This window comes from Acinetobacter sp. WA-87 (genome assembly GCF_039938935.1).
In the GTDB taxonomy this organism is placed as follows: domain Bacteria; phylum Pseudomonadota; class Gammaproteobacteria; order Pseudomonadales; family Moraxellaceae; genus Acinetobacter; species Acinetobacter seifertii.
The window spans coordinates 115,344-173,014 of record NZ_JBDUVF010000004.1; the positions used below are offsets into that span (position 1 = coordinate 115,344).

Consider the following 57,671-nt stretch of genomic DNA (forward strand, 5'->3'; position numbering starts at 1 on the left):
AACCGAAAGTTACTGTCATTTTAGCGAATTTAGGTACACCGGATGAGGCAACTGTCCCAGCGGTGCGCCGTTTTTTAAAGCAGTTTTTATCTGATTCACGTGTGATTGAAATACCGAAATTGATCTGGTGGATTATTTTAAATTTGTTCGTTTTACCTTTTCGTCCAAAAAGAGTAGCGCATGCCTATGCTTCGGTATGGTCTACCGATTCACCAATGCGTGAAATTGTGTTTGAACAAACTCAACGTGTGCAGGCTTATTTAGAGCGTGAAAATAAACAGTTTGATTTAACTGTGTTGCCTGCTATGACTTATGGTAATCCGGGTATTGATAAAGTTTTAGAAAAATTGTCGGCTCATCCACAAGAGCATGTCATTTTATTGCCTTTATTTCCTCAATATTCTGCGACGTCGACAGCACCGTTATACGACGCATTTGCCAAATGGATTCCTAGTCAGCGCAATTTGCCTGGTCTAACCATTATTAAAGACTACTACCAGCACCCAATGTTTATTCAGGCACTGGCAGAAAGTGTTTTAGCCTACCAAGAGCAGCATGGTAAGCCTGAAAAACTATTGATGTCATTTCATGGTATTCCACAGCCTTATGCAGACAAAGGCGACCCTTATGCAGACCGTTGTCGCATTACCGCAAAGTTAGTCGCTGAAGCTTTACATTTAAACGATGATGAATGGGCAATTAGTTTCCAGTCCCGTTTTGGAAAACAAGAATGGGTGAAACCTTATACTGACCAGCTTTTACAAGATTGGGCGAAGCAAGGTGTTAAGTCAGTTCAGGTTTTAAGTCCCGCTTTTTCTGCCGATTGTTTAGAAACACTTGAAGAGTTAGCCATCCAAAACGCTGAGTTGTTTCAAGAGGCGGGTGGCGGAAGCTATGCTTACATTCCTGCTTTAAATAGTGATCAGGCTCATATTGATTTGCTTGCAGGTTTAGTTCAGGCTAATCTTGATGCCCTTACCCATACCTTAGCCCACCGTTAATTGCGTTTTAGCCAGAGGTTCTTATGCTGCAAGTCAAAATTGTTCCAGTTACTGCTTTTGCTCAAAACTGTTCTTTAGTCTGGGACAGTGAAACAAAAGAAGCAGTTTTGATTGATGCAGGCGGTGACGCTGCTGTTTTGAAGAAAGAAGTAGAAGCTTTAGGTTTAAAGGTTAAAGCTCTCTGGTTGACTCATGGGCATTTAGATCATGCAGGGGCAGTGGGTGAACTCGCACAAGAATGGAGTGTTCCTGTTGTTGGTCCACATAAAGAAGATCAGTTCTGGTTAGATATGATTCAGGAAGTTTCAGCACGTTATGGCTTTCCAATTCCACAGCCAGTAAAAGTTGATCAATGGCTTGAAGGCGGCGAAGTGCTAAAACTAGGTGAAGATGAGTTTGAGGTGCGTTTTGCACCAGGACATACACCAGGGCATGTCATGTTCTATAACAAGAATCATGGCTTACTCTGGACTGGCGATGTCCTGTTTAAAGGCTCAATAGGAAGAACAGACTTTCCACGTGGAAACCATGAGCAACTCATTGAATCGATTCAACGTGAATGCTTTAGCTTGCCAGATCAAACCCAATTTATTTCAGGTCATGGTCCAATGAGTACCATTGGCTATGAAAAAAAATTTAACCCGTTTGTCGCAGGTAAAGCGGGTTAATCCTCATAATCATCTTCATGCTGACTACCCTTGTTTTGTTGAGGAGCATCTTGGGTAGGCAGTCTATATTCATCGTTTGCCCAAGCGCCTAAATCAATGAGTTTACAACGTTCAGAACAAAATGGACGAAATTCATTGCCTTCCCAAACACTTGGTTCACCACAACGTGGGCAGGGGAATGTACGTGGCATAAAGCGATATCCTCAAAGTGAAGAGAAATAGATTAGGCAAAAGTCAGGTGACTTGTTAGACTTGTGCCGATTTTTATTTAGTTTGATGTGATTATGCAGATTCGTCAATTTCAAGCACAACGTATGCAAGCGCCTCGTGATTTTACCCCAATTGAAAATACTCCAATTTGTGTAGAAATTGGGGCGGGCAAAGGTAAACATGCTTTGCTATTTAGTGGGCAAAATCCACAGCACACGTTATATGCGATTGAACGAACCCGAGAAAAATTCTTGGCAATGCAAAAGCAGCATGGTTTAGAACCACGAGAAAATCTGGTACCTGTACATGCGGATGCTTTGCCGTGGGTGGTACATGCTTTACACCCTGCACAAGTTGAACATTTTTTTATTCTCTATCCGAACCCTGAACCTCATAATCCGGCACAGCGCTGGTTAAACATGCCATTTTTTGAGTTTTTGTTATCACGTCTGAAAACAGGCGGAACCATTACTTTGGCAAGTAATATTCCTGAATATATTGAAGAAGCTGAACAACAGTTATTAAATGTGTGGAAGCTGCCTTACCAAAAAGAAAAAATTGCACAAACTTCTGCACGTACTCATTTTGAAATTAAATATTTAGAGCGTGGTGAGCTTTGCCAACAGCTCATAATCAGCAAGCCTGAAGGTTATCAAACTCGATTTGATGAATTTATGCCACTGCAAGGGCAAACACATGGCGAGTAAGCGCATTGCCATTATCGGTGCTGGTCCGGCTGGTTTAATGGCAGCTGAGGTACTGAGCCAGTATGATTATGAAATTGATGTGTTTGAGCAAAAACCTTCGGCTGCGCGTAAGTTTTTGATGGCTGGTAAAACAGGTTTGAATATCTCGCATGCTGAATCATTAGCCCAGTTCATTGAACGTTATGACCATGCAGAATGGCTTAAACCGTGGGTTGAGAAATGGGATGCAGTCTGGATTCAGAACTGGATGAAAAGTCTTGGGATTGAATCGTATGTGGGTAGTTCCGGTCGTATTTTCCCCGTCGAAATGAAAGCTGCTCCTTTACTGCGTGCTTGGCTAAAACGTTTAGCAGAACAACAGGTTAAATTCTTTTATCGACATCGTTGTATTAATTTGCAAGGTACAACTGTGACTTTAGAAAAGCAAAATAATCAAAGCAGCAAGACTTTTACCCAACAATACGCTGCAGTCGTGTTGGCTTGTGGGGCTGTATCTTGGTCCCAATTGGGTAGTGATGGTGCTTGGCAGCAATGGATGGATCAATCCAGTATTGAACCTTTTCAAGCAAGTAATGCAGGAGTATTGCACACTTGGTCAGCTTTTATGGAAAACTGTTTTGGTGAACCTTTAAAGCGTATTAATGCGTGGGTTGAGCCTAGCCAAGTTACTCATGGTGATATTGTCATTACTTACTATGGTTTAGAAAGTGGTGTCATTTATAAACTTGGACGAGCTTTAAGAGAACAACAAAAACAAGGGAAAAGCTTAAATCTATTTTTAGATTTATTGCCTGATGTAGAGCTTACACAGTTAGTTAAAAAATTACAGGCTAGCAAAAAACAATCGCTTACTAATATTTGGCGTAAAGCAGGCTTAGACACGGCTAAAATTAACTTAATTAGAGAAGTGGTTGATAAAGCGCTATGGAACCAACCAGAGGCTATGGCCCAGCAAATTAAAGCACTTCAAATCAAGTTAAGTGGCTTTAGACCGATTGAAGAAGCAATTAGCTGTGCTGGTGGTGTTAAGCAAGGTGCATTAACTGAAAGCCTAGAGCTTAAACAAACCTCAGGTGTTTTTTGCTGTGGTGAAATGCTGGATTGGGATGCTCCTACAGGTGGCTATTTGCTTACAGCATGCTTTGCTACTGGACGAGCTGCTGGTGAAGGCGTGCATTCATTCTTAGAGAAATAATGGAAAATTTGCTGCTATGTTTGATATGTGAAAAGTGTTATTTTTGAGCGATCAATAATAATAGGATTTACGAGAACATGTCTCAAGCATCACCAGTTTATCAAGGAAGTTGTTTATGTCAGAGTATTCGCTATGAAATTAAGGGCGATATCGGAGATATTATTCAGTGTCATTGCCAACGATGCCGAAAATCCAATGGAACAGCATTTGCCACCAATGCTCCTGTTAAAAGTACAGATTTTAAAATTACCCAAGGTGCAGACCTTGTCAAAAAATTTGCTGTGAACGGTGTATACCGCTGGTTTTGTAGCGAATGTGGTTCACCACTGATTAGTTCTCGTGATGCGCAGCCTGAACTATATCGTGTAAGAATTGGGTCACTCGATACACCATTAGACCAAAAGCCGACAATGCATATTTTTGCTGCTTCAAAAGCAGAGTGGGAAAGCATTTGTGACGATTTACCGCAATACGATGAACGTCCATGATTTAAAAAGTATGTTTTAATCAACTTTTAGATGATTTAATATACTTAAAACGGGGAGATGGCATTCCTCCCTTGAAAAACCGCCATATCGGCTAATGATGCCTACGTTACCCTCATATATTTATATCGCTGGGTACGTAGGTTATTGCGTACTCTGCTTATTTTTGGAGTACGCCATGTCATATTTTCCTTCATTGATTTTTGCTCTTTTAGCATCTCACTAAAGGGGTGGTTCTATGTATTATCCTTTACTTTCAATTGCTTTAGGCTCAGTTCTAGGGGCGTGGTTGCGTTGGTTTTTAGGTTTAAAACTGAATCCAGTTTATCCGCAAATTCCATTGGGTACTGTCACTGTTAATTTAGTCGGTGGCTTTATTATTGGTTTTGCGATGGCTTATTTTGCTCATAGTGATTTAAGTCCGAACTATAAGCTTTTCGTAATCACAGGCTTTTGTGGTGCTTTAACTACGTTTTCAACGTTCTCGATTGAGATTGTGACTTTATTGCAAAGCGGTAAGTTGGGCATGGCGATGTTGGCAATTTCTGTTCATTTAATTGGGTCGTTAATTTTTACGTGTTTGGGTTTGGCGACTTATTATTGGATAGCAGGCAACTGATTATTCAAATGTTTAAGGAGCGATGCATACTGCACTGCCTCCGTTTTAAGATATTCTCCAAGACCATTTGTATAGGCATACCTTACTTTTGAGAGATCAAAAGTAAGCAAAAATCTTTTGTTTCGCTGATGCTACATCCATGTAGCACAGCAAAACAGCGGCATCCATGCCGCTTGTCACGATAGTAAATGACGAATTAAAAACATCTGATTTATTTTGGGATTTGATACGCGTTAAAGTCATCAACAGCCTGACTGAAATCAGCTATATATTGTTTTTGCAAAATATTGGATAAGTGCAAACGGGAAACAGGTTCTGTTGATGACAAATGCCTTTGGTTACTTTGGGCAAAACCAAAGTAACAGAATTAGCTACTTTCATTTGAGAATAAACGGTAAGACTCCGTCGTGTATTCACAAATACTTAATTACTTTTCAGTTAAAGCCTGACCTTCAAACTTCACACCATCCCAACCATTTTGCATAAACTGACGAATATTTTGGTGGTCAGTTCCTTCTGGTGTAGCCAATACAGATGCATAGTGCTCTGCAAATAAACTTAAAGTTTGTGCTTGGTCTAAATCTTGTAACTTGGCAAAAGAGAAAACTTTTGCACTGCCTTGATTTTCAGTCGCAGCGTTATGCTGTGCACCATTTTGAAAAGCTGTTGGAGTATGTTGGTAACGTGCTTCAATATGAGCTAAAACGTCTGAAAATTTTGCTGTGCCTGCTTGTAATTGGGCAAGTAACTCTTGTGCCATAATCTTAAACTTCCTATCAAATGGGGCTTAAGCATAGCATCGAATACACGCTTTGAAAGCTTGGGAGCTATAAAAAAAATGATGGGTTGTTGAAAATAATCAGAAGCGTTTTTAGACAAATTGTGGATAAGTTTTAGTTTATACACAACTGAAAGAAGTTTGAAAAAATGCACATAAAAAAAGAAGCCTAAGTGGAGGAGATAGTCTTAGGCTTCCAATGATTTTAGTGTATTGGTCAAATCTTAACGCAAGATTAACTCTTACGACTGAAGCGACCGAAGCGTTTATTAAAGCTTGCAACACGGCCTTCATTACTTGCTTGACGTACTTCACCTGTATAGAAAGGATGCGAAGCACTCGAAATATCAAGGGTCACATAAGGATAGACTTGTCCTTGATATTCCTTGGTTTGTTTAGACTGAAGAGTACTACCGATTAAGAAGTAGACGTCTGCATTGGTGTCATGAAATAAGACTTGTTGATAAGCAGGATGAATATCTTTACGCATGAGAGATTGTCCTAAATTATTTTTGATTAAAGAAATGTTATAACATAACAATTAAAAAGTCAATGTAACCCTAAATGGCTACATTGATCAGTAAATTAAGTTAGTTAGAAGGTGGGACAAGCTCTTCAAATAGTCCATTCAAATTGTCATGAACTTTTAAGTGAATGAGGTTCCAGTAGTGTCCTGAAATGGTCCTGTTGACCATCAAAGTGTCTGGTGAAGGCTTAAAGACATCCCAGTACTTCAAAGATTTTTTCACAAGCAACATGCCATCATGATGTGATGAGTTCTCGGCAAAATCATAAGTGGTGGTAAGCGGACGTAATAACACTTCAATCCAGAGCTTATATAGTTCACTCGGGAATTTGCCTTTTTCGGCTAGTGAATGTAGCTCAAGTAACTCAGTTTCAATAAGGTCAATATCTTCATGACGAGCTGCATTTACTAAACGCTTAAAGCTATACACAATTTCATTTGAAAGTGTTTTAACACTGCCATAGTCATAAATAATGACACTGCCGTCTTGGCGGAAGGCAAAGTTACCCGGGTGAGGATCACAGTGAAAACGTTTTAAAAAGAACATTTCCTGACCTAAAGCACGAATCAAACGACGTCCAATCGTATTTCGAATTTCAATAGGCCAAGCGCTGGCAGTTTCAATGCTGTCACCTTGTTCGAGGCTCAAGGTTAAAATACGTCTTGAAGAGTAATCTTTATAAACAGTAGGGATGATAATTTTGTCATCTAACTGGCTATGAAATGTTTTGAAAACTTCTAGGTTTTGAGCTTCGATTTCATAGTTAAGTTCTGCTGAAAGACTATCCTGAATTTCTGCAAAAAGCTGATCTTGTAGCTTTTTATCAATTTTAAGTACGCCCATTAAACGAAGGGCTAAACGTACTTGTTTTAAGTCACTTTCACAGGCCTCATCAACACCTGGATATTGCACTTTAACAACGACTTGTTCGCCACTAGGTAGTGTAGCTTTGTGAACTTGACCAATTGAAGCAGCTGCAAAAGGTTCTTGATCAAAAGATTTAAAGGCAACATTAAGCGGTTTTCCAAGCTCACGTTCAACTTGTTGCTGAATAGCAGCAAAAGGCATGGCTGGGGCTTGGCGTTGTAACTTTGAAATTGCTTTAGCAACTTCGGGTGGGAATATATCTTTATATTGAGATGCAATTTGGCCGACTTTCATGACGGCACCTTTCATTTCACCTAAGGTGTCGGCAATTTGTAAACCAATATCCTGAAATAACTTGGTTTTTGAAGCCAGCTTTTGTTCTTCATCTGCGGTCAAGTTTCGAATCGAGTTAGAAACGGTTTTCGTTGCAATGCTCGCGGTCATTCCTGCAAGTTTCATAAATCGTTTGCCGGGTGAACTTGCATTCTTTGCCATATCTTCGATACCTCATTGACTACAACATAATATTGCCTAGTTTTGATCATAGGTGACAAAGCTTAAAAAGCCTATATGAAATTGTTTATCTCATGTAAGAAAATTTTCGAAAAACAAAATGTTATTTTTATAGTAAAAAATATGAAAAGCTTGTGAAAATCCATTTCATAAACAAAGCTTTAATATCTATAAAGTGTCTGTTTTTTTGGTGCTAATGTGAATGGCAGGTTAAATAGAAATAGAGATAACAAAAGTTATGACAAGTTTAAGTTCGGCCCATGGGCGGTCTCAGGCGGTTCCTTTATCTGTGTTTGAGCAGTCAAAAGATGCGCATATTATTCGTTCTGATGAAGAAGCAATTGAGCTTGCCAAACAACTTGCGCAAGAGTTTGCACAAGAAGCATCTGAGCGAGACAGAGAGCGCCGTTTACCCCTAAATGAAATTCAACAGTTCTCACAAAGCGGCTTATGGGCCATTACGGTTCCTAAGCAATTTGGTGGTGCACAAGTCAAATATCGAACTTTGGCTGAGGTCATCAAAACAATTGCGAGTGTTGATCCATCTCTTGCACAGCTTCCCCAAAATCACTTGGCTTTTATTGAACATTTACGTCTTGATGCAGGCCCAGAACAAAAACAGTTCTTCTTTAACTTAGTGTTGAGAGGGATTCGTTTTGGCAATGCATTTTCGGAAAAACATAGCAAAACGGTGGCTGACCTCACTACCACATTAAAAAAGACCGAGCACGGTTATGAAATTAATGGGAAGAAGTTTTTTGCAACAGGTGCATTGCTTGCACATTGGGTTCCAATTGTCGCTGTGAATGAACAAGGGCAGCCTTATGCGGCGCTAGTTCCTCGGGAAACTTCAGGGGTCAATATTATTAATGACTGGTCTGGTTTTGGACAACGTACTACAGCGAGTGGCACAGTAGAACTAAATCAGGTTCCAGTACGTGAAGAATATTTAGTTCCGATTTACCAAGCATTTGAACGTCCAACACCAGCAGGCGCTATTTCTCAGTTTATTCAGGCTGCGGTTGATGCTGGTATTGCGCGTGGTGCAATTGAAGAAACGATTCAATACGTTAAAAATCATAGCCGTGCATGGGTTGATTCAGGTCTGGAAAAAGCCAGTGATGATCCTTACACCATTGCAAATATTGGTGATTTAAAAATTAAATTGCGTGCAGCAGAAGCGGTCCTTGATTTGGCTGGAGATGCAATTGATCAAGCCATTGCTGAAACCACCGAAGAACATGTAAACCAAGCCACATTATTGGTTGCCGAGGCAAAAGTACTCACTACAGAAATTGCTATTTTGGCAGCCAATAAACTTTTTGAGTTGTCGGGTACGCGTTCTACTTTATCTGAACTCAACCTTGACCGTCACTGGCGCAATGCCCGTACCCATACCTTGCATGACCCTGTGCGTTGGAAATATCACATTGTCGGTAATTATTACCTCAATGGCATCCATCCACCGCGTCATGCATGGAGCTAAAGTGAAGAAAAAATAAGATTAGGAGAATAACGATGACAACAGCTCAAATTGAATTAGAAGAACTGTCTGTAGGCGCTGATTATGAGAAGGTAGCAAACAGATTTCGTCCCATTTTTGAAAAAATTGCACAAGGGGCAATTCAACGGGAAAAAGAGCGAATCTTACCTTTTGAACCGATTCAGTGGCTAAAAGAAGCTAAGTTGGGTGCTGTACGAGTACCCCGTAAATATGGTGGAGATGGGGTTTCATTACCTCAACTTTTCCAGCTTTTAGCAGAGCTAGCAGAAGCTGACTCCAATATTGTGCAAGCTTTACGTGGTCATTTTGCATTTGTTGAAGACCGTTTGGTTGCTCATAAAGAGCACTCACAGGAGGTTTGGTTTCAGCGCTTTGTACAAGGCGATTTAGTTGGAAATGCCTGGACAGAAGTTGGAAATGTACAGATTGGTGATGTCGTTACACGAGTCACTAAAGACGCTTCGGGTAATTTGGTCGTAAATGGTGAAAAGTACTATTCAACTGGCAGTATTTTTGCAGACTGGATTGATTTATTTGCTTACGATGAAGTGAACGACCGTCATGTGATTGCTGCTATTTACCGTCATGAAACAGGTGTAAGCGTGCTGGATGATTGGGATGGTTTTGGTCAAAAGACAACAGGCAGTGGTACTTTAAAAGTACATCAGGTCCATTTGCCAGCTTCAAACCTCATTCCATTTGATCAACGTTTTAAGTATCAAACCGCTTTTTATCAGGTGGTGCATCTTGCAACATTAACAGGTATTGCGCGTGCCGCAGTCGAGACGTTTAGTCAGGAAATTCGTGACCGTAAACGTATTTTTAGTCATGGTAATGGTGACTTGGTTCGCCATGATCCGCAAGTTTTACAAGTGGTGGGTAAGGCATCCGCTCAAGCGTATGCGAGTGAAGCAATCACCTTAAAAACGGCCGAAGCATTACAAAAGGCTTATGAAAGCCATTTCGCCGAGTCTGAAGTGAAAGAGCATCAGTTTAATGTAGATGCAGAGCTTGAGTCGGCACAAGGGCAGGTGGTAATTTCTAACCTAGTGCTTGATTTAACCAGTCAGTTATTTAATGCATTAGGTGCATCAGCAAGTAGCCAAGCGAAACAACTTGACCGTTTCTGGCGTAATGCTCGGACTGTATCTTCACATAATCCGCTTATTTATAAAGAAAAAGTGATTGGAGATTGGGAAGTAAACCGTACAGATTTACCATTTGTGTGGCAAATTGGAGCAAGTCCGCGGGCAAAGTCTGCATAAAATAAAAAAAGCCGATGTTTCATCGGCTTTTTTATTAGGTTTGACTTAATCGTTTGGTGTTTAAATAAAGCCGCGAGAGCAGTAAAACACAGGCAATGCTTAAGCCAATAATTAAACCTAGCCATACGCCAGCTACGCCCCAATGGGTATAACGTGCCAAATAAAGCCCGATTGGAAAAGCAATTACCCAATACGCCATAAGCGTAATCCACATCGGTGCTTGGGTGTCTTGCATACCCCTTAAACAGCCAGCAGCACTGACCTGTAGAGCATCCATTAACTGATAACCCATTGCAAACCAGAGTAAATACATCGCAACAGGTACAACATTTATATCTTGAGTGTAAACCGAGACAATTTGTTCACGGCCTAAAGCAATAAATGACATGGTCAATAGAGCAAAAAATACTGCTGTGCTCAAACCAATTTTTTGCACTTGGTACATAGAAGCCCAGTTCTTTTCGCCATAATACGTTCCCACGCGAATGGTTAAGGCAATCGCAAGTGAAAGCGGAATCATAAACAGCACCGAAGTAACTGAAATTGCCACTTGATGCGCGGCAATAAACACTTCACCCAGTGGACTAAGCACCAATGCCCCTGTACTAAAAATACTTACTTCAAAGAACACCGCTAAACCAATTGGCAGACCAAGCTGTAAGATTCTTTTAACCCAAGTCAGGTTAATTTTATCAAATCTGCTAAAAATAGACGTATTTCTATAAGCTGAAGCTTTATAAATATAGCCAGCTAAAGTAATCAGCATGAGCCATTGTAAAATGGATGTTGCAAAGCCACAGCCTGCGCTACCTAAAGCAGGAATTGGCCCTAAGCCATGCATAAAGATCATGTTTAGAGGGATTAAAACCACTAAAGCCAATAAGCTAATCGCGGTGACAGGGCGTGGGTGGCCTAAAGCTTCTGAATAGCCACGTAGCGCTGCATACATGGTTACGGCTGGCATACCTAAACCAATGGCATGCAAGAATAAGCTTGCTTTAGGTCGTAAGCTTTCTGGAACACCAAACACATGTAAGAAAAAAGGCATAAGCTGCAAAATGAGCATAGCCATTACACCTAAAATAATGGCAACCCATAATGACTGACGAACAATGACAGGAATTTGTTCTGTATTTCTAGCGCCTTTTGCCTCTGCAACTAGCGGTGTAGTGGCAATCATGATCCCGCTAAAAAGGAGCATAATAGGAATCCATAGACCTACACCTACTGCAATAGCAGCTAAGTCTGCTGCAGATAAATGCCCTGCCATAATGGTGTCAATTAATCCGAACCCTGCTTGAGCAAACTGCGTAATTAAAATAGGTAGCATTAAATGGAAGAGTTGTTTTAATTCAGTCCGAAACGACGTGACATTCGACACAAAAGATACTCTTTATAAATATAAAAATGAAACTAGCGCTGTAGGGTGAGTAACACACCAACAAAGATCACCACTCCACCTAGGAACCGTTGCCATGTAACAGGAGTTTTGTCAGTACCTAACCATCCAAAATGGTCAAGCAACATAGAAATAACCAATTGTCCAAAAACTACTAGCCCTGTAAAGGTTAAAAAACCAAGCTTAGGTGCAGTATAAATGCTCATGCTAATTGCATAAACCCCAAGGAATCCTCCAGTCCAAAGAAGCCATGGAATATTAGATATTTCACTTAAAGTGGGTTTCTCGGCACTTTGAAAGAACACCATAATGGCTAAAACAATAGTACCTATAAAAAATGATAATAATGCCGCTTGCAAAGGTGAGTGTAGTTGCTCACGAAGCTGAGCATTAATTGCAGTTTGAAAAGCCATGGCAACACCGATTCCCATAGCTAAGGGTAAGATCAGGAAAAGTTGACTAGAGAATTTCATCATTTTTATCAATATTTAAGTATGTTTAAAAACAGTCTAAAGCAATTAAGGTATGTTTTCATAAGCCCATTGATGCAGTCATGTTAAAATAGAAATATTGTGTAAATTGGACCTTGTTCCTTGGCTGTATTAAATCCTGCTTCTGTTCCGTTATCTTTATATATCCACATGCCTTGGTGCGTGCGTAAATGTCCTTATTGCGACTTTAACTCGCATGCCGTGCCTGATGGTGCGCTTTCAGCAGAACTTGAGCAAACTTATCTAAAAGCATTGGTAGCCGACTTTGAAACTCAAGTTGAGATGGCCCAAGGACGTTCAATTCACAGTGTATTTATTGGGGGTGGAACGCCTTCACTTATTTCTGCCAAAGGCTATGCATGGCTATTTGAGCAGCTTAAGTCATTACTTAACTTTGAAGATGACTGTGAAATTACTTTAGAAGCTAATCCGGGAACACTGGAACATGACCCGTTTGCAGGCTATTTAGAGGCGGGTATTAATCGTTTGTCGATTGGTGTACAGACTTTTAATACCGATCACTTGCAAAAGCTTGGACGTATTCATTCAGCAAACAATGCTATGGATGCAATAGAGCAGGCAAGACAAGCAGGTTTTAAGCGAGTTAATGTCGATTTAATGCATGGTCTGCCTGAGCAAACGTTAGAGCAAGCACTTTATGACTTAAAGATGGCTGTAGAGCATGGTGCGACACATATCAGTTGGTATCAACTTACCATTGAGCCAAATACCGTATTTTTCCGAACTCAACCTGTTTTACCTCAAGATGAGGTATTAGAAGATATTCAAGAGCAAGGCGAAGCATATTTAAAAGCAAATGGCTTTGTAAACTATGAAGTGTCGGCTTGGCGTAAAGAACAACCTTCAGCCCATAATTTAAATTACTGGGAGTTTGGTGATTATCTTGCGATTGGTGCAGGTGCGCATGGCAAAGTAACACAGTCAGATGGCGTGTACCGTTTCCAAAAGACCCGTTTACCGAAAGATTACTTGGCAAAGGTTCCTGCTGAACATTTGCAAATGAAAAAGATTGAGGCAGATGAGCTACCTTTTGAGTTTATGATGAATGCCTTACGCTTAAATGATGGGGTAAAAGCTGAATTATATGAACAGCGTACAGGCTTAAGCTTAGATCATTTAAATGAGGTACTCACTTCACTGCGAGCTAGAAAGTTACTGGTAGAGGATAGTTCTCGTTTGGCTTGTACAGAGCAGGGACATATTTTCTTAAACTCGGTACTAGAAGAGTTCTTGTAAGAAGCAAACTAAAAAGCCGCACAATGAGATGCGGCTTTTTTAATTTTAGCGGGTGGTATAACCGCCATTTGCGAAAATGGTTTGGCCTGTAATCCACCAGCCGTCTGTGACTAAGAAGCGAACTAGAGGTTCAATATCTTCAATTTTAGTAAGTCCACCTAAAGCTGAAGCAGATTTATGGTAAGCGACTGCTTCGGCAGACTCCTGACCATAAAAGAAAGGTGTATCCATGGGGCCTGGTGCAACAGCAGTCACAGAAATTTGGCGATCTCCAAATTCTTTCGATGCAGCGCGGGTGTAATGCTCAACAGGTGCTTTTAAACCTTCGTAGGTTGAATAGAGACCCGTGTAGGCTGCCAGAAGAGAAGTCACGATTGAACAGATTTTTCCGCCGTCATTTAAATGGCGACCTGCCGATTGAATAAAGAAATAGGCAATTTTTGAGTTGATATCGCTCATACTATCAAACTCTTGTTCGGTAGTTTCTAAAAATGATTTCTTTAAAACCTTTCCAACTGTATTAATGGCAATATCAATTCCACCAAAATGCTGTTTGGTATCTACAAAAAGTTTTTCGATGTTGTCGATATGAGTTAGGTCCGCCTGAATTAAAACAGCATCTACACCGAATGCTTTTAAATCTGCGAGTGTTTGTTCGGCATCTGCTTGTGTTTCTGAGCTATTGTAGTGAATTGCGATTTTCGCACCGTGTTCTGCAAATTTACGGCTAATAAGTCCACCTAAGTTTTTTGCACCGCCTGTAATCAATACAACTTTATCTTTAAGCGTATGAGTTGCCATGATGGTTATTCCTATGATGACTTGTTCTAATGTGTTTTTAGTCTAGATTGGCGGTAATTTTTGATCAATTATGCTAGTTTGGTTTAACTATTCAGAAAATACGAACAATTAAAATGGATCGGTTGCAGCAATTTTTTATTTTTACAGAAGTCGCTAAACGGCAAAGCTTTAGTGAGGTTGCGCATCGACTCGATCTACCTCGCTCAACGGTAACCAGCGCCATTCAACAACTTGAAACTCACTATGGCGTACGCTTATTTCACCGCACCACCCGTAAAGTATGCTTGACGCAAGATGGACAGCGAATATTGCCAGAGTGCCAAAACCTGTTGTTTGACTATGAACAATTAGAACAACTGATCCAGACGCAAAAACAGCATTATCGCGGCACATTAAAAATTTCAATGCCCAGTCGGATTGTGCATCAAGTGATTATTCCTGAGCTGTCAGATTTTTATCATCGTTATCCAGATATTCATTTGCAGCTCAATAGTTCTGATGACATGACTGATTTAATTGAAAAGGGGATTGACTGTGTTGTTCGTGTAGGTGAGTTAGATAGCAGCAGTTTAATTGCAAGATTGATTGGTCATTTAGTCATGGTGAACTGTGCAAGCCCCCATTACTTAGAACAGTATGGTACGCCTGAACAATTAGAAGATCTATCACAGCACAAACTGATTAACTACGCAGGAGCCGTAGGGGAAAAGCAGGGCGTATTTGTATATTCGGGTGGAACCGTCATGATGGATAGTGCTTTAAGTGTAAATAATACCGAAGCTTATAGTGCTGCGGCTTGTGCAGGTTTGGGGATTATTCAAGCTCCTTACTACGATGTTCAAGATAAAATAGAGCAAGGTATTTTAGTTGAAGTGTTGAGTGCTTATAGTGCAGCATCACTTCCACTCAATATTTTATATCCGAACCGAAGTTATATTCCAAAACGATTAGAAGTTTTTATGAATTGGATTGGAGAGGTTTTAAATCGCAAATGCATCGTCATCTTTTAGTCATAAAAAGAAAATAAGATAACAATAAAAAAAGCCTCTCAAATTGTGAGAGGCTTTTTAGAATTTGGTGGGTCGTCCGCGACTCGAACGCGGGACCAACGGATTAAAAGTCCGCTGCTCTACCAACTGAGCTAACGACCCAAATGGGTTCAAAACAGATAAGTGGTGGGTCGTCCGCGACTCGAACGCGGGACCAACGGATTAAAAGTCCGCTGCTCTACCAACTGAGCTAACGACCCGTATCGTTTTGATGTCGCGTATTTTAGCAAGTTATTCAACTAACACAAGAGGAAATTTAAAAACATTTGCATGATTGCCTATAAAAAGCACGATTTCCTCTTGTTTAGCTAAAAAATGAACTAAAAACGGTATTTATATGCCTGAATGTTGTCAAAAATTTCAGTTGTGATGTCACAGTAACTGCTTGCGCCAGGCAATAAAGCGAGTAAACGTTCAGAAGTTTTGCTCGGATTAAACGCATCTTCTTTCAGTTTATTCTTCTGATATTTAAAAGTACCTGTTGTTTCGACCTTTTTTTGTACACGTAAAAACACCGGTACGGCATAAGCAGGCAAGCACTTCTTAAAGACAGACACCATTTCGGTTAAATCTGCGTCATTTAACTCTTCACCATCTGCCAGCGTGATGGCTGCCATACCAGCACGACCATTGGTATTTGGAATTTCTACACCATAAACGACAGCTTCAGCAATTTTTTCGTATTCGCATACCATGTTTTCCACTTCAGTGGTGGATACGTTTTCACCTTTCCAGCGGAAAGTGTCGCCTAGACGGTCCACAAACTGAGCATGACGGAAACCAATATCTCGAACTAAATCACCTGTGTTGAAATAAGAGTCGCCTTTTTTGAAAACATCTTTCCAAATTACAGATTTGTTCTTTTCAGGGTCTGTATAACCGTCAAATGGAGAGCGGCTAGTAATTTTTCCAACTAGCAGGCCAACCTCACCTGCTTTAACTTTTTGACACCAGCCGTTTTTGTCGCGGATAGGCTCATTTTTCTCTTTATCGAACTGAACAATGGCATATGGTGTAGGAGAGAAGCCAACTGTGTTGTCGAAGTTGAAAATATTGCTAAATCCAACGTTACCTTCGCTCGATGCATAAAGTTCAAGAACTTCTTTAACGCCGAAGCGTTGTTTGAACTTGTCCCAGATGTTTGGACGCATGCCGTTACCGATCATTTTGGTGACACGGTGGTTACGGTCAAGTTCGGTAACTGGAGCATCCATTAGGTAACGGCAAAGTTCGCCAACATAACCAATTGCAGACGCATTAAATTTTTGAACGTCTTTCCAGAATGCGCTAGTCGAATATTTACGTCGAATAGCAAGAGTAGAACTGCCAGCGATTACACCACACCAGCAAACCACCACACCTGTTGCATGATAAAGCGGTAAGGTAACGTACATAACGTCATCTGGGCCTAAGTTTAAGATATGGCCATAAGTGCCATACGCTAATGTCCAGCGACTATGCTTGAAAATAACTGCTTTTGGTAAACCTGTTGTACCAGAGGTGTAGATATAGAATAGGCCGTCATTACCCGTCACAGAACGAGTAGTCGATGGGTTAAATTTTGGAAATTGATCAATTTGTTCAGCTAGATTCGCATAACCTTGAGGTGCTTTACCTGCATTTTGACGTGTTGCTTGATCTGCAAACCAATGAAAACGGTCTTTAGGAACATTTAAATCTTGGCGAATTTCATCAATAGCTGCTCGAACTTCTTCACCCGCAATAACAGCAATTGGCTTTACGAGATTGATGCTATGAGCGAGAACTTTACCGACTTGAGATGTATTCACAAGTGCAATGGTCACCCCAATTTTAGCCAAACCAACAATTGTTGCGATTAGCTCGGAGCGGTTTTCAATCATTACAGCAATGACGTCCCCTTTACGCGCTCCAATAGAAAGATAGTAATGAGAAATCTGGTTTGCCCATTCATTTAAAGCTTCATAAGAATAACTTTGATCTTCAAATAATAATGCCGTGCCTTTCGGATTCCGTTTAACAGCTTTTTCAAAAGCAATACCCAAACCTGTTGGAGTATGTGATGTTCTTAAATAAGCCTGTTTAAGACCATTTAGGATATGGGGTACTTTGGGAATGAAGCTAGGAAGTCTTGTGGCAACATCACCAAGAGTAATGATATCGGTCTGTGTTGTCTGGCTCATATCAATCCTATTTATTTTTCGATCAATCCAAAAAAGGTTGTGTGGGCAAAAAGTCCAATAGTTTTCATGGTTCACCATGCTTTTAAAACTTTTCTTCTAGTGCAATCAACCTAATTGGTTAAAAATAACAAAAAAAACCTAGTCATCGAAATGACTAGGTTTGTTTAAATTAGCTGCAATTGAGCAAATGGCTTACTCAGCTACAGGATTAGCTTTTTTGGGTGGACGGCCACGAGGGCGACGAGGACGACTTGGTTTGTCCTTATCAGCTTTAGAATCTTCTGATTCACTCTCTGTCGGAGCTTCAGTTGACTCAGCAGCTTGTTCTTGAGCTGCTTTAGCTTTTGCCGCTGCTTTTGGCTGTTTCGCAATTGGAGCTTCTACTACAGCTTCAACTGGTGCTTCTTCTACGCTAGTTGCCACCTCAGTTACTTGATCAAGCTCAAGCGGTTGTTGCTTTGATTCAACAGGCGCTTGTGTTTCAGCAACAGGAGCAACAACAGTTTCTTCTACTACAGGAGCAGGGGTAGCTACTTCCTCTTGGGTAGAATGTTGTTGTTTCACTTGCTCAAATGCTTGCTCAGCAGCCAATTTTGCTAAACGGCGACGTTCACGTGGATCATTTGCAACACGTGGAGTCGGCGCTTGCGATGGAGTAAGCGGAAGCACTGGTGCTGGTTCTGCTTCTTCAGCTGGTTTATGGCTTGGAAGTTCTGCATCACGAGTTACTGGTTTTTTCTCTTCTGTTTCTGAAGTTACTTCAACCACCAAAGTACTTGCGTACTGTTCCGTAAACTTCTGCAAAGCACGATTAAACGTTGGTACTAAACCAAATTGTTCAATCAAAACAGTGCAGTCTTCGCCATATACGTGACGAATTAAGCTACCAATTGTGTATTGTGCCAAAGTTGGAATTTGCGATGGCGTAACAGTTGGAGTAGCTGCTTTAGCTTGTTTAGCTTCACGTTGCTGACGACGACGCATACGAGGATCGTTGCTAGCACGTTGGATTTGAGGCTGAGTAGCTTCTTTAGTTGGTTGCGCTTCTTTTGTTTCTGCAACAACAGCTTTCTCTTCTACAACTGGTGCAGGAGTTGGCTCTTGAACAACTTCAACAGGAGCCGCTTCAACATGTTCAACCTTTTGTTCAGGCGTTAGCGCAACAATTTCGCTTTGACCTTGGTCAACGTTGATGATTAAAGCTGTGTTCATGACATCATGTTTAGGTGCGTCAATTACATCCACTTTAACTTGTTTTTCGTCAACAACTACTGGTGCCGCCGGCGTATTTTGATTTTCATTTAATACGCTTGGATCGCGATGGCGATTTGGACGGTTTGGACGTTGTTGATTATTACGATCACGGCGTGGAACAACATTCTCAGTTTGTTGTACATCATTATTTTGATGTTGCTGATCTTGGTGTTGTTGACGCTTTTGCTGACGTTTTAATTCACGTTGCTCTTGGCGTGACAACTGAACCACTTCTTCATGAACTTGATGTTGTTGTTCATGAGCTTGGTGATGCTGTTCACGTTGCTCTTTATGTTTACGCTTTTTGTTGTTCTGACGTTGTTGTTGAGATCTATCATCTTTTTCAACATGTTCACGAACTTCTTGTTTCACTGGTGACTGTGAAATATAAGCATTATTTGACTGAACTGGCGCGACTTCTGCAACAGGAGGTACAGCCACTTGACCAAACTGACCACGGCTAACAGCACCAGTATTTACCATTTGCTCAATCGCAGCTGCGGCATTTTGTGCTGAACGAGATTGATCAACAGTTTGCGCTTGTTTTTGAACAAATAAGTTTTCTAACCATGCACAAGGACTTGCCGCTTTTTGAGCCGCAGGTTGCTGTGCTACAGGTTGACTTGCTTGTTGGTTTGCTTTTTTCTGAGCTGGAGCATTATTTGAAGCTTGAGCTGTTGCATGTGCATGCCCGTGATCTGCTTCTTCTAAATGCCATTCAGAAGACTCATAACCTAGCTCTTTTTCGCTTGAGCGAGTTGCTTCAGTGCGTTCATAACTAGATGGAGCAAAACCGTCTGGGTTATAAGCAATTTCGTAATGTGGAGTTTCTAAGTGCGGGTGAGGTAATACAGTGACGCGTACACCAGAAGTTTGCTCTAAATACACCAGACTATGGCGTTTTTCATTAAGCAAGAAGGCTGCAATTTCAACTGGAACTTCAACCTGAACTTCACCATGACGTTCACGAAGAGCAATCTCTTCAACTTTACGCATGATTGAAAGAGAAAGCGAACGTAGGTCACGAACCATGCCTGTACCATGACAGCGAGGGCATACATAACCTGTTGCTTCTTCAAGCGATGGACGTAAGCGTTGACGGCTCATTTCCATTAAGCCAAAACGAGACAACTGACCGAACTGGATACGAGCACGATCGCTTTGGGTTGCTTCACGAAGTTTTGCTTCAACCATACGTTGGTTGCGTTCTTTAGTCATATCGATGAAGTCGATGACAACTAAACCGCCAATGTCACGAAGACGAAGTTGACGAGCAATTTCTTCTGCTGCTTCAAGGTTTGTGTTCAGTGCAGTTTCTTCAACATCATGCCCGCGAGTTGATTTCGCAGAGTTAATATCGATTGAAACTAAAGCTTCAGTCTGGTCAATCACGATTGAACCGCCAGATGGAAGTTTTACTTCACGCTCGTAAGCAGTTTGAATTTGGCTTTCAATACCAAAATGAGCAAACAATGGCTCATTTAAAGTATAAGTTTTTAATTTGTCTAATTGACGAGGCATGACTGCTTTAACAAAGTTATAAGCTTCGTTATAAGCTTGTTCGCTATCAATTAAGATTTCAGCAACGTCATCACGTAAGTAATCACGAATTGCGCGTGTTACAACACCAGCTTCTTGATGAACAAGCATTGGAGAAGGGCCAGAGCTTGCTGTACTTTGAATTTGTGCCCAAAGGTCAAGTAAGTGCTGTAAATCAAGCTGTAATTCTTCTTGAGTACGGCCAATACCAGCGGTACGTACAATCACGCTCATGCCGCGAGGTACATTTAAAGAGGCTAAAATTTCTTTTAACTCTTCGCGTACTGAACCCGAAATTTGACGGCTGATACCGCCACCTTTAGGGTTATTTGGCATAAGAACTAAATAGCGACCTGCTAGAGAAATAAAAGTAGAAAGCGCTGCACCTTTATTGCCACGTTCTTCTTTTTCAACTTGAACTAAAAGCTCTGTGCCTTCAGTAATAAGTTCACGAATGTTTGAAGTCTGACGAGGATCTGCCTGGAAATAGCTATTCGCAATTTCACGCATAGACAAGAAGCCTTGACGGCCTGCGCCGTATTCAACAAAAACAGCTTCTAAAGAAGGTTCTACGCGGGTGACATGGCCTTTATAGATATTGGATTTTTTCTGTTCTCGGGTACGATTCTCTAAATCAAAATCGTAAAGACGATTACCAGTGATAAGTGCAACGCGAACTTCTTCGGCGTGAGTTGCATTAATCAACATACGTTTCATGGGTGTGACACCTAATAGTGACTCACACAAACAAACCAAACAAACTTAAAGGTTCTGAACGAACATCGAACATGACGGATCATTTCCCAGATCTCAAAATACTTGTGGTCTGAGTCATCTGTTACCGGCCACATTTAGCCTTAGCTTCGATTCTCGTCTGTGATGTAGGCAATACTGCTTCAACCTTTAAATCGGAATTCCTTTTTGCTTCACTGGCGGGTGAGCGGTGCATTGGTTAATGACTTTCACTGTCATTGGCCGCGAAGTGACTTCTTTATTGGAAGTTTGATACGGAATGCTCATCGTATCGGTGCTTTCGGCAGTTCCAATGCATCAACGCTTTAGCCTGAAGGCAACATTAAGGATCGATTTGTCTGATGTGTATCAGTTTACGTTCCATAACCAACTAGAGTTGGTAACATATTTTTTTGAACAAACTGAATTAAACGCAACAGTTTGTCATTTTGCCGATATAATAAGCCTTCGGCGTCGGCATAATTCTTTAGGACCAATCCGAGCTGGTGATGAAAGCATCATTTTGATTGAGGTTTCAATCAGGGAAAATTCCCATTAGATGTTCACTTACGGCGGTATCCGTGCGCTGACTATATCAAACCTTGCAGCATCTGCCTATGGGCTAAGCTTAGATTTCTTGTGAAAAAACTAAGCTAATCGGTCATTTATTAATCAAATTTCGTAAAATTTCAGGTTTAAATATTAGTATGAATTCTACACAGCAATGGCAAAGTGTCACTTGGTTTGAGGTGGATGAGCATCAAGCAGGACAACGAATCGATAATTTCCTGTTTTCACGTTTAAAGGGTGTGCCAAAGAGTCGAATTTATCGTTTGATTCGTGAAGGTCAGGTTCGCGTGAATAAAAAACGTATTAAAGCCGAGACCAAACTCGCAATTGGAGACCAGATTCGTGTTGCGCCTATTCGCTATGAACAAAAAGATGAAACAGCTGTTCCTGTAAGTGATGGTGTGGCACAAAGTTTGTTAAGCCGTGTGGTTTACGAAGATGAAGGTCTATTAGTTGTAAATAAACCATCTGGTATTGCTGTACATGGCGGCAGTGGTGTGGCTTATGGTTTGATTGAGGCACTACGTGCGGCGACAGGCAAAAAATATTTAGAACTCATTCACCGTATTGACCGTGATACTTCTGGTCTAGTCATGATCAGTAAAAAACGTAGTACTTTAAAGTTGCTACAAGATATGTTGCGTGAACACAAAATTCGTAAGACCTATGCAGCTATTGTAAAAGGTCAGGTAAGTCTTGATAAGCAACTCATTGATGCTCCTTTATTCCGCTATGAGTTAGCCAATGGCGAGCGTCGTGTACGTGTATCTAAAGAAGGTAAGCCAAGTAAAACTGAATGGGTGGTTGCAGAGCGCTTTAAAAATGCCACGTTGGTTCATGCTTCACCTTTATCAGGTCGCACACATCAAATTCGTGTACATGGTTTAAGCATTGGACACCCTTTGATTGGTGATGATAAATACGGGCACAACACAGCTTATGCAGGCCCTGAAGCACGCCGTTTGTGTTTACATGCGATGCGTTTAGATATTCCGGGTTATCCGACTATCGAAGCGCCTTTACCAGAAGACATGACCCAGTTATTAGATGCTTTGAGAGTAGCAAAATGAGTCTGAAAACAGAATTAGTGATTTTTGACTGGGATGGTACTTTATATAATTCTGTTGGTCAGATTGTTGCAAGTTTACAGCATGCGGCAGAGCAGCATGAGTTAACTCTGACTGATGAAGCTGCAAAAAGTATTATCGGTTTAGGTTTACCGGAAGTGATGCAAACTTTGTTTCCGGAAGCGCCCGAGCTACATGAATCGATTTTAAAAGCATATGGCGATCACTATATTGCGAACTCGACTAGTGATGCATGGTTTGAGGGTGTTTCTGAACTACTTCATGACTTAAAAGCCCAAGGTTTAAAGCTTGCCGTAGCGACAGGTAAAAACCGTCGTGGATTAGACCGTGTGATTGCAAAAACAGAAAGTACTCATTTGTTTGATGTTACTCGCGCAGCCAATGAAACTCGATCAAAACCAGATCCACTCATGTTGCAAGAAATATTAACAGTCACTGGGGTGAGTGTTGAGCGTGCAGTTATGATTGGCGATAGTAGCTATGATCTTGAGATGGCACAGCGTTTAGGGATGCCACGTATTGGTGTAGGCTATGGTGTGCATTCAATCGAAGTTCTACAACAGTTCCAGCCTTTAACGATTGCTAAAGATGTACCTGAGCTACATAACTTTTTAAGAGAGTACGCAAAGTTATCTAATGCAGATGTAGCGTAATTTAGAATGATATAAGAAGGGGGAATTTATTCCCTCTTATTGTATGTCCAATAACAATAAGACGAGAAAAATGAGCCGTTCTATTCGTTTATTAAATCTTTTACAACAACTCCGTGAATTCCGTTATCCAGTTACTGCCCAAGTCTTGGCTGAACGTATGGGAATTAGTGTTCGTAGTATTTACCGTGATATTGATAGTCTACGTGCCCAAGGCGTGAGAATCGATGCATCGGCAGGTTTGGGGTTTCAGCTTAAAGAAGACATTGTATTACCACCAATGACACTCAATGAAAATGAAGTTGAAGCTATTTTTTTGGCACTGTATTGGTTAAAGAGTGTGCCTGACCAGTCTTTACAATCATCATCTACATCCATCTTAGCTAAATTAAATTCTGTTTTGCCTGAGCATCGCCAATATTTATTACAGCAAACGACCCTAAGAGCGTTTAACACATGGCTGCCTGTAGATGAAAATCGAGTCGAACAAGTGCGCTTAGCTATTCGGCAGCAAGTCAAAATTTCGATGCATTATCATGATGAACAACAGCGAAGTAGTGTTCGAACCTTGTGGCCTTTTGCTTTGGGATATTTTAATGACAAAATTGTATTGGCCGCATGGTGTGAACTACGACAGGACTTTCGACATTTTAGAATGGATCGTATTCAACACTTAAGTTTAACCCAAGAGTTATATCCATCATTTAAACAACAACTGTTCCAGCAATGGTGGGCGCAAGAATCGCAAAAGACTACTGACAAAAACTGACAAAAGACACTTGTAGACTAGCATCACGATAAACAAGGAGCCATAAAAAATGAGCCTTAAACTTTATACTAACAAAGAATCGCGTGGTGTGGTTGTCGACTGGCTTTTAGTCGAGCTTGGTGTTGAATGTGAGCGTATTGAAGTCGAATACAAGACAGAGATGAAATCACCAGAATATTTAAAACTTAATCCTTTTGGAAAAGTACCTGTATTGGTAGATGGCGATGTGGTTATTTATGAGTTAGGGGCAATTTGTGCATATCTAGCCGACAAGTTTAGTGACAAAGGTTTAGCACCAGCCTTGAATGATCCAAAGCGTGGTTTGTACTACCGTTGGTTGTTTATGATGGCAGGTCCTTGGGAAGCTGCTGGCGTTGATAAAGCTCTAGGAATAGAAGTAGCACCTGAGCAAAAAATGTTTGTTGGTTATGGTGATTACAACGATGCCTACCAAGCTTTGGTTGAAGGGTTAAGTGAAGCGAAGCCTTATTTATGTGGTGAACAATTTACCGCAGCAGATGTAAGTGTGGGCGCGATGCTGTTATGGCAATTAAAAATGAATGCAATTGAATCACACCCTACCATTACACGTTATGTTGAAACGATTAAGCAACGTGAAGGCTTAAAACAAAGCAGCATGGGCGAGTTACTGTAAATTTATACTACTTCGAGCCACCCTTTAGGGTGGCTTTCTGTTTTTTAAACCAAGCGTTTTAGTTACTGATAAAACCAGCAGCCACGTTAATACAAATTGCTAAAATTGTTGTGTTAAAGCCAAATGCCAGCACGAAATGAAATAAGTTGAGCAAACGCATATGCCTGGTCGTGACCGATACATCTGCTGTTTGTGCTGAAGTACCAATAATATAACTAAAATATAAGAAGTCGGGATAAGTTGGATTTTTGGTGCCTGGGAACTCTAATCCGCCACTTTCTTCATTTCTCGATAAAGCCATATAAAAGTCATGTGCATAATGCAAGGCGAAAACTGTGTGCATAAAAAGCCATGCTGAAACAATCGTAAGTAAAGCTAAAGCAACATGTCCTAATTTTGCATAATGGTCAGAAGGAAGCTGGGACAACTGTACTAAAATAGCAACTAAACACATAGAAATTGCCAGTAAAACAATCAGCATAATCACCCATTTGCTTTCATCTTGTTTTTTAGCTTGTTGCTGCATTTGAGAGTGATCTGCATTTTTCATTAGTTTGAAAACATGCAATAAATATAAGCCAATCGAACCATTCCAGCTGACTAATAAAATAGTAGACCATTTCCATGAGGTGAACAAAGTCAATAGAGTTCCGGCAATAACTCCCACAAATAAAGCAATAAAGAAGTGAGGTCGATTTCGCACGCTACGACCCAAATGCTTTAATAGTGCTACCATTTACTCGACACTCCATATGCTTTAGTAAATATTTTTTACTGTTTGGTTAATTTAACATTAAGTTTTATATATGCTTTATGCTTATTAATAATATTTTATAAATTAAAGATAATATATTTATCGAAAATTAAATTACTTCATTAAAGTATAAAATAAATATTAAATGCATTTATTTTATACTTTAATTTAGATTTTCTAACTAATTTATTATTTAAGAGTAAAAGTAGATTTAACTTTGGTGTTTAATCTTGATTCTTATCAAGATGAAATACTTTATTGAGCTGATCAATAAATCTTTTAACACCAACAGATTGTGTATTTTTACGATAACTCACAAATAAATCTAAAGAAGGTAATTCAACATCGAGAGGACGAACCACCGTGTTAGCAACGCCTAGCGGAGCAATATAGGCTGGTAAAATCGTGCATCCTAGTCCTGAGCCAGCAGAATTAATGTTAAGTAAAATACTATCTGCCTTTTGTACAATATTGAGGTCAATATTATAAGTTTTAGTAAACTCTAAAATAGTATTGTGCAGGGTGCTAGATTGTTCAGCAGCAGGAATAATGAAATCAATACCATTTAAAGCTTTTACGGGGATACGTTCGTATTTGGCGAGGGGATGATTTCTTGGTAATAGAAAAATTAGAGGTTCTGTTAAAACAAATTGGCTTTGAATTTCATCAGTTTCAGTATTGTCACGAGTAAAGGTGATATCGAGTTCACCTCTTTTTAAGGCTTTGAGTTGCTCCGTATTGTTTAAGCTTGATAGTTCAATCGTAAGGTCTGGGTGTTGTAAGCGTAGATTTGGCAGTACATAGGGGAAAATTTTCATTTCTGCAATGGGGACGAAACCAATGCGTAATAGCTGTTGTTTAGCCTTCGAGACTTGGCGTGCCAAAGCGACTGCCTTATCAGCTTGGGCCAGTGTTAAACGAGCATGTTCTAAAAATACTTCACCTTCTTCTGTTAATTCGACTTTACGTTTTGTGCGATTTAAAAGTCGTACTCCGACATCTTCTTCTAAATCTTTAATTTGTTGGCTAAGGGAGGGTTGTGCGGTGTAGAGTTTGAGAGCGGCCTTACTAAAATTTAATTCTTCAGCAACAGTGATGAAATATCGAAGATGGCGTAATTCCATAAGACTAATCCAAAAAATGTCTTACTATGATTTAAGTAAAGTATAAAGCATAAAAGTATATAGCGTGAAGATGCTTTAGATATTTATAAAATAAATGAAAATTTATAAATCATTATTAATTTAATATGAAAAATTTTTTAATTATTAATTTATAAAATATATTAATCCAGCTTCACAATCAAATTTATTTTAAATTCTAGTCATAAATTTTAATTACTCTTGAAAAATAATATGTAATTTTCTCATATTATGAAAAAGACTATTATTTGTAGAAGCTTTGATAGAAGGAAATCTTTGTATAGTTGTGTATCAATAGTATTTTGTTAATAAATGTATCGCTTGTATGTTGCTGTATTTTCCGATTTTATGCATATCAAAAAAGTCAGCAATTTTATAAAAATTGATTAACTGAGATAAAAACAATTCCTCCTTTCGTTATAGGCGGCTTATTATATGGGATTGTTATGTTATACAGTAGCTTTTAATAAGCACTATAATTAATGAATCACAAAATCAACATATCTAGACATTCTTTTGTGGCAGTTTAGATTGATGTGTGTGGGTGGCGATGAAAATAAAAGGGATATTTATATGATAAATAAATGTAAGTTTCATAGCTTAATTTATTTAAATCGCTAAGATAGAAGACAGTATGATCCATCCTCTCGATGCTACAACCATAGAATAAGCCCATGAAAGACAAGCCGACATTAACGTATCAATTGCCGACTCAGTCCTGTTGGACGCATACTTGGATAAAGCCGCCTTTTTGCCATCCTGAATTGGGCCACGAAAAAGATACTCGTTTTTATAATCAGCAGCCTAGGTCACCAGCACGGGGATCGAAAGAGCTATTACGCTGGTTAGTTACCCGTGAATCTTATACATGGAATGTAGATATTCAACACGAATACGAAGCGCGTATTAATACACCAATTGCGTTGCCACAAAATCGCCCTCATGCGGACTTAGATGATTGGCAAGTTTGGTTTGTCGGTCACGCGACTGTACTTATTCAAATTGGACCATATAACTTTATTACTGACCCAGTATGGTGTGATTATGCGAGTCCACTGCATGGTCGCGGTCCACGTCGTGTATGTCCAGCAGGTTTTGCCTTGGAACAGTTGCCAACTATTCATGGAGTTTTACTGAGCCATAATCATTATGATCATATGGACTTGGCAACGCTTGAATGGCTACATAAAAAATTCGCAATGCCGATTTATACAGGGCTAGGTAACGGGTTTTACTTGTCTAAAGAGTTCCATGTCATTGAAATGGACTGGTGGCAGGAAATTCCTTATCACGAGTTAAGAATTGTTTATACACCTGCTCAGCATGGTTCGGGGCGTGGTTTACGTGACCAAAATAAAGCACTTTGGGGCGGGTTTTCGGTTTTAGCAAAAACAGGACATTGTTTTTTTGCTGGTGACACTGGTTATGCAGGACATTTCAAACAAATTCATGCACGTTATGGGGCACCGCGTGTTGCTTTACTTCCAATTGGAGCTTATGAACCTCGTAAACTAATGAGCTATGTTCATATGAATCCTCAAGACGCAGTCCATGCACATTTAGATTTACAAGCCCATCGTTCCGTTGCGATTCACTATCGAACCTTTCAGTTAACAGATGAAAATCGTGAAGATCCAGAGCATGCTTTAGCTCACGCTATTAAAGCTTCCTCAAAACTTGCCAATCCTTTTTATTGTATTCGAGAAGGGCATAAATTGACTGTCTAAAACCTCAATGTTGTATATAAAAAAGCCAGTTCAATGTGAACTGGCTTTTTTGATTTTGACTTAAATTAAGCTAAGTCAAAACGGTCAAGATTCATGACTTTTGTCCATGCTGCAACAAAGTCTTGAACAAATTTTTCTTTACCATCGGCTTGAGCATAAACTTCTGACAAGGCACGTAAAATTGAGTTTGAACCAAAAACTAAGTCATTACGTGTCGCAGTAAATTTGACTGTACCTGTCTTACGGTCTTTGCCTTCAAATACTTCACTTGTTGAATCAACAGGTGCCCATACATTCGACATGTCGAGTAAGTTTGTAAAGAAATCTGTGCTGAGTACACCCACTTGCTGAGTGAATACACCATGTTGTGAACCATCCCAATTGGTGCCCAGTACACGTAAACCACCAATTAATGCAGTTAACTCTGGTGCAGTCAAAGTCAGTTGCTGAGCTTTATCAATCAATAAGATTTCAGCTGGTGTGTTGATACCTTCTTTCTTCCAGTTTCTAAAGCCATCAGCAGCGCCGAGCAGCAATTGGAAAGTTTCGATATCAGTTTGACTTTGTAATGCATCAACACGACCAGGAGCAAATGGAACGCTAATGTTAAAGCCTGCCGCTTGAGCAGCTTGCTCTACACCCACGTTACCTGCAAGCACAATTAAGTCAGCCAATGACAATTGGGTCGATGCTTTGAGCTCTTCAATTTTAGTTAAAGTCTCAACAGCTTTTTTATTGACTTCCCAACCACGTTGAGGCGCTAAAGCAATGCGTGCACCGTTTGCACCACCGCGTTTGTCTCCACCACGGAATGTTGATGCTGATGCCCAACCAAGAGAAACTAACTCACCAGCAGATAATCCTAACGCAGCAATTTTTGCTTTTGCATCAGCAATGCTTGCAGCAGATGGTATAGCGTTAGCAGCAGGTAATGGGTCTTGCCAAATTAAATCTTCAGCAGGTACTTCAGGGCCTAAATAACGTGCTTTTGGCCCCATATCACGGTGAGTTAACTTGAACCATGCACGAGCAAATGCATTTGCGAATGCTTGAGGGTCGTCATGGAAGCGACGAGAGATCTTTTCAAACTCAGGGTCAAAACGTAAAGTCAAATCTGTAGTCAGCATAGTTGGCTTACGTTTAACTGACGGATCGAATGGATCAGGAATAATCGCTTCAGCATCTGCTGCTACCCATTGAATTGCGCCAGCAGGTGAGCGTTCTTGTACCCATTCATATTTGAATAGGTTTTCAAAGAAGTAATTGCTCCATTGTGTTGGAGTCTGTGACCAAATCACTTCTAAACCTGAAGTTATCGCATCTTTACCAACACCTGTACCAAAGCTATTTGACCAGCCAAAGCCCATTTGTTCAATTGGAGCACCTTCAGGATCAGCCTGAACATGGTCAGCAGGGGCTGCACCATGCGTTTTACCTAAGGTGTGCCCGCCTGCAATCAAAGCAACAATTTCTTCATCATCCATTGCCATGTTGCCGAAAGTCGCACGAATAAATGGAGCAGCCGACCTTGGGTCACCACTAGCTTCTGGACCTTCAGGGTTCACATAAATTAGACCCATTTCGGTTGCAGCAAGATTACTACCTGCCAAAGCTTCAGAGTTACGGTGAGCTAACCATTCTTTTTCATCGCCCCAGTTTACATCGTTATCTGGTTCCCAAACATCTTCACGACCTGCACCAAAACCAAAGGTACGGAAGCCAGAAGATTCAAGTGCAATGTTCCCAGCAAGAATAAATAAATCTGCCCAAGATATTTTTTGACCATATTTCTGCTTAACTGGCCATAATAAACGACGTGCTTTATCTAAGCTCGCATTGTCAGGCCAACTATTTAATGGCGCAAAACGTTGTTGACCACGACCTGCACCACCACGGCCATCACCCATGCGATAGGTACCCGCAGCATGCCATGCTAAACGAATAAATAAGCCTGTGTAATTTCCCCAATCGGCTGGCCACCAGTCTTGGGAGTCGGTTAATACATTTTTGATATCAGCTTTAAGGGCGTAGTAGTCAATTTTTTTAAATTCTTCGCGGTAATTAAAATCTTTACCAAGTGGATTAGAGCGTTCTGAATGTTGGTTAAGCAAGTCAACACGTAATTGATTTGGCCACCAGTGTAAATTAGTCGTGCCACCACCGAGGGCTACTTGTGGTTTTGAGTTATGACCTGAAAAGGGACATTTTGATTCGTTTGACATGATTATATTCTCTCTGGGTAATATTTATTTGAGCTTTAAATGGAACCGAATGCTCATTTTCCTGGACTTCTGGGTTAAAAAACGATGTGTATCAAATAAAGAAATGAGAGAACAAGTGGTGAAGTAAACCGTTTAAATTTTTTTCACTGTTATGTTAGCTCATCATTTTTATTCAATACTACATAAGTTTCCTTTGTTTATTATTCCTTCAATTTACTGCATGAAGACTAAAAAACAAGAGGGAAAATGGTTCGACTTTTGCAAATAATGATGCATAGCATGAGCTCCTTAATCATTGAAACATCGCAATATCTTTAAACTTCGTTCTTTAAATATACTAAAATCTGAATATTTATTTTTCAAATGGATTAAATTGTCTATATTAATAGGTAAAACCGATTTTAACAGTGAAGTAAAATTGTTGAGTACTGTAAATGTGAATCTGAAAATAAAAGAGAAAACCTAAAAAATAGTTCAATAAAAAAGGAGAGTTAAAACTCTCCTTTTTTTCAGTATTTACACGGTGACAAGACGGTTAGATTTAACCATATCGGCTAAACCATGTGTTTTAAAGTAGTACTCAAGCCAGCTTTTTACAATAAGTGGGTTATTCATTTTCATCACATCATCAAGTAACTTTTGGGCATCTGTCATGGGTACATGACAAATTGCTTTACGGACACGCAAGATGTTACTTGAACTCATAGAAAGGGTATTAAAGCCCATTGCCATCAGTAAGATTGCTGATAACGGATCACCCGCCATCTCACCGCAAATACTTACTGGTTTTTGGTATTTGTGACATTCCTTCACCAGTCGAGTCAACGCACGCAAAATAGATGGATGGAAGTGTGAATATACGCTAGCCACATGCGGATTATTACGGTCTACCGCAAGTAAGTATTGAGTTAAGTCATTTGAACCAACCGAGAAGAAATCGACAAGTTCAGCAAACTCATCAATTTGTAGCAGTACGCTTGGCACCTCTACCATAATCCCGATTTTTGGTTTGGTAATCTTAACCTGTTCTTCTTCTTGTACAGCGATCCAATCACGCTCAAGTAAATAAAGCACTTCTTCGACTTCACTTACTGTTGTCACCATTGGCAAGAGAATATGCAAATTATTTAAGCCAATACTTGCTTTAAGCATTGCACGAATTTGCGCCGAGAAAATCTCTGGATGATCGAGTGTAAAACGAATACCACGCCATCCTAATGCCGAGTTTTCTTCTTCGATACTGAAGTATGGTAAGTCTTTATCGGCACCAATATCGAGGGTTCGCATCACCACAGGCTTATTGGCAAAGTGGCTCAACTGTTGACGATAGATAGCACGTTGTTCTTCTTCACCTGGGAAGCGTTCTCGCAACATAAATGGAATTTCACTTCGGTATAGACCTACACCTTGCGCGCCACGTTGTACGCCGCGAACGACATCAATCATGAGACCTGTATTTACATAAAGTTGAACAGATACACCATCTGGAGTAATCGCTTCTTTGGTCTCGTATTGCTTGAGATCTTTTGCGATTTGCTCATCTTCTTTTTGAATTTCTTTATAACGTTGACGTAAACGACGTGGCGGGTTTACAAAAACTCGGCCCTGATAAGCATCCACAATCATTTCTGCATCATCAAGCGTGTTAACAGGTAGTTCAGTGACACCAACCACTGTTGGAATACCCAATGCGCGTGCCACAATTACCATATGCGAGTTAGCAGCACCTTCTGAGGTTACAATAGCAGCGATATTATCGACCGGTAACTCGACGAGTGCAGCAGTACTAATTTCTTCACCAATTAAAATACTGTCTGGACTGAGTTCACGGTGGCTAGAATCTTCCTCTTGTAAACACGCTAAAATACGTCGGCCTAAATCTTTAAGGTCGGAAACGCGTTCGCGAAGATAGTCATCTTCCATTTGTGCAAATAGGGCGGTGTGTTTTTCAATGACACGACGTACAGCACCTTGCGCCCAATGACCATCACGAATCAGATCTTTAATTTCTGCGGGTAATGCATTTTCATCTAGCATTCTTAAGAAAACGCTAAATAAAGCGCGTTCTTCTGCCATGAGTGAATCATGCATTTTTTCGTCTAAAGAACGAATCTCTGAACGAACTGATGAAATCGCTTGATCTAGAAGACGAAGTTCATGGCTAATATCTTCTGCTTCACGGTCAGGGACAGCGCCCAAGTCGGCAGGTGGATACAAAATAATAGCGCGACCTAAAGCAACACCACCTGCACCTGACGCACCTTGGAAGGTTTTATAGGCAGGCCCATTACTTGGCTTACGAAATACATCGATGTTGCCAACCGCGTGAGCATGCGCAATCACCCCAGAAAGCTGAGCACAGAGCGTAACTAAAAAGGATTCGGCTGCTTCGCTAAAGTCTTGAGGAAGTCTATTTTGGACAACTAAAACGCCCATAACCTTACGACGGTACATGACAGGTACGCCGAGGAATGAGTTATAAATTTCTTCGCCCGTTTCAGGTAAATACAAGAAGCGCTCATGTTTTGGGGCATTGTCAAGGTTAACAATTTCTTCACGTTGCCCAACCAAACCGACCAAGCCTTCACCTATCTGCAATGAGACATGACCAACAGATTCTGGATTTAAGCCTTTTGAGGCCATCAAGACGTAACGCTGGTTGCGTTCATCGAGTAAATAAATAGAGCAAACATCCACTTTCATGGCCTCAGCAACCTGATTGACCATAATGTCTAACGATTCATGCAAACTCACGGACGCATTAATCTCTTGGACAATGCGTCTTAGAGTGTCGAGTTGCATGTTTGACATGGATGTATACTCCAGTATTTTTTAGACTATGAATGTATTTATAACAGCACTTTTAATAAAAATCATTTGCTAGATAAATGATTTTTAGGGTAATTGTTGCAACGGCAACTGTGTACACAACTCCACCATGGCTTTGCGGTAAACATCACGCTTGAAGTTGACCACTTGACCAAGAGGATACCAATAGCTAACCCACTGCCATTCGTCAAATTCGGGCGGGTCAGAGAGGTTTAACTGAATGTTTTTTGCAGGTGCAGTTAACTTCAGTAAAAACCATTTTTGTTTCTGTCCGATACATACAGGGTCAGAGTCTGACCGAATGTACCGATGTGGCAAACGATAACGCAGCCATCCTTTGGTTTGCGCAATAATCTGGACATGTTCGGGCAATAAGCCGATTTCTTCTCTCAGTTCTCGAAAAAGTGCCTGTTCAGGGGTTTCTCCAAACTGGATGCCTCCTTGTGGAAATTGCCAAGCATTGTGACCAATGCGCTTTGCCCATAAAACCTGTCCATCATCGTTTGCCAAAATGATCCCGACATTGGGTCGGAAACCTTCTGAGTCGATCATTTGGCTACCTAAATATTTATCTATATCGTTGACTTTAATCGCGGGGACAAACACTTTTTTATGTCCAGCTCGAAAAGATCAAAGTAAAATGTTTAAATTGCTACGATCTTAACGAATTTCTATCGACTAGCGGAGATAGATTTACATTTTTTTTCTTAAATTTCAGTTTAAACGAGAATTTTCATGAAACTGGCGTTGTTTGATTTAGACCATACCTTGTTAAATACCGATTCAGACCACTCGTGGGGTGAATTTTTAGTCAATGAAGGTTTGGTTGATCCGGTTCATCATCGTCAGATGAATGATAAATTTTATGAAGATTACAAAGCAGGGCAACTTGACCCATATGCTTATAATGAATTCGTTTTTGGTTTCTTAACAAAACATGACAATAGCTACTTAACAGAGCTTCACCAATTGTTCATGCAAAAAGTGATTCGTCCACAAATGCGCCCTAAAGGCTTCGATGCGATTAAGAAACACCAAGACTTAGGTCATACCATTGTGGGTATTACGGCAACAAGTGATTTTATTACCGCGCCAATTTTTCGTGAATTTGGTATTACTGAAATTTTAGCGACCAATGCTGAAGTTGTTGACGGTAAATATACTGGTAAAGTTGCGGGCTTGGCATGTTATCAAAAAGGTAAACTAGCACGTCTTGACGATTGGTTGGCTGGACGCAGTGTGTCTGAGTCTTGGGCTTATTCAGATTCAATCAATGACCGTTTTTTACTTGAATATGCAACACATGCGATTGCGGTAAATCCTGATGATCGCCTTGAAAAGTTAGCTCAAGAGCATAACTGGGAAATTCAGGACTGGTCGATTTAAGATGATCGAGTCGGAAGAGCTATGGGTTAGATAAGCTCTTCCAACTTTTAATTCATTAGGTTTAAATCATTTTTTTATATTTCTTGAAAATCTTAATCCAAAAATAAATATTGATAAGTTCAATAAAAATAAATTTTAAAAATGAGGTAATTAATGTCAAAAACACCACAGATTAAATTACCAGGCCAACTTTGGAATGATCAAAGTGTTGATTTAACACGCCATCGCTATCAGGGAAAATTACTGAGTAAAAGTGAAGGCTTTAAATTAGGTAAGGCTCAACGTAAAAAAGTACCGCGTGAACAGTTGTCAAAGCTTTCTGAACGACCACAAGGTACAACTGCCTTAACGATCTATGATTGGAGTAATCAAGGACGGTTAGAAAAACTTAAACCGATTCGTGCAAAAAGGATGAGTATTTCACCGTTTACATTTTATCGTGGCATGCCTTCTTTGATGTTATTTGACCAAGCATGGGAGCAAATAAATACAGGTTTATTTCAGCAAATTTGTGGTGATTGTCATTTAAGTAATTTTGGTGGTTTTGCGAGTCCAGAACGTAACCTGTTATTTGGAATTAATGATTTTGACGAAACTTTAGTTGCCCCGTTTGAATGGGATGTAAAGCGTTTAGCAACCAGTTTTGTGATTGCAGCTCGTGATATTAATCTTGCAGATAAGGTGGGTTTAAGGGCAATTAAAATAATGCTGAATAGTTACCGTCAGCACTTATTAGAAAGTGCGAAACTTTCACCACTACAAATTTGGTATGAAAAAATTGATGCAATTACCTTATTAGAAAATACTGAATGTCGAAAACTCAGAAAGAAAAGCGAAAAGGATATTAATTCAGCGCAGAAAAAAACGGTGTATTCTGTTTTGCCAAAGCTTACACAGCAAGACCAAGAGACAGGTTTACGTCATTTTGTAGATGATGCACCGTTATTATGGCACCCAAGTGCAGATGAACCATTTAGTAAAGATGTTGATGTATTCTTTCAACAATACCGTGATTCTTTGAAATATGATCGCCAAGTCCTTTTTGATCGTTATCAATGTACAGATGTGGCTTTTAAAGTGGTTGGTATTGGAAGTGTTGGTACCAGATCTGCGATTGCATTATTTCAAGATGCAGATCGGGAGCCGTTGATTTTACAAATGAAAGAAGCGAATCCATCAATTCTTAGTCCGTTATTTGTAGAAAAAGTAAATCACGAAGGTGAACGTGTAATACATGGACAGCAACTGATGCAGGCCGCAAGTGATATATTTCTTGGATTTTCCTCAATATCAACTCAACATTTTCATGTACGTCAGTTACGTGATATGAAAATCTCTTTTAATCTTAATGACATGGATGAGGAGTATTTCTATAAGTATGCTGAAGATTGTGGCTTGGCTTTAGCTCATGCCCATGCAAAATCTGGAAATGCAGATGTACTTATGGGATATCTTGGAGAGGGCGATACGATTATAGACGTATTGCAAACCTATGCAGAGGAATATGCAGAGCGTAATTTAAACGACTATCAGCAATTTATGAATGAAATTGCTGATAGTCGGATTCAGCTCGCTGGAGATAATGTACTTTAATAAATTACTTAACTTTGCCAGTGGTATACCAAATATTTGGATTAGGGTTTTGTTGATGCCAAAGCTTGAATTGAGCCCGCCATTGCTGAAAGGGCTCCGATAACGTAGGGCGTGGATCATCACTTAAACTATAAGCCATGCCTTCTACCAGCCATTTAGGTTTAGTCAGCATTGCAATATTTCCCCATTCTTCGGCTTGTCGGTGATGAATAAGTTCATGGGTGATGTAGAAATCTTTCCAGCCTCGCGGTGCAACCAATAACCCTAAATTGCCAACTGCTTTTGCGGCTGCTTTTTCCATACCAAAGGTATTTGCACATTTTGGAGTTGAGCAAAAAACCATAGTGGGCTGTTGATGAAAAGCACCTACTTTATCTTGGGTTTCTTGTAATGCACGATTATAAAGTGTCTTTGCAAGAGGCTCAGTCTTTGGATCATCTACACATATATGATCTTCACAATGTAATAATGAAAGATGATGTGCGAAAACAACACGTATCGGTTTAAACCAGATCAATGTTGCAAGCATTAAGACCGCTAAAGTTACGAATCCGTATAAACCAATTTTAATTATCTTTGAATATTGATTCTTCACGATCATGAATCATAAGTGAAAAGTAGAATGATAGTAGAGTAAAAGATGTATATTTACAGTATCATTTCCGATCAATATATGACTTTATTAATTAAAATAGCATGGCTAAAAACAAACGTACTAAAAATGAAAGCAGCAATAATTTCTTTGAAGAGTTTATCGCCCAGCTGATTGCCACTATTTTTGGTGAATTATTTATTTATATCATTGCCTTATTGTTTATGAGTGCAATTGGTGGAATTATTTTTGCTGCTATATTTTTCAGTTGGGGAGTTCTGTTTTTACTACTGCCTTTCGCAGTTTTAATTTACATCCTTTTTAAAAAATATAGTCATTAATACAGTTATTCCTGCATCATTTTAATCAACTCTTGCATAGCTCTAGATTGAGTACGTGCAGGGTGCCATACCATACCTAATTGGCGATTCATCTCGACATCTAAATCAAGCTGCTGCATATCCTGATTCAGTAGAGTTTTTGGTAAAACTGACCAACCTAAACCAATCGACACCAACATACGAATAGACTCTAGTGGATTATTACTCATGGTGATTTTGGGTTTAAGCCCTTGTTTTTCGAACTCAGCCAAAGTGATTTGAGCCGTATAAGTCTGTGCAGCTGGTAATAAGCTTGGGTATTCGATTAAGTCTTGTAAGGTCAAATTCTTTTGCTGTGCCAATGGATGAAATGGGGCAGCAACGAAGACTAAAGGATCATTCCAGATGGTAATGTAGTTAAGACGCTCATCGCCTGAAGGTGGAAGTGTTAAAAATGCAAGCTCTAAATCACCAGCAAGGACTTGTTCATGTGCTTGTTCTGAGTCAACAAAATGTACGTCAAGCGTGACTTGAGGAAACTGTTGAACAAAGTGTTTAAGTGGGGAAGGTAAGTGGTGCAAACCGATGTGATGACTCGTCCCGATTTTTAAACGGCCTTGTATTTGCGTTTGTTCATGACTCAGTGTGTGGTGAATATCTTTAAGTTCATTTAACCAGTTTTTGACTTTTGGTAATAACGAATGTGCAGCATGAGTGGCTTGGACCCCACGTCCTGCCGACTCAAATAGCTTTACGCCGAAGTATTCTTCGAGGCTATGAATACGTTTGGTTACAGCAGGCTGGGTAATAAAGAGTTGATCTGCAGCAACAGAGATAGACCCTGTTTCCATAACTTTTACAAAAGCTTCAAAGGCTGCAAGATTCATAATACAACTCTACTTGGAATAGAAAAATCGAGAGAGGCTAAAGTCGCCAAGCCAAAATCGTATCATGCTTGCAGCTAAACGTTCTATAAACTTGTGATTTCGCGTATTAATCTTAACCTAAGCAGTTGTCTCTTTTTCGTCTAAAGCTGATATACGGCGGTCTTTTGCTGCCCATACTTTTTCATGAAAGAAAAATGCAAATGCTTGTACGGTTGGTTCTAACATACTTAAGGTTAAAGCCATCCAAATGTTACCTGTTACAAAGTACGCGACTAGCATTGCTACCGTAATATGCATAATGTAGTAACTTAAGGTTTTCTTTAATGTACGTTGGTTTTTTAAAACGAATTTTTGAATATTAGCCATCATCATTCTCTCTACCTATATTTGATATTTTTAGTATAGAGATGAGAGTATAAGATTAAAAATGGATTATGCAAATGATAATCATTAGCAAAACCGATTTAAATATTTTTGAGCAATATTAATAAACACGGGAATGATTCCTAAAAGTTTTCTAATTTATAAAAATGATAAATTAGATTTATGTGAAACTCTGGCTATAATCGAAGAAAGATCAGAATTACCCAGTCCAATGGAGCAAGACGACATGGCAGGCAAAACTTTATATGACAAATTGTGGGATGACCACGTAGTTACAGAGCGTGATGATGGTTCGTGCTTACTTTATATCGACCGTCATTTATTGCATGAAGTAACAAGTCCACAAGCATTTGAAGGTTTGCAACTTGCTGGTCGTCAACCGTGGCGTTTAAGCGCAAACGTGGCTACACCAGACCACAACGTTCCAACATCTAAAAAAGAACGTGATCAGGGCATTGCAGGTATTGAAGATGATACATCTCGTATTCAGGTTCAAACCTTAGATGATAACTGTAAGGCTTTTAATATCGTTGAATTTGGTATTAATGACATTCGCCAAGGTATTGTGCATGTTGTTGGACCTGAACAGGGCTTAACTTTGCCGGGTATGACGGTGGTGTGCGGTGACTCACATACAGCGACTCACGGTGCCTTTGGTTGTTTGGCACATGGTATTGGGACATCTGAAGTTGAACACGTTTTAGCGACACAATGTTTGATTCAGAAAAAATCAAAAAATATGTTAGTTCGTGTTGATGGCGTTTTAGGTAAGGGTGTAACACCAAAAGATGTGGTGTTGGCCATTATCGGTAAAATCGGTACTGCAGGCGGTACGGGTTACGCAATTGAGTTCGGTGGTCAAGTTTTCCGTGATATGTCGATTGAAGGACGTATGACGGTATGCAACATGGCAATTGAAGCGGGTGCTCGTGTGGGTATGGTCGCAGTTGATGATAAGACTATTGAATACGTAAAAGACCGTAGCTACGCACCAAAAGGTGAGCAGTGGGAACAAGCGGTTGCTTACTGGAACACTTTACATTCAGACGATGATGCTGTTTTTGATGCAGTTGTTGAATTAAATGGCGCAGAGATTGAGCCACAAGTGTCTTGGGGTACTTCACCTGAGATGGTGATTCCAGTGTCGAAAGCTGTACCAACTTTAGAACAAGCCAAAGATGACGTACAACGTAGTGACTGGACGCGTGCGTATCAATATATGGGTTTAAATGCAGGTCAGGCATTGGCTGATATTCAACTTGACCGTGTGTTTATTGGTTCTTGCACTAACTCACGTATTGAAGATATTCGTGCTGCTGCTGAAGTGGTTAAAGGCCGTAAAGTGGCTTCTAGCATTAAGCAAGCCATGATTGTTCCGGGTTCTGGTTTAGTTAAACAACAGGCAGAAAAAGAAGGTTTGGATAAAATTTTCTTGGAAGCTGGCTTTGAATGGCGTGAACCGGGTTGTTCAATGTGTTTAGCAATGAATGCAGACAAGTTACAACCGGGTGAACACTGTGCATCGACATCAAATCGTAACTTTGAAGGTCGTCAGGGTAATGGTGGTCGTACTCACTTGGTGAGTCCGGCAATGGCAGCTGCTGCTGCAATCGCGGGTCATTTTGTTGACGTTCGTTCATTTTAATTCGGTCTGGAGCAAACCATGAAAGCTTATACAGTTGAACAAGGTATCGTTGCACCATTAGATCGTGCCAATGTCGATACAGATTTGATTATTCCAAAACAGTTTTTAAAATCGATTAAACGTACTGGTTTTGGCGACAATTTATTTGATGAACTTCGCTATTTAGATGAAGGCTACCCAGGTCAAGATAACTCGGTACGTCCAAAAAATCCGGATTTCGTTTTGAATCAACCGCGTTATCAAGGTGCAACAGTTTTAATTGCTCGTACTAACTTTGGTTGTGGTTCAAGTCGTGAACATGCACCTTGGGCACTAAACGAATATGGTTTCCGTACTGTTATTGCACCAAGTTTTGCGGATATTTTCTTTAATAACTGTTTTAAAAACGGCATGTTGCCAGTCATTTTGCCTGAGAACATTGTTGATCAGTTATTTAAAGAATGTGCTGCGAATGAAGGTTATCAATTAACTATTGATTTAGCTGCGCAAGAAGTTCGTACACCAAATGGCGAAGCATTTAAATTCGAGGTAGATCCATTTCGTAAGCATTGCTTGTTAAATGGCTTGGATGATATTGGTTTAACTCTTCAAAATGCAGATGCAATTCGCGCTTATGAAGAAAAAACTAAACAGGTTCGTCCTTGGGTATTCCAAGAGATAAATTAACCTTTTGGTACATTTTAAACATAGTCATGGCGTCGTGTTCAAACTCTTGCTAACATGCTAAAGCATAAAAACACCTTAAAATTATGCACTAGATGAGGATTGGGCTTGAACAATGAAGAGGAACGTTACTCATAGCTTTTTGTTGGGCCTGTGCGCAATAACACTTAGTGCTTGTCAAAGCACTTACAATGTGGTCGATACTGTTCGTATTAAGCAGGCCAAACATGAAAATTTGGGGCAGAATGCAGCAATATATTGTTCGGGTGCAAAAAGTTGCGAATTCGAACGACTAAATGATATTACTGTCGTTGATGCACAGACACGCAGAATTAGTAATCAGGCAATTCATCAAGGAATTGTGAGATTAAATGGTTCGCTGTTGAGTCAAAGCAATAGTTTGTATCTGTCTGTGCCTGCTAAGCAATATGAAGTGGTCATTCGTTTTTATCCGATTTCTCCAGATCGGGCAGAAACGATCCATGTTATTCACCAATTTAAAGCTAATCATCGCTATATGTTTAAAATGTACCGAGACAAATCTAACCGTTCGGGCAGTTTGCTCAATGTTTCTGTACCAGATCCATTATGTGTTGACTTAGAGCAGGATGGGCGTGTCATTCGCCGTTTTTGTCGACCATTTGATGTAACCACAGGACTCGGTGAATTTCTCGAACAGAAAAAACTAACACCACGACAGTCATAACGCTGTCTTGTCTTTGAAAATGGAAAACTTCATGTCTAAACAGATTTTAATTTTGGCTGGCGATGGTATTGGTCCTGAAATTGTTGGGGCAGCAGAAAAAGTATTAAATAAAGTAAATGAAAAATTTAATTTGTCGTTGACTTGGGAACATGGCCTATTGGGTGGTGCAGCGATTGATGCTCATGGTGAACCTTACCCAGCTGTAACAAGCGAGCAAGCAAAGAAAGCTGATGCCATTTTATTAGGTGCCGTTGGCGGACCAAAATGGGACACCATTGAACGCTCTATTCGCCCTGAACGTGGTCTTTTAAAAATTCGTAGTGAACTTAACTTGTTTGCTAACTTGCGCCCAGCGATTTTATACCCACAATTAGCCGATGCTTCTAGCTTAAAGCCTGAGATTGTTGCTGGTTTAGATATTTTAATTGTTCGTGAACTTACTGGTGGTATCTACTTTGGTCAGCCACGTGGTATTCGTGAACTAGAAAATGGTGAAAAACAAGGCTATAACACTGACGTTTATTCTGAAAGTGAAATTAAACGCATTGCCAAAGTGGCTTTTGAACTTGCAGGATTACGTGGTGGTAAAGTTTGTTCTGTAGATAAAGCAAACGTTTTAGAAGTGACGGAGCTTTGGAAGCAAACGGTTACTGACTTACAGCAAGCTAACTATCCAAATATTCAGCTTTCACATATGTATGTGGACAATGCTGCAATGCAACTTGTACGTGCACCTAAACAGTTTGACGTCATCGTTACAGGCAACTTGTTTGGCGATATCTTGTCTGATGAAGCAGCAATGCTTACAGGTTCAATCGGTATGTTGCCATCAGCATCTTTAGATGAAAGTGGCAAAGGCATGTACGAACCTTGTCATGGTTCAGCACCTGATATAGCAGGTCAGAATGTGGCAAACCCATTAGCAACGATTCTTTCTGTTGCAATGATGCTTCGTTATACATTCCGTGAAGAAGCTGCTGCTAAAGCAATTGAAGATGCGGTAGGGCAAGTACTTGATCAAGGTTTCCGTACAGCCGATATTATGTCTGAAGGCATGACTAAGGTAGGTACAGCTGAGATGGGCGAAGCAGTTGTTACTGCTCTTGCTTAATTGCTATTTTGCTAAAAAAAACGCGGCTTTAAGCCGCGTTTTTTTATTGTTGAAAGGTTTTAACATGCTTTGCCCTGATATTGGATTGATTCAGCGATATCATTTTTAAGCTGAAAAATAACTTTGCAACTAAAATTAATATCGTAAGAATTGCTCCCTAAAGCCCCCGATTGAATAGGGACGGGATTACCACCCATTTCAAGATTACTCACCATAGGAATTGGAATACTTAATGGTCGTAAAATTGTGTAGATGAGTTGATTTGATGTTTTTTCGGGAACATGAGCAATTTGAAAACCAAGGCTACGTAAGTTTAATTCTTGCTGAATAGTGGTAGATGACTTACCCAGAAAGCTTTTTAAATATTCCTGTAAGTTCACAGATTGGCGTGGGGCAGTTGCACAACCGTTCAAATAAATAAGCATCATTGAGAATAGGCTTATTCGACATAGGGTGTGTATATTCATTTTTCTCTATCAAATTATATTTATTATTAGATAACGGTAGGTTGGATTGCTGAGCTTGTAAAGAAAAAAAGGAAGTTTATGATAAATGGAGGATGAGTTTATCTAGCAATCCATACTCATATCCAAAAGCCTTTATAATTATTTCGTAAAAAACTTAAGGAAAACATGATGAAAAAAATACTTTTAGCACTTTTATGCAGCTTCGGAATAACAGCGGTATATGCCGATAATTGTGACACTACTCGTAATACCTATGATGATATTTACTGTACAAATAAAATCTATGCGAGTGCTGATGCTGATCTAAATAAAAACTATCAGGCATTAAGAGCAAAATTGAATACAGCGCAACGAAGTACGCTTAAGAAGTCTCAGCTTGCTTGGATACGTCAACGTGATGCTGAATGTACAGATTCAAATAGAAATAGTGTAGACGTGCAGTGTCGTTTACAGACAACGCAGGAAAGAAACCATTGGCTACAAGAAAGATTACGTGAATGCCAAACAGTTGGTTGTAAAACCAGTCGATTAAGTGAATAAATAACGCAATAAAAAAGCCACTTCATGATGTGGCTTTTTTGCATTCACTAATTAGCGAGCACGGTACGTAATACGACCTTTAGTTAAGTCATATGGAGTCATTTCGACTTTCACACTGTCGCCAGTAAGAATACGGATATAGTGTTTACGCATTTTACCAGAAATGTGTGCAATAACTTCGTGACCGTTTTCAAGACGTACACGGAACATCGTATTAGGAAGCGTTTCGGTGACAACGCCTTCGAACTCAATGAGTTCCTCTTTATTGGCCATAGCCTACCTGATGATCAAATTGGAAAGGCGCAAATTATAGTCAATTTATTTAAAAAAAACAAGATAGACATCTTCTTGTTAAAGCATCTGGTTAAACTATGACTAGTAAAAAAAGATGTAATTTTTTTCACAAAACAACTCTAATTCTGTTGTCAGTTTGGTCAATCAACGCTAATCTAAAATCATAGTTATTAGGGACTGTTCATGAAAAAAGAGTCAACAGCTCCTAAGTATCAATGAAGTATCTACATGGAAGGGCACTGCGTGGGTCAGCTAACAGATGCATCAGTTGTATTACGTTTTGGCTATCAAGCAATTCGTCGTGCAGGATTGCCAACGGAAGAAATATTAACTAAAGCGGGAGTCGCTTTAAATCAGGTCGATACCAATGCACGTACTCCGTTAAGTGCACAGTATGCCTTTTGGACTGCAGCTCAGGAAGTCAGTAAAGACCCAGACATCGGTTTGCATTTAGGTGAACATTTGCCTTTATACCGTGGTCAGGTCATTGAACACTTATTTATTAGTAGTGAAACCTTTGGTGAAGGGCTTAAACGAGCTTTGGCTTACCAACGTCTCATTAGTGATGCATTTGATGCAAAACTGGTCGTCGAAGATGGACGTTGTTATTTGACCAATGGTGAACAAATTGGTGCTGATAATCTGGTTAATCGTCATTTTTCAGAATGTGCGATTTCAGGTGTGCTTCGATTCTTCAAATTTATTACCGAAGGGCAATTTCATCCGATCTTCATCGATTTTAATTTTAGTGAAGGTGCTTCTGAAGATGAATATTTCCGCGTTTATGGCTGCCCAGTAAGTTTAGGTCAGAAAGAAACAAGGCTATATTTTGATCCTGCCATTTTAGATTTCCAGCTTTGGCAGGCAGAACCTGAACTATTGCAATTGCATGAGCAGCTCGCAATTGAAAAGTTACAAGAACTGGCTCGTTATGATTTAGTGGGTGAAGTTCGCCGTGCGATTGGTTCGACACTGGAAAGTGGAGAAACCACGCTAGAAACTGTAGCAGCACAATTAAATATTACACCGCGCCGTTTACGGACACAGTTAAGTGAAGCGAATACCAGTTTCCAGCAAATACTTTCTGACTATCGTTGTCGTTTAGCTAAAAAACTTTTGGCAAATACCAGTGAAAGCGTGGAGCGTATTGTGTATTTAACGGGTTTCTCTGAACCAAGTACATTCTATCGTGCGTTTAAACGCTGGACCAATGAAACGCCCGTTGAGTACCGTAAGCGTAAACAGCATCGTTAATAAAAATGGGTTAAGCCTACTCAGGTAGGTTTAACCAATGTGGCCCAAGTGGTGGCTGTGGCAAGTCAAATTGCTCAGGATAATAACATTGAATAAAGTAGAGACCGTCAGGTGGAGCAGTGACACCTGCCGCTTTACGATCTTGTGCCGCAAACATCGTATCAATATGGTCTATTTCATACATACCTTGACCAATTTCGAGTAAGCATCCAACAATATTACGCACCATATGGTGTAAAAAACCATCTGCTTGAATATCTAACACCAAATAGCGGCCATGTTCAAATAGACGGCAATGCGTTACATGTCGTACTGGCTTATTGGACTGGCATGCTGCTGCGCGAAAGGTTTCAAAGTTATGCGTACCTTCAAATTTACTGGCAGCTTTAATCATCTTTTGCACATCTAGCTGGTGGTAAATGTGCGTGACCTGTTTATGTAAGAGGGCTGGTCGACACGGAGCGTTATAAATAACATAGCGGTAACGTCGAGCAGTCGCCTTAAAGCGTGCATGAAAATTTTCATCCATCACTTTAATCCATTGAATGGAAATATCCTTAGGTAACTGGCTATTTGCTCCTCTTAACCATCCCGTCTCTGGACGAATTGCATTCGTATCGAAATGAGCCACCATATTGGTTGCATGTACTCCCGCATCTGTTCGGCCTGCACCGTGAAGTGCAATAGGTTCATCTGCAATTTTACTAAGTACACGCTCAATCGTTTCCTGAACGCTGGCAACGCCTGGCTGTTGTGTTTGCCAACCTCGATATTGAACTCCGCTAAACTCAATACCGACCGCATAACGTTGCATAGCTTTACCTCTATTTAATGAAAATTTTCATTCCAATGACTGAGCCATTGTTCTGGGGTTGGGTATTTTAAATAGATTTGAAGTGCTTTTGCATAAAGATCTGCATGACTATGTGCATCATTAATGACAATTTTTGCAGTTTTGGCCCAAGCACTAATTGCATAACGTTGGTCAATGCCCCCAAAGGTCACTTGTGTCGCCAAGATTGGAACACAACCATGAGCATACAGTTCATCTAAAGTTGCCAATAGTTCAGGGTTTACTGCAATATTGCCTGTACCAAAGCCTTGTAACACCAAAAAGTGTGGTGGGGCAGGAAGTAAGTGACGTAACTGTTGTACCAAGTGCTGTGTTGCAATCGGTTGCATCATCCAGTTTAAAATCTGGAATGAAGCAGCTTTTTCAATTTGAGCATCTTGAACGATCAATTCATTTTGTTGAGGCGTAAATTCAACTTCACTACTTAAACCTGAAAATGCATCGAGTTCAGTTGTATGTGTTTTTAATGCAGTTTGTGCATGGAATACTTGATGATGGAATGCAAGATATGCACCTACAGGTAGGGCAATCACTTGTTCTAATGCAAGATATAAGTTCTCAATTGCATCAGTAAATTCACGAGTATTATCACCTTGAATATTGAGTAACGGGTATTGGCTACCAGTAATCACAATATGACAGCTTTGGCCTAAAAAGCGGGCTAGGGTTGCAGCCGCATAACTGAGCGTATCTGTACCGTGAATAACAACGAAATGTTGATAGCCTTCAAGTTGTAGTTGTTGTATGCGTTGAATGAGGCGTAACCAATCAGGTGCAGTACAGGCACTGCTATCGACAATATTAGGTGCAGCGAAGCAGTCGACTGTTAAGTGTGGGGGAATCACTTTTTCAAGTTGAGGCAAGAATTGGTCATAAGGCATCGGAGCTAAAGGTTCACCAATGCAACCAAAAGTACCACCCATATAAAATAAGGCTATTTTTTTCATATTTTTGCAGGCATAAAAAAGCAGTCATCTCTGACTGCTTATGGTAAATCGAACAGTTCTAAGAAGCTATGCGATTAAGTAGGTTTTTCGCATGTTGTTGTTGTTCTGTGTTGAATTTTTGCTCATCAGCCTGTAGTAAATTGCGTGCTGCTTGGTTCGCTCCAAACTTAATGTATTGCTCAGCCAACTTTAAGTCGAGCTCACTTTCATTTACTTGTTTTAATTCTGGAAAAGCTTCTAGAAGTGGATCCTCTATTTGAGCTTGCGTAACTGCTTCATTGACTACATCTATAGGTTTTTGAGTTTCAAGCTCTGGTGCTGTAACTAACGTAGGCTCATCTAACGAAAATTCAAGTGGTGCGATCGAAGTCGCTTCTAATGGCGCTTGTTCTACGAGTGTAAATTCATCTAATGAAGGAGTTTGTTCAACAGATTTCGTCTCTGAACTTGAAGGATTTAAGTCAAGGTTGAAATCTAATGCATTGACGCTACTCTCTTGATCTGCTTTTACCTCTACTGCTTGAGTTTTTTCCTCAGTTTCATGCTGAGGGGCCAAGTCAAAAGAAAACTCTAAATCAGCTAGCTCATTTGTTTCCTTAGATGACGATACTTCTGGTTCTTGCGGAGAAGTTGATACTTCTGTTTCATGTACAGGTTGGCTGGTATTTTCTGTAGTTGCAGTTTTTTCAAATGAAAAGTTAAACTCTAAAGGTTCAACTTCAACAGCAGGTTCTTGTTTTACAGGAGCATAGTCTTTCTGCAAGTCATCAAAAGAAGTCTCAGAAGAACTTGTTGTTAATTGGTCAAACTGAGCAGTTGTGTCCGATATAGCTTGTGGTTCTTCATGTGCTTTAGCTTGAGGAAACTCAATAGCATCAGGTTGTCTTGATGACTCATATTCTTTTTGTCTTGCTTCTGCTTTAATCGCTATTTCATTTAATGCCAAGCTGCGAATGTGGCTAATAAGTTGTTGAATCGCAAATTCATCTTTTTGAGCAATATGAACTTCAAGAAGTAATAAATACAATTCGTGTTGGGTATTGTCTTTTTTTAGTGCCTGATTGACTTGAGCTTCAGCTGCTGAAAACTGTTTTTCTCGAATGAGTTGTATAATATTTTGACGAACAGCCTCAGGTACCGGACTACTTTGTGGAAGGGCAGGAGCGACTTCTTCAACTACATTGGCTTTACTTTTTTCGCGCGAGCTTTTACTCGATTTACCACTCGCTTTTTTGCCCGATTTTTTACTTATACTTTTTGGGGAGGTGGTCTCTTGTTTTTGGCCATTCTCACGCTTTTTTAAAACAACGGCGACCACGAGTAACATGATAAACGGAATCACATATAACATTACTTTCCCCTTAAAAAATAAAATTTTGCAATATAAAGCGAGCTAACTCTGATTTTAACTTAATGTTTTTGCTTGTGAGTTTGTTGCTGTGCTTTTAACTGCTGTTGTAACTCTGCCAAACGCGCATTCAGAAGTTGAATACGTTGGTCTTTTAAACTTAAAGTTTGATTTAGTTTGGTTACATTCCTTTGTAATGTAACGGTTTTTTTGCGAGTTGTCATAACTTTTACTGCTAACTCAGTATTGTTTTGACCTTGTTGTGTGCTCTTTTTTGCACTTCCATGAGTAGAATTTGGGCTGTTCTCTGCCACAATGCTCATTTCTGCTTGTTGTAAGCGATATTTAGCTCTACCAGAAGATGCTTTTGCTAAGTTAGTTTCACTCGATTTAGATTTTGTATGTGAAGCCTTAGCTGTATTTGCTGTTGTTAAGTTTAGTGAAATTCCCTGACGCAAACGGTTTACATCACCTTGAATAAAAGCATGTCGGTTTTGAGCTTGGATATCTCGCATGACTTTAGCCACAGGTTGTTTGGTCTGTGCTGCAATACGATTGGCAATAGTCCATAAAGATTCATTACGCTGCACGACATATTTACCTGTAGGGGCTGGACCTTTATAGGTACTGATTTTCTGCTTTTTCGGTGTATTTTTACTTAATGCATTTTTTTGTTGAGCAGGCTTAGGTTGAGCCGCTTTTTTGACTGTAGTTGTTTGATTGTCACTGCTCGGTTTAAGAGAAGCGGCAGGCTGTTTTTCTACAGCAGATGGTTCATTACTCATTGCTGCGATAGTCTGCTGTGGCGCTTGAGTCGCAGGTTTTTCGGTAAAAGGCGTTGCTGGAGCTGAGTTATTCAGAGCAGGAGCAGTTCCAGTGCTAATGTTTAGATTACGCTCATTAGCTGTAGTTTCGGCTACAGGTGTTGCTGTCTCAGCAGGTGTATACCGAGTACTTTCAGGTAGGTTTAACGCAATGTCTTTTTCATTTACGATAAATTGTGGTGAAAGTGGAGTTTCGTTAGCAGCCACCTTTTTGATAGGCGATGGCTTTAAAACAGTTTTAATATGTTGAAGGCGAGTTGCATTACCCTCACTGACTTTTACGACAATATTCAGTTCGGGATCAATAATAGGACGAGATGAGGTAATTACAATAACGCCAGAACCTTGGCCATTTTGACGTGTATAAAAATTTAGACTACCAGGAGGTTGGTGAGTAACTCCCAAACCATTGAGATCTTCTTGAGTGGCTAAACTGACTTGCAAGGGAGTGTTAGGATCCGCTTGCTGAAAATTCATTTCTGCATAAAGTAATTCCCCAGGTGCAGATTGAATTTGAATAGGATCTAATGTAATCGCATAAACAGAAGGCGAAGACATAATGGTGAAAATGGCAATTTTTAATTTGTTATATGCAGTCATCTCAATCCATGACCTGATCAGTCGTAAAGTCGTTCAAAATTATACAATAATGAAATGTAAATAAATTGTTAATTTTTCACAAACCAGTTACGAAAAAGCCGATCAAATGTGATCGGCTTTTTATTTTGACTGAATAATTCAGGTCAAATTATGAGCTTTTGTATTCAACTAAAATACGTAACATACGACGTAAAGGTTCAGCAGCACCCCAAAGTAGCTGATCGCCTACTGTGAATGCACCAAGATACTCTTTACCCATATTGAGTTTACGTAAACGGCCTACAGGTACAGTTAAGGTACCAGTCACAGCTACAGGTGTAAGATCAGTCATCGATGCTTCACGTGTATTTGGTACAACTTTAGCCCACTGGTTTGAGTTACGAATCATATCTTCGATCTCATCAAGCGGAACATCTTTTTTCAGTTTGATCGTTAATGCTTGAGAGTGGCAACGCATTGCACCGATACGAACACAGTGACCATCAATAGGAACGATTTGAGAGTTACCTAAAATCTTGTTGGTTTCAACTTGACCTTTCCACTCTTCTTTAGATTGACCGCTTTCAAGCTGTTTATCAATGTAAGGAATTAATGAACCCGCAAGTGGCACACCAAAGTTTGCAGAAGGGAAGCCTTCACCACGTTGTAACTCAGCAACTTGGCGGTCAATATCAAGAATTGCAGATTTAGGATCATCTAACAAAGTCTTGGTATTGTTGTATAAGTAACCCATACCTGTTAACAACTCACGCATGTTTTGTGCGCCAGCACCTGATGCTGCTTGATAAGTCATAGCAGTCATCCACTCAACCAAATTGTTTTGGAAAAGTGCGCCTACACCCATCAACATAAGTGATACGGTACAGTTACCACCAACGAAAGTTTTAGTACCTTTCGCTAAACCGTCTTTAATCACATTAAGGTTAACTGGATCAAGAACGATAATTGCATCATCAGACATACGTAAAGTAGATGCTGCATCAATCCAGTAGCCATCCCAACCAGTTGCTTTTAACTGTGGGAAAACTTCAGATGTGTAGTCGCCACCTTGGCAGGTAATAATGACATCCATTTGCTTCAGACTGGTAATGTCTGTAGCTTCCATAAGTGCTGGAGCAGTCTTACCACCAAATGAAGGAGCTTCACCACCTGCATTACTGGTAGAGAAATAGAATGGCTCAATATGAGCAAAATCATTCTCTTCAACCATACGTTGCATAAGGACGGAACCGACCATCCCGCGCCAACCGACCAGACCTACTTTCATGTCATTTTGCCTCGGTGCGTTAAAATTGTTAGGGGGAGTTGAGTGTATCAAAAGTGCTCACAACTGCAAGCGTTACAGAATCAAAACAGCAATTTTATTGAGTAGAATATCTTGTTTATGTTACATACAAAATTGATAAAGATGACAAAAACATTAAAAAACAAATCATCCTAAAAGAGAAATTTCAATGATTTATATCGAAGTTGTGTCTGTAGTGGTGATTTGGTTGACTTTCTGGTCACTGATCCCTCGTGATGAGTGGTGGTTTCGAGGCGCTGATTTTCCACGGTTACAAATTTTGTTTGTTGGGCTAATTGCTTTAATGGGCATGTTGTTTTGGCCAACTGAATGGAATCTATGGCGTGAGATTTTACTTGCGGTACTTATCGCAGCAATTGCTTATCAACTTAAAATGGTTTTACCTTATACATTGTTTTGGAAAAAGCAGGTTAAAAAAGTTAAACCAAAGCAATTAGATCCTCAAAAGCAAATTTCACTGATTGTTTCTAATGTACTCACACCTAATGGTAAATATCATTTATTACTTGAGCATGTGCGGACATTAAAACCTGATTTATTATTGACGTTAGAAACTGACAAGACTTGGGAAAATGCTCTAAAAGAAATTGAAGAAGATTATTCATACCGTGTGCCAGTCCCTCTAGATAACTTATATGGCATGCATTTATATAGTCGACTCCCTCTTAAAAATACAGAGGTTAAATTCATTCTAAGTAATGAAATTCCTTCTATTCATACCACTGTAATCTTGCCCTCTGGAATGCCTGTTCAGCTCTACTGTTTGCATCCTAAACCACCAAGTCCAACTGAAGCAAAAGATTCAACACTACGAGATGCAGAACTTTTAATTGTTGGAGATCAGATTAAAGATCTAGATGAAAGTTGTATCGTGATGGGAGATCTAAACGATGTCGCATGGTCACGCACAACTCGTTTATTTCAACGTATTAGTGGGTTGCTCGATCCGCGTGTTGGACGACATTTTATTAATACCTTTCATGCTGACTATCCTTTATTGCGCTGGTCACTTGATCATATCTTTCATAGCACAGATTTTGGTTTGATAAAGATGCAACGTTTATCTCATATTGGATCGGACCATTTTCCTGTTTATGTGGTTTTACAAACAGGGCGAATATTTGAGCAGATTCAAGAAGAAGTTGAAGAAACTGAAAAAGATGCAAAAGAAGCTAAAGCTGCAATACAAGAGGGTATTGCTAAGGCTCAAAAAGAAGAAAAAGTCGTGACTGATGAAATTACAGAACCTTATAAAGGGAAAAGTATATAAAAGCGAGTTGTAAGCAATATCGTACAAAGATTTGAGTCTAGGTCCAATAGGCAGGGAGAGCTAAAACCCGTATTCTACATTCATCGGCACACGGAAGCGGGAATGGATTATCCCAAGTAAGGATGCACTAAGCTGATATGGAACGACATCATGGATAAGATGTTAGAACGGAAGCGATAAAAAGAATTATATACCCTGAAAGCACAACCTCATTTACCCGAGTTTTGCAGGACGCAGAACTCGGGTTGATATTTTATATAAATACCATTTAATTAATTATAAATTAAAGAAATATTTTAAGGTTCTCTTAATTTAAAAATCTATTTAATTATAGGTAGTAGTCCATAAATTTTTTTATATATCCGAGCCCTTTTTCAATGAAAATAGATACAAAAATTTTTTTAAATAAGTTTTTGTTTTTATAGATTATTGAAGAATAAATATAGGCTTTGATCTATTTAGGTATAAATTGGACTTGTTTAATTGGCAAATCTCAATAGAATGTGCCGATCGTTGACATGTTGGATCGTCAACAGGCATTGTTGTTTACTTCGCCGGATCGGCGGGTTGTGATTTGCTTGTGCATTTAAATTTCTGTTTGGAAATTAGTGTACATATTGAGGTTTCACTATAAAAATAGTGTTCTTCTCCCTCTCATATTTGATACTTTGCGGTGCATAAGGATTGTCTTATGAAGAATTTTAAATTTAGCCTTGCGTGGCAAATTTTAATTGCTTTAATCCTAGGGATAGTTGTCGGGGCTGTTTTACATAATCAGCCTGAAATCAAAGATAGCATTGTAAATAACGTTCTTACTCCATTAGGTAAGATCTTTATTAGCCTGATTAAAATGATTGTTATTCCAATCGTTTTCTCTACATTGATTTTAGGTATTGCTGGTGTAGGCAGTACAAAAAGTCTAGGGCGTCTTGGTTTTAAAACCATTCTCTATTTCGAAATTATTACTACTATTGCTATTTTGGTTGGCTTAGTTGCAGCGAATATCTTCCACCCAGGTTCAGGCATTGATATGTCTCAGCTGGTTCAAACAGATATTTCTCAATATAAGCATACAACTGAAGAAGTTCAGTCACAGTCTCATGGCATCATGCAGACAATATTATCGCTTATCCCAACGAACATTATTAGTTCGATGGCGCATGGCGAAATGTTACCAGTGATTTTCTTTGCTGTACTTTTTGGTATTGGTCTATCTTCATTACCAGCTACAACTAAAGACCCATTATTAAATGTATTTCATGCTGTATCGGAAACAATGTTCCGTGTAACGCATATCATCATGAAATATGCACCAGTGGGTGTGTTTGGTTTGATCGCTGTAACTGTTGCAAACTTCGGTTTCGCTTCACTTATTCCATTAGGTAAATTGGTTGTATTGGTTTACGGTGCAATCTTGTTCTTTGCTTTAGTGGTACTTGGTTTAACTGCAAAAATGTTCAGTATCAATATCTTTACTTTGCTTAAGATCTTGAAAGATGAATTAATTTTGGCGTATTCGACTGCAAGTTCGGAAACAGTTTTACCGCGTATTATGCAAAAAATGGAAGCTTATGGTGCGCCAAAAGCGATTTCTAGTTTTGTAATCCCAACAGGTTATTCATTTAACCTTGACGGTTCTACGCTTTACCAAAGTATTGCAGCAATCTTTATTGCACAGCTTTACGGTATCGAAATGTCAATCAGCCAACAAGTTATTTTGGTTGTAACACTAATGATTACTTCTAAAGGTATCGCAGGTGTTCCTGGCGTATCATTCGTGGTGTTATTAGCGACATTAGGTAGTGTTGGTATTCCTGTAGAAGGCTTAGCATTTATTGCTGGTGTTGACCGTATCATGGATATGGCTCGTACTGCTTTGAACGTTGTAGGTAACGCGCTTGCGGTACTTGTAATCAGTAAGTGGGAAAAGCAATATGACTATGAAAAAGCTGCTGCTTATGAAGCAACATTTAAATAAGACTGCTTTCTTTTAGTTGTAAAAAACCCGCGATCATCGCGGGTTTTTTATTACGTTATTTCAGTACACTTTGATATAGCTCAAGGGTCTGGTCGCACATATCTTTTAAACTGAACATTGTCACAGGAGCAACTGTTTGAGGTTGTTCAATATGATGTTTTACTGTTTCGACTAAGGCTTTTTCATTTTCAGCTTCAACAAGACCTTGTGGATATACATTGGATAAAATCTCTGCAACACCTCCACGGTTCCAGCCAATCACCGGTGTACCGACTGAGAGCGCTTCTAATGCTGTTCTACCGAATGTTTCTGCTTGATTGGATAGAGAGAGCACGATGTCGCTAAAAGCGAGCCATTCGCGTATATCTGAGCGATGTCCTACAAAGGTGATCTTATCTGCGAGACCTTTGTTTTGAATGGTGCTTTGCAGCTCACTTAAATAGGCCTGTTTTTTAGCATCGGCACCACCCACAACAACAGCATGTAATTGAGGATATTGCGACTGAAGTTGTTGCATCAATTCAATTAAGCTTTCATGTCCTTTTAAACGTGTAATACGGCCAGGCAAGCATAGTAAAAATTTATTTTCGAGTTCGGGAAAGTCGTTAAAGACTTGGTTAAACCACTGTGCTGAGGGTTGGTAGTTATGCGGGAAAGCAGCTGGATCAATCCCTCGATAAATCCGGACAATATCTTGTGGTGGACAGTTTTTATAATGGTCAGTGATGTATTTAACTACGCTGTCAGAAACGGCAATTACTTTTTCAGCTTGAGTCATAATTGCACTATAGCGATTGACTGAGTAGAAACCATGTACTGTGCTGATGAGGTGAGGGCGCTTATGTGCCGGTATACCTTTTAAGGCAAAATGAGTAAGCCATGCAGGAACACGTGAGCGTACATGAACAATATCGGGTTGATGCTGCTCAATTAGCTGACGTAAAGGGCGAATTTGCCACAAGCTCGATAAAGACTTTTTATGAATCGGTAGCGTTAAGTGTTTAGAACCCTCAGCTTCAAGTTGAGACACTAATCGTCCGCCATTTGATACAACCAAAGATGGGTGGCCTTGTGCAACTAGTGCACGTGCAATTTCCAGTGTGCCGCGTTCTACGCCACCGCTATTGAGTTCTGGGAGAAGTTGCATCACTTTCATTGTTTTTGCCTTATAAATTCATAAAAGATGGACCATCTACAGATACATCACTTCAAACTAAATCATTATCCAGAATTTACTATCGTGTTAGCGACATGGATGTCGCTGTTTCGCTGTGTTACATGGAAGTAACATCAGCGGAACAAAGGATTTTTGCTTACTTTTTATCCCTAAAAAGTAAGGTTGGCCTATTCGAAAGTATTTGAATTTCACTTTAAATTGAGGCTATGCCTACTACCAATTTAAAATCATTGCAGCTTTATCTTAATAGATCTCTTCATATCCCTCAGGACGTGTCTTAAAACGACGGTGAAACCACATATATTGAGTTGGTGCGATACGAAGCTGATTTTCAATAATTTTATTTACGCGGGTTGCATCATCGATTTCATCTTCACTTGGCATATTGTCGACAGCAGGTTCAATTAGAATATGATATTTTGGGTCGTGTACATCGCCCTGACGATAAAAATATAAAGGAACAGCAACCGCTTTCGAGATTTTTAATAAACGACGGTGAGCGGTTACAGTGGCAGCTGGCACTCCAAAAAACGGTGCCATAACACCTTGTTTGAGCCCAAAGTCTTGGTCGGGGCTATACCAAATTGCATCACCATCTTTAAGGTGGCGAATTAAGCCCCGCATATCATCATGATCGATTTGTGCTTTATAAATGGTTGCTCGACAGCGATAAATCAGCATGTCGAGTAGGGGATTATTTTGAGGACGATATACAACATCTGGTTCAAAATATTGAGCACATACATAACCACCAGCATCAAGCAAAGTACTGTGAGTTCCCAGTAATAAAACGCCTTTGCCTTGTGCTTGAGCATTGGTAATGTGTTCTAAGCCTTCAATCGTGACACGGTTTTTAAACCAGTACGGCTTATACCAAGCGTTTAAGGTCTCAAAAATACCAAGCATCATATCTACAAAAACTTGTTTTGCTTGTTGCTGTACTTTTTCAGGTGACCATTCGGGAAAGCAAACTTCTAAATTACGAATAGTTGTTTTGCGACGAGATTTTAAATATTTCCAAGCGATATTTGCTAACCCGTGAGCCAAACGCCATTGAATCGCCCACGGTAAAATAGCCAAAAGCATGAGGAAAGTAATCGCAATCCATACACCCCAATATTTGGGTAATAAAAAGGACCACTGAAACTCACCGGGCGTATAAGGCTGCTTTTGGCTCATAACGATATAAAAAATTGAAAAAGTTAAAACTGCCAAAAGTGTATCACGAACTGAATTTATCGTCGTAATACACAGGAGTAAATTGAAGGTTTAGAGCTGGTAAAGAAAAATAAAGTGGGTTATCGGCGGTGTTCTAAAAGAATACGAACAGCAAGTCCGGCTAATACCGTCCCCATAATCCAGCGTTGGATGCTTGCCCAAAGTGGTTTTTGCTGTAGAAAAAGCGCAATGCTACCTGCAGAAAACACAATCAGTGCATTTACTGAAACACTTACAAAAATTTGTATGGTCCCGAGTTGAATAGACTGCGCTAAAATACTGCCTTGTTGTGGGTGAATAAACTGTGGCAATAAAGACAAATACATAATCGCAATTTTAGGATTAAGTAAATTTGTCAAAAAGCCCATTAAAAATAATTTTAATGGTGAATCGATAGATAAGTCTTTTACACTGAAAATAGGCGCAGCATTTGGACGTAATGCTTTCCATGCAAGCCAGAGTAAATATATGGCACCGACAATACGAATCGTGTCATAGGCATATGGAACTGCGACCACAAGTGCCGTAATCCCGAAAGAAGCGCAGAGCATATAAAATACAAAACCAACCGCAACGCCACCGAGGGAAATAAAACCTGCGAGTTTGCCCTGACTAATGGAACGAGAAATAAGATAAATCATGTTCGGACCCGGGGTGAGTACCATCGCCAAGCAAATGAGTCCGAATGCCAAAATTTGAGAGAGATCTAGCACGGAAATATCCTTAAATATTATTATACTGATAGGTATATCATAATTGTTTTGTATACAGCGAAACTTTATTCATTGTCTTTTTGAATCAAAAAATAAGAATAATTCAGTATGATATGAATATCCTGATTTCATAGAAATTTATGAGAAATCTCCATATCGATGCCAC

55 protein-coding genes, 2 tRNA genes and 1 riboswitch (2 of these 58 cut by a window edge) are annotated in these 57,671 nt (G+C 39.7%); of the genes, 28 read left to right on the plus strand and 29 right to left on the minus strand.

What is annotated here, in order from left to right:
- Nucleotides 1-1,001, plus strand: the 3' portion of a protein-coding gene (hemH, locus tag ABFY81_RS13005; RefSeq protein WP_347913923.1) for a ferrochelatase. It extends 16 nt beyond the left edge of the window; only the last 1,001 of its 1,017 coding nucleotides appear in the window; its start codon lies off the left edge, out of view; it ends in the stop codon at nt 999-1,001.
- Between the two features lie 23 nt (nt 1,002-1,024).
- Nucleotides 1,025-1,669 carry an MBL fold metallo-hydrolase gene (locus ABFY81_RS13010; protein ID WP_019456911.1) on the plus strand — a complete coding sequence of 215 codons (645 nt, stop codon included), beginning with the start codon at nt 1,025-1,027 and terminating at the stop codon, nt 1,667-1,669.
- Here ABFY81_RS13010 and ABFY81_RS13015 read toward each other — a convergent pair.
- Nucleotides 1,666-1,860 carry a DNA gyrase inhibitor YacG gene (locus ABFY81_RS13015; RefSeq protein ID WP_004698974.1) on the minus strand — a complete coding sequence of 65 codons (195 nt, stop codon included), beginning with the start codon at nt 1,858-1,860 and terminating at the stop codon, nt 1,666-1,668. The two genes, ABFY81_RS13010 and ABFY81_RS13015, sit on opposite strands and share 4 nt — an antisense overlap.
- A gap of 87 nt (nt 1,861-1,947) precedes the next feature.
- On the opposite strand from ABFY81_RS13015, the gene ABFY81_RS13020 reads away from it, so the two are divergent.
- From ABFY81_RS13020 to ABFY81_RS13040, 5 genes are all read left to right on the plus strand, one after another.
- The gene (locus ABFY81_RS13020) at nt 1,948-2,586 is read left to right on the plus strand and encodes an SAM-dependent methyltransferase (RefSeq protein ID WP_174743626.1); all 639 of its coding nucleotides are present in this window, start codon (nt 1,948-1,950) and stop codon (nt 2,584-2,586) included.
- Nucleotides 2,576-3,781, plus strand: coding sequence for a TIGR03862 family flavoprotein (locus ABFY81_RS13025; RefSeq protein ID WP_347913924.1), 1,206 nt, complete (start codon nt 2,576-2,578; stop codon nt 3,779-3,781). Before ABFY81_RS13020 ends, ABFY81_RS13025 begins: the two co-directional genes overlap by 11 nt.
- A 77-nt stretch (nt 3,782-3,858) precedes the next feature.
- The gene (locus tag ABFY81_RS13030) at nt 3,859-4,269 is read left to right on the plus strand and encodes a GFA family protein (protein WP_347913925.1); all 411 of its coding nucleotides are present in this window, start codon (nt 3,859-3,861) and stop codon (nt 4,267-4,269) included.
- Nucleotides 4,270-4,313: 44 nt separating this feature from the next.
- A riboswitch (Fluoride riboswitch) is annotated at nt 4,314-4,380 on the plus strand.
- Nucleotides 4,381-4,504: 124 nt separating this feature from the next.
- Nucleotides 4,505-4,885 carry a fluoride efflux transporter CrcB gene (crcB, locus tag ABFY81_RS13035; protein ID WP_347913926.1) on the plus strand — a complete coding sequence of 127 codons (381 nt, stop codon included), beginning with the start codon at nt 4,505-4,507 and terminating at the stop codon, nt 4,883-4,885.
- 166 nt (nt 4,886-5,051) lie between these two features.
- Nucleotides 5,052-5,180 carry a hypothetical protein gene (locus tag ABFY81_RS13040; RefSeq protein WP_002053279.1) on the plus strand — a complete coding sequence of 43 codons (129 nt, stop codon included), beginning with the start codon at nt 5,052-5,054 and terminating at the stop codon, nt 5,178-5,180.
- 132 nt (nt 5,181-5,312) lie between these two features.
- Here the strand turns inward: ABFY81_RS13040 and ABFY81_RS13045 are convergent, their stop codons facing one another.
- The 3 genes from ABFY81_RS13045 to ABFY81_RS13055 all read right to left on the minus strand — a co-directional run bounded on the left by ABFY81_RS13045 (nt 5,313) and on the right by ABFY81_RS13055 (nt 7,552).
- A complete protein-coding gene (locus ABFY81_RS13045) occupies nt 5,313-5,645 on the minus strand; it encodes a HopJ type III effector protein (RefSeq protein WP_240282433.1) in 333 nt (110 codons plus the stop codon).
- A 253-nt stretch (nt 5,646-5,898) separates the two neighbouring features.
- Entirely contained in the window at nt 5,899-6,153 is a 255-nt protein-coding gene (locus tag ABFY81_RS13050) for a type B 50S ribosomal protein L31 (protein WP_019456916.1), read from the minus strand.
- Nucleotides 6,154-6,253: 100 nt separating this feature from the next.
- Nucleotides 6,254-7,552 (minus strand): AarF/ABC1/UbiB kinase family protein, encoded by a 1,299-nt coding sequence (locus ABFY81_RS13055; RefSeq protein ID WP_199943510.1) that lies wholly within the window; start codon nt 7,550-7,552, stop codon nt 6,254-6,256.
- Between the two features lie 256 nt (nt 7,553-7,808).
- Here ABFY81_RS13055 and ABFY81_RS13060 point away from each other — a divergent pair, with 256 nt between their 5' ends.
- Together ABFY81_RS13060 and ABFY81_RS13065 are read left to right on the plus strand one after the other, a co-directional pair.
- Nucleotides 7,809-9,056, plus strand: a complete 1,248-nt coding sequence (locus ABFY81_RS13060) for an SfnB family sulfur acquisition oxidoreductase (protein WP_347913927.1) — start codon at nt 7,809-7,811, stop codon at nt 9,054-9,056.
- A gap of 32 nt (nt 9,057-9,088) precedes the next feature.
- The gene (locus tag ABFY81_RS13065) at nt 9,089-10,339 is read left to right on the plus strand and encodes an acyl-CoA dehydrogenase family protein (RefSeq protein WP_347913928.1); all 1,251 of its coding nucleotides are present in this window, start codon (nt 9,089-9,091) and stop codon (nt 10,337-10,339) included.
- A gap of 34 nt (nt 10,340-10,373) precedes the next feature.
- Here ABFY81_RS13065 and abeM read toward each other — a convergent pair whose 3' ends face one another.
- A complete protein-coding gene (gene abeM, locus ABFY81_RS13070; protein WP_191012529.1) occupies nt 10,374-11,720 on the minus strand; it encodes a multidrug efflux MATE transporter AbeM in 1,347 nt (448 codons plus the stop codon).
- Between the two features lie 32 nt (nt 11,721-11,752).
- Complete coding sequence (locus ABFY81_RS13075) at nt 11,753-12,214, minus strand: DMT family transporter (RefSeq protein WP_004698953.1); 462 nt, start codon at nt 12,212-12,214, stop codon at nt 11,753-11,755.
- 117 nt (nt 12,215-12,331) lie between these two features.
- Between ABFY81_RS13075 and hemW the strand changes: the two genes are divergently transcribed.
- Nucleotides 12,332-13,486 (plus strand): radical SAM family heme chaperone HemW, encoded by a 1,155-nt coding sequence (gene hemW, locus ABFY81_RS13080; protein ID WP_347913929.1) that lies wholly within the window; start codon nt 12,332-12,334, stop codon nt 13,484-13,486.
- Between the two features lie 45 nt (nt 13,487-13,531).
- On the opposite strand, the gene ABFY81_RS13085 is transcribed toward hemW, so the two are convergent.
- The gene (locus ABFY81_RS13085; protein ID WP_347913930.1) at nt 13,532-14,287 is read right to left on the minus strand and encodes an SDR family oxidoreductase; all 756 of its coding nucleotides are present in this window, start codon (nt 14,285-14,287) and stop codon (nt 13,532-13,534) included.
- Between the two features lie 113 nt (nt 14,288-14,400).
- On the opposite strand from ABFY81_RS13085, the gene ABFY81_RS13090 reads away from it, so the two are divergent.
- Nucleotides 14,401-15,297 carry a LysR family transcriptional regulator gene (locus ABFY81_RS13090; protein WP_347913931.1) on the plus strand — a complete coding sequence of 299 codons (897 nt, stop codon included), beginning with the start codon at nt 14,401-14,403 and terminating at the stop codon, nt 15,295-15,297.
- Nucleotides 15,298-15,362: 65 nt separating this feature from the next.
- Here the strand turns inward: ABFY81_RS13090 and ABFY81_RS13095 are convergent.
- The 4 genes from ABFY81_RS13095 to ABFY81_RS13110 all read right to left on the minus strand — a co-directional run bounded on the left by ABFY81_RS13095 (nt 15,363) and on the right by ABFY81_RS13110 (nt 21,008).
- Nucleotides 15,363-15,438, minus strand: a tRNA-Lys gene (locus ABFY81_RS13095).
- Nucleotides 15,439-15,460: 22 nt separating this feature from the next.
- Nucleotides 15,461-15,536, minus strand: a tRNA-Lys gene (locus ABFY81_RS13100).
- A 120-nt stretch (nt 15,537-15,656) separates the two neighbouring features.
- Entirely contained in the window at nt 15,657-17,498 is a 1,842-nt protein-coding gene (locus ABFY81_RS13105) for a long-chain-acyl-CoA synthetase (RefSeq protein WP_216985733.1), read from the minus strand.
- A 192-nt stretch (nt 17,499-17,690) separates the two neighbouring features.
- Entirely contained in the window at nt 17,691-21,008 is a 3,318-nt protein-coding gene (locus ABFY81_RS13110; protein ID WP_347913932.1) for an Rne/Rng family ribonuclease, read from the minus strand.
- 722 nt (nt 21,009-21,730) lie between these two features.
- On the opposite strand from ABFY81_RS13110, the gene ABFY81_RS13115 reads away from it, so the two are divergent.
- The 4 genes from ABFY81_RS13115 to ABFY81_RS13130 all read left to right on the plus strand — a co-directional run bounded on the left by ABFY81_RS13115 (nt 21,731) and on the right by ABFY81_RS13130 (nt 24,755).
- A complete protein-coding gene (locus ABFY81_RS13115; protein WP_004698941.1) occupies nt 21,731-22,663 on the plus strand; it encodes an RluA family pseudouridine synthase in 933 nt (310 codons plus the stop codon).
- A complete protein-coding gene (locus tag ABFY81_RS13120; RefSeq protein WP_347913933.1) occupies nt 22,660-23,334 on the plus strand; it encodes an HAD-IA family hydrolase in 675 nt (224 codons plus the stop codon). The genes ABFY81_RS13115 and ABFY81_RS13120 overlap by 4 nt, the downstream gene beginning before the upstream one ends.
- A gap of 70 nt (nt 23,335-23,404) precedes the next feature.
- Complete coding sequence (locus ABFY81_RS13125; protein WP_151682953.1) at nt 23,405-24,100, plus strand: YafY family protein; 696 nt, start codon at nt 23,405-23,407, stop codon at nt 24,098-24,100.
- Between the two features lie 49 nt (nt 24,101-24,149).
- Nucleotides 24,150-24,755: a glutathione S-transferase family protein gene (locus ABFY81_RS13130; RefSeq protein WP_347913934.1), complete on the plus strand. Its 606-nt coding sequence runs from the start codon at nt 24,150-24,152 to the stop codon at nt 24,753-24,755.
- A gap of 58 nt (nt 24,756-24,813) precedes the next feature.
- Here ABFY81_RS13130 and ABFY81_RS13135 read toward each other — a convergent pair whose 3' ends face one another.
- Together ABFY81_RS13135 and hcaR are read right to left on the minus strand one after the other, a co-directional pair.
- Nucleotides 24,814-25,491, minus strand: a complete 678-nt coding sequence (locus ABFY81_RS13135; RefSeq protein WP_347913935.1) for a DUF1345 domain-containing protein — start codon at nt 25,489-25,491, stop codon at nt 24,814-24,816.
- Nucleotides 25,492-25,733: 242 nt separating this feature from the next.
- A complete protein-coding gene (gene hcaR / locus ABFY81_RS13140; RefSeq protein WP_019458017.1) occupies nt 25,734-26,633 on the minus strand; it encodes a DNA-binding transcriptional regulator HcaR in 900 nt (299 codons plus the stop codon).
- Between the two features lie 692 nt (nt 26,634-27,325).
- On the opposite strand from hcaR, the gene ABFY81_RS13145 reads away from it, so the two are divergent.
- On the plus strand, nt 27,326-28,378 hold the full coding sequence (locus ABFY81_RS13145; protein WP_151749191.1) for an MBL fold metallo-hydrolase: 1,053 nt from the start codon (nt 27,326-27,328) through the stop codon (nt 28,376-28,378).
- A gap of 65 nt (nt 28,379-28,443) precedes the next feature.
- Here the strand turns inward: ABFY81_RS13145 and katG are convergent, their stop codons facing one another.
- From katG to ABFY81_RS13160, 3 genes are all read right to left on the minus strand, one after another.
- Nucleotides 28,444-30,600 carry a catalase/peroxidase HPI gene (gene katG, locus ABFY81_RS13150; RefSeq protein WP_347913936.1) on the minus strand — a complete coding sequence of 719 codons (2,157 nt, stop codon included), beginning with the start codon at nt 30,598-30,600 and terminating at the stop codon, nt 28,444-28,446.
- A gap of 516 nt (nt 30,601-31,116) precedes the next feature.
- On the minus strand, nt 31,117-33,411 hold the full coding sequence (gene ptsP / locus ABFY81_RS13155) for a phosphoenolpyruvate--protein phosphotransferase (protein ID WP_004698933.1): 2,295 nt from the start codon (nt 33,409-33,411) through the stop codon (nt 31,117-31,119).
- A gap of 84 nt (nt 33,412-33,495) precedes the next feature.
- Complete coding sequence (locus tag ABFY81_RS13160; protein WP_019458019.1) at nt 33,496-33,981, minus strand: RNA pyrophosphohydrolase; 486 nt, start codon at nt 33,979-33,981, stop codon at nt 33,496-33,498.
- A 183-nt stretch (nt 33,982-34,164) separates the two neighbouring features.
- Here ABFY81_RS13160 and ABFY81_RS13165 point away from each other — a divergent pair, with 183 nt between their 5' ends.
- Together ABFY81_RS13165 and ABFY81_RS13170 are read left to right on the plus strand one after the other, a co-directional pair.
- The gene (locus tag ABFY81_RS13165; RefSeq protein ID WP_019458020.1) at nt 34,165-34,815 is read left to right on the plus strand and encodes an HAD family hydrolase; all 651 of its coding nucleotides are present in this window, start codon (nt 34,165-34,167) and stop codon (nt 34,813-34,815) included.
- A 153-nt stretch (nt 34,816-34,968) separates the two neighbouring features.
- On the plus strand, nt 34,969-36,408 hold the full coding sequence (locus ABFY81_RS13170; protein WP_347913938.1) for a DUF2252 domain-containing protein: 1,440 nt from the start codon (nt 34,969-34,971) through the stop codon (nt 36,406-36,408).
- A 4-nt stretch (nt 36,409-36,412) separates the two neighbouring features.
- On the opposite strand, the gene ABFY81_RS13175 is transcribed toward ABFY81_RS13170, so the two are convergent.
- Nucleotides 36,413-37,009, minus strand: coding sequence for a hypothetical protein (locus tag ABFY81_RS13175; protein WP_347913939.1), 597 nt, complete (start codon nt 37,007-37,009; stop codon nt 36,413-36,415).
- A gap of 95 nt (nt 37,010-37,104) precedes the next feature.
- Between ABFY81_RS13175 and ABFY81_RS13180 the strand changes: the two genes are divergently transcribed.
- A complete protein-coding gene (locus ABFY81_RS13180; protein ID WP_100290838.1) occupies nt 37,105-37,341 on the plus strand; it encodes a hypothetical protein in 237 nt (78 codons plus the stop codon).
- A gap of 5 nt (nt 37,342-37,346) precedes the next feature.
- Here the strand turns inward: ABFY81_RS13180 and ABFY81_RS13185 are convergent, their stop codons facing one another.
- Nucleotides 37,347-38,207, minus strand: coding sequence for a LysR family transcriptional regulator (locus tag ABFY81_RS13185; protein ID WP_068932853.1), 861 nt, complete (start codon nt 38,205-38,207; stop codon nt 37,347-37,349).
- Nucleotides 38,208-38,324: 117 nt separating this feature from the next.
- Nucleotides 38,325-38,579: a DUF2061 domain-containing protein gene (locus tag ABFY81_RS13190; protein WP_347913940.1), complete on the minus strand. Its 255-nt coding sequence runs from the start codon at nt 38,577-38,579 to the stop codon at nt 38,325-38,327.
- Nucleotides 38,580-38,817: 238 nt separating this feature from the next.
- Between ABFY81_RS13190 and leuC the strand changes: the two genes are divergently transcribed.
- From leuC to leuB, 4 genes are all read left to right on the plus strand, one after another.
- Nucleotides 38,818-40,236 (plus strand): 3-isopropylmalate dehydratase large subunit, encoded by a 1,419-nt coding sequence (gene leuC, locus ABFY81_RS13195; protein WP_215902239.1) that lies wholly within the window; start codon nt 38,818-38,820, stop codon nt 40,234-40,236.
- Between the two features lie 18 nt (nt 40,237-40,254).
- Nucleotides 40,255-40,902, plus strand: a complete 648-nt coding sequence (leuD, locus tag ABFY81_RS13200) for a 3-isopropylmalate dehydratase small subunit (protein WP_004698920.1) — start codon at nt 40,255-40,257, stop codon at nt 40,900-40,902.
- Between the two features lie 112 nt (nt 40,903-41,014).
- Complete coding sequence (locus ABFY81_RS13205) at nt 41,015-41,605, plus strand: hypothetical protein (RefSeq protein ID WP_004698919.1); 591 nt, start codon at nt 41,015-41,017, stop codon at nt 41,603-41,605.
- Between the two features lie 31 nt (nt 41,606-41,636).
- Entirely contained in the window at nt 41,637-42,716 is a 1,080-nt protein-coding gene (gene leuB, locus ABFY81_RS13210) for a 3-isopropylmalate dehydrogenase (protein WP_347913941.1), read from the plus strand.
- Nucleotides 42,717-42,775: 59 nt separating this feature from the next.
- Here leuB and ABFY81_RS13215 read toward each other — a convergent pair whose 3' ends face one another.
- Nucleotides 42,776-43,183, minus strand: coding sequence for a hypothetical protein (locus tag ABFY81_RS13215; RefSeq protein ID WP_077164955.1), 408 nt, complete (start codon nt 43,181-43,183; stop codon nt 42,776-42,778).
- A 165-nt stretch (nt 43,184-43,348) separates the two neighbouring features.
- On the opposite strand from ABFY81_RS13215, the gene ABFY81_RS13220 reads away from it, so the two are divergent.
- Nucleotides 43,349-43,723, plus strand: a complete 375-nt coding sequence (locus ABFY81_RS13220) for a lysozyme inhibitor LprI family protein (protein ID WP_077169087.1) — start codon at nt 43,349-43,351, stop codon at nt 43,721-43,723.
- Nucleotides 43,724-43,774: 51 nt separating this feature from the next.
- Here ABFY81_RS13220 and infA read toward each other — a convergent pair whose 3' ends face one another.
- Entirely contained in the window at nt 43,775-43,996 is a 222-nt protein-coding gene (gene infA / locus ABFY81_RS13225) for a translation initiation factor IF-1 (protein ID WP_001284370.1), read from the minus strand.
- Nucleotides 43,997-44,260: 264 nt separating this feature from the next.
- Here infA and ABFY81_RS13230 point away from each other — a divergent pair, with 264 nt between their 5' ends.
- Entirely contained in the window at nt 44,261-45,271 is a 1,011-nt protein-coding gene (locus ABFY81_RS13230) for an AraC family transcriptional regulator (RefSeq protein WP_004883404.1), read from the plus strand.
- Between the two features lie 16 nt (nt 45,272-45,287).
- Here ABFY81_RS13230 and truA read toward each other — a convergent pair whose 3' ends face one another.
- The 5 genes from truA to asd all read right to left on the minus strand — a co-directional run bounded on the left by truA (nt 45,288) and on the right by asd (nt 51,110).
- Entirely contained in the window at nt 45,288-46,085 is a 798-nt protein-coding gene (truA, locus tag ABFY81_RS13235; RefSeq protein WP_347913942.1) for a tRNA pseudouridine(38-40) synthase TruA, read from the minus strand.
- A 14-nt stretch (nt 46,086-46,099) separates the two neighbouring features.
- Nucleotides 46,100-47,071, minus strand: a complete 972-nt coding sequence (locus ABFY81_RS13240; protein WP_347913943.1) for an asparaginase — start codon at nt 47,069-47,071, stop codon at nt 46,100-46,102.
- 58 nt (nt 47,072-47,129) lie between these two features.
- The gene (locus ABFY81_RS13245; protein ID WP_347913944.1) at nt 47,130-48,422 is read right to left on the minus strand and encodes a hypothetical protein; all 1,293 of its coding nucleotides are present in this window, start codon (nt 48,420-48,422) and stop codon (nt 47,130-47,132) included.
- 59 nt (nt 48,423-48,481) lie between these two features.
- Complete coding sequence (locus tag ABFY81_RS13250) at nt 48,482-49,843, minus strand: hypothetical protein (protein WP_200000214.1); 1,362 nt, start codon at nt 49,841-49,843, stop codon at nt 48,482-48,484.
- A 148-nt stretch (nt 49,844-49,991) separates the two neighbouring features.
- On the minus strand, nt 49,992-51,110 hold the full coding sequence (asd, locus tag ABFY81_RS13255) for an aspartate-semialdehyde dehydrogenase (RefSeq protein WP_002053322.1): 1,119 nt from the start codon (nt 51,108-51,110) through the stop codon (nt 49,992-49,994).
- A 187-nt stretch (nt 51,111-51,297) separates the two neighbouring features.
- Here asd and ABFY81_RS13260 point away from each other — a divergent pair, with 187 nt between their 5' ends.
- Both ABFY81_RS13260 and gltP read left to right on the plus strand, forming a co-directional pair.
- Nucleotides 51,298-52,419 carry an endonuclease/exonuclease/phosphatase family protein gene (locus ABFY81_RS13260; RefSeq protein ID WP_347913945.1) on the plus strand — a complete coding sequence of 374 codons (1,122 nt, stop codon included), beginning with the start codon at nt 51,298-51,300 and terminating at the stop codon, nt 52,417-52,419.
- A 691-nt stretch (nt 52,420-53,110) separates the two neighbouring features.
- On the plus strand, nt 53,111-54,397 hold the full coding sequence (gltP, locus tag ABFY81_RS13265; protein WP_004698899.1) for a glutamate/aspartate:proton symporter GltP: 1,287 nt from the start codon (nt 53,111-53,113) through the stop codon (nt 54,395-54,397).
- Nucleotides 54,398-54,452: 55 nt separating this feature from the next.
- Here gltP and ABFY81_RS13270 read toward each other — a convergent pair whose 3' ends face one another.
- The 3 genes from ABFY81_RS13270 to ABFY81_RS13280 all read right to left on the minus strand — a co-directional run bounded on the left by ABFY81_RS13270 (nt 54,453) and on the right by ABFY81_RS13280 (nt 57,505).
- Complete coding sequence (locus ABFY81_RS13270; protein WP_347913946.1) at nt 54,453-55,553, minus strand: glycosyltransferase family 4 protein; 1,101 nt, start codon at nt 55,551-55,553, stop codon at nt 54,453-54,455.
- Between the two features lie 264 nt (nt 55,554-55,817).
- Nucleotides 55,818-56,753 carry an LpxL/LpxP family Kdo(2)-lipid IV(A) lauroyl/palmitoleoyl acyltransferase gene (lpxL, locus tag ABFY81_RS13275; protein WP_347913947.1) on the minus strand — a complete coding sequence of 312 codons (936 nt, stop codon included), beginning with the start codon at nt 56,751-56,753 and terminating at the stop codon, nt 55,818-55,820.
- Nucleotides 56,754-56,872: 119 nt separating this feature from the next.
- Entirely contained in the window at nt 56,873-57,505 is a 633-nt protein-coding gene (locus tag ABFY81_RS13280; protein WP_017398157.1) for a LysE family translocator, read from the minus strand.
- A 140-nt stretch (nt 57,506-57,645) separates the two neighbouring features.
- On the opposite strand from ABFY81_RS13280, the gene ABFY81_RS13285 reads away from it, so the two are divergent.
- Nucleotides 57,646-57,671: the 5' portion of an acyltransferase family protein gene (locus ABFY81_RS13285; protein ID WP_347913948.1), read on the plus strand. 982 nt of this gene lie beyond the right edge of the window; only the first 26 of its 1,008 coding nucleotides appear in the window; its start codon is at nt 57,646-57,648; its stop codon lies beyond the right edge, outside the window.

Bases quoted from the DNA above. Each gene is read 5' to 3' on its own strand.
- ABFY81_RS13065 (WP_347913928.1), top strand. From the start codon at position 9,089: ATGACAACAGCTCAAATTGAATTAGAAGAACTGTCTGTAGGCGCTGAT.
- ABFY81_RS13125 (WP_151682953.1), top strand. From the start codon at position 23,405: ATGAGCCGTTCTATTCGTTTATTAAATCTTTTACAACAACTCCGTGAA.
- asd (WP_002053322.1), bottom strand. From the start codon at position 51,110: ATGAAAGTAGGTCTGGTCGGTTGGCGCGGGATGGTCGGTTCCGTCCTT.
- katG (WP_347913936.1), bottom strand. From the start codon at position 30,600: ATGTCAAACGAATCAAAATGTCCCTTTTCAGGTCATAACTCAAAACCA.
- ABFY81_RS13135 (WP_347913935.1), bottom strand. From the start codon at position 25,491: ATGGTAGCACTATTAAAGCATTTGGGTCGTAGCGTGCGAAATCGACCT.
- ABFY81_RS13025 (WP_347913924.1), top strand. From the start codon at position 2,576: ATGGCGAGTAAGCGCATTGCCATTATCGGTGCTGGTCCGGCTGGTTTA.
- truA (WP_347913942.1), bottom strand. From the start codon at position 46,085: ATGCAACGTTATGCGGTCGGTATTGAGTTTAGCGGAGTTCAATATCGA.
- ABFY81_RS13190 (WP_347913940.1), bottom strand. From the start codon at position 38,579: ATGATGATGGCTAATATTCAAAAATTCGTTTTAAAAAACCAACGTACA.
- ABFY81_RS13075 (WP_004698953.1), bottom strand. From the start codon at position 12,214: ATGATGAAATTCTCTAGTCAACTTTTCCTGATCTTACCCTTAGCTATG.
- ABFY81_RS13215 (WP_077164955.1), bottom strand. From the start codon at position 43,183: ATGAATATACACACCCTATGTCGAATAAGCCTATTCTCAATGATGCTT.
- ABFY81_RS13010 (WP_019456911.1), top strand. From the start codon at position 1,025: ATGCTGCAAGTCAAAATTGTTCCAGTTACTGCTTTTGCTCAAAACTGT.
- ABFY81_RS13205 (WP_004698919.1), top strand. From the start codon at position 41,015: ATGAAGAGGAACGTTACTCATAGCTTTTTGTTGGGCCTGTGCGCAATA.
- ABFY81_RS13045 (WP_240282433.1), bottom strand. From the start codon at position 5,645: ATGGCACAAGAGTTACTTGCCCAATTACAAGCAGGCACAGCAAAATTT.
- ABFY81_RS13270 (WP_347913946.1), bottom strand. From the start codon at position 55,553: ATGAAAGTGATGCAACTTCTCCCAGAACTCAATAGCGGTGGCGTAGAA.
- ptsP (WP_004698933.1), bottom strand. From the start codon at position 33,411: ATGTCAAACATGCAACTCGACACTCTAAGACGCATTGTCCAAGAGATT.
- ABFY81_RS13030 (WP_347913925.1), top strand. From the start codon at position 3,859: ATGTCTCAAGCATCACCAGTTTATCAAGGAAGTTGTTTATGTCAGAGT.
- ABFY81_RS13090 (WP_347913931.1), top strand. From the start codon at position 14,401: ATGGATCGGTTGCAGCAATTTTTTATTTTTACAGAAGTCGCTAAACGG.
- ABFY81_RS13015 (WP_004698974.1), bottom strand. From the start codon at position 1,860: ATGCCACGTACATTCCCCTGCCCACGTTGTGGTGAACCAAGTGTTTGG.
- ABFY81_RS13185 (WP_068932853.1), bottom strand. From the start codon at position 38,207: ATGAATCTTGCAGCCTTTGAAGCTTTTGTAAAAGTTATGGAAACAGGG.
- ABFY81_RS13240 (WP_347913943.1), bottom strand. From the start codon at position 47,071: ATGAAAAAAATAGCCTTATTTTATATGGGTGGTACTTTTGGTTGCATT.
- ABFY81_RS13160 (WP_019458019.1), bottom strand. From the start codon at position 33,981: ATGATCGACTCAGAAGGTTTCCGACCCAATGTCGGGATCATTTTGGCA.
- ABFY81_RS13170 (WP_347913938.1), top strand. From the start codon at position 34,969: ATGTCAAAAACACCACAGATTAAATTACCAGGCCAACTTTGGAATGAT.
- leuB (WP_347913941.1), top strand. From the start codon at position 41,637: ATGTCTAAACAGATTTTAATTTTGGCTGGCGATGGTATTGGTCCTGAA.
- infA (WP_001284370.1), bottom strand. From the start codon at position 43,996: ATGGCCAATAAAGAGGAACTCATTGAGTTCGAAGGCGTTGTCACCGAA.
- hcaR (WP_019458017.1), bottom strand. From the start codon at position 26,633: ATGGAATTACGCCATCTTCGATATTTCATCACTGTTGCTGAAGAATTA.
- leuC (WP_215902239.1), top strand. From the start codon at position 38,818: ATGGCAGGCAAAACTTTATATGACAAATTGTGGGATGACCACGTAGTT.
- ABFY81_RS13050 (WP_019456916.1), bottom strand. From the start codon at position 6,153: ATGCGTAAAGATATTCATCCTGCTTATCAACAAGTCTTATTTCATGAC.
- ABFY81_RS13260 (WP_347913945.1), top strand. From the start codon at position 51,298: ATGATTTATATCGAAGTTGTGTCTGTAGTGGTGATTTGGTTGACTTTC.
- ABFY81_RS13220 (WP_077169087.1), top strand. From the start codon at position 43,349: ATGATGAAAAAAATACTTTTAGCACTTTTATGCAGCTTCGGAATAACA.
- ABFY81_RS13120 (WP_347913933.1), top strand. From the start codon at position 22,660: ATGAGTCTGAAAACAGAATTAGTGATTTTTGACTGGGATGGTACTTTA.
- ABFY81_RS13085 (WP_347913930.1), bottom strand. From the start codon at position 14,287: ATGGCAACTCATACGCTTAAAGATAAAGTTGTATTGATTACAGGCGGT.
- ABFY81_RS13110 (WP_347913932.1), bottom strand. From the start codon at position 21,008: ATGAAACGTATGTTGATTAATGCAACTCACGCCGAAGAAGTTCGCGTT.
- ABFY81_RS13115 (WP_004698941.1), top strand. From the start codon at position 21,731: ATGAATTCTACACAGCAATGGCAAAGTGTCACTTGGTTTGAGGTGGAT.
- ABFY81_RS13145 (WP_151749191.1), top strand. From the start codon at position 27,326: ATGAAAGACAAGCCGACATTAACGTATCAATTGCCGACTCAGTCCTGT.
- ABFY81_RS13060 (WP_347913927.1), top strand. From the start codon at position 7,809: ATGACAAGTTTAAGTTCGGCCCATGGGCGGTCTCAGGCGGTTCCTTTA.
- ABFY81_RS13130 (WP_347913934.1), top strand. From the start codon at position 24,150: ATGAGCCTTAAACTTTATACTAACAAAGAATCGCGTGGTGTGGTTGTC.
- ABFY81_RS13250 (WP_200000214.1), bottom strand. From the start codon at position 49,843: ATGACTGCATATAACAAATTAAAAATTGCCATTTTCACCATTATGTCT.
- ABFY81_RS13040 (WP_002053279.1), top strand. From the start codon at position 5,052: ATGCCGCTTGTCACGATAGTAAATGACGAATTAAAAACATCTGATTTA.
- crcB (WP_347913926.1), top strand. From the start codon at position 4,505: ATGTATTATCCTTTACTTTCAATTGCTTTAGGCTCAGTTCTAGGGGCG.
- leuD (WP_004698920.1), top strand. From the start codon at position 40,255: ATGAAAGCTTATACAGTTGAACAAGGTATCGTTGCACCATTAGATCGT.
- ABFY81_RS13180 (WP_100290838.1), top strand. From the start codon at position 37,105: ATGGCTAAAAACAAACGTACTAAAAATGAAAGCAGCAATAATTTCTTT.
- ABFY81_RS13175 (WP_347913939.1), bottom strand. From the start codon at position 37,009: ATGATCGTGAAGAATCAATATTCAAAGATAATTAAAATTGGTTTATAC.
- ABFY81_RS13055 (WP_199943510.1), bottom strand. From the start codon at position 7,552: ATGGCAAAGAATGCAAGTTCACCCGGCAAACGATTTATGAAACTTGCA.
- ABFY81_RS13165 (WP_019458020.1), top strand. From the start codon at position 34,165: ATGAAACTGGCGTTGTTTGATTTAGACCATACCTTGTTAAATACCGAT.
- ABFY81_RS13245 (WP_347913944.1), bottom strand. From the start codon at position 48,422: ATGTTATATGTGATTCCGTTTATCATGTTACTCGTGGTCGCCGTTGTT.
- lpxL (WP_347913947.1), bottom strand. From the start codon at position 56,753: ATGAGCCAAAAGCAGCCTTATACGCCCGGTGAGTTTCAGTGGTCCTTT.
- ABFY81_RS13105 (WP_216985733.1), bottom strand. From the start codon at position 17,498: ATGAGCCAGACAACACAGACCGATATCATTACTCTTGGTGATGTTGCC.
- gltP (WP_004698899.1), top strand. From the start codon at position 53,111: ATGAAGAATTTTAAATTTAGCCTTGCGTGGCAAATTTTAATTGCTTTA.